The sequence below is a fragment of the Pannonibacter sp. CBAS1226 genome (assembly GCF_055685825.1).
Genome location: NZ_JBVOUO010000011.1, coordinates 1 through 57,671, shown reverse-complemented (window position 1 = coordinate 57,671; position 57,671 = coordinate 1). Strand labels below are relative to the sequence as shown.

Annotated in this window: 43 protein-coding genes and 1 pseudogene (1 of these 44 running past the window's edge); 26 read left to right on the top strand and 18 right to left on the bottom strand. The window is 63.8% G+C overall.

What is annotated here, in order from left to right; all coding sequences use genetic code 11:
* Positions 1 to 460, bottom strand: partial view of a beta strand repeat-containing protein gene (locus tag AC0CMF_RS22275; RefSeq protein ID WP_374630877.1) — the 5' portion only. Its footprint begins 3,896 nt before the window's first position; 460 of the gene's 4,356 nt are visible here — the first part of the coding sequence; it begins with the start codon at positions 458 to 460; its stop codon lies beyond the left edge, outside the window.
* A gap of 92 nt (positions 461 to 552) precedes the next feature.
* Complete coding sequence (locus AC0CMF_RS22270) at positions 553 to 2,334, bottom strand: ShlB/FhaC/HecB family hemolysin secretion/activation protein (RefSeq protein ID WP_472482467.1); 1,782 nt, start codon at positions 2,332 to 2,334, stop codon at positions 553 to 555.
* A gap of 260 nt (positions 2,335 to 2,594) precedes the next feature.
* On the opposite strand from AC0CMF_RS22270, the gene AC0CMF_RS22265 reads away from it, so the two are divergent.
* The 9 genes from AC0CMF_RS22265 (at position 2,595) to AC0CMF_RS22225 (ending at position 12,263) form a co-directional block, all read left to right on the top strand.
* Positions 2,595 to 3,773 carry a glycosyltransferase family 4 protein gene (locus AC0CMF_RS22265; RefSeq protein ID WP_472482466.1) on the top strand — a complete coding sequence of 393 codons (1,179 nt, stop codon included), beginning with the start codon at positions 2,595 to 2,597 and terminating at the stop codon, positions 3,771 to 3,773.
* A gap of 214 nt (positions 3,774 to 3,987) precedes the next feature.
* Positions 3,988 to 5,100 carry a glycosyltransferase family 4 protein gene (locus tag AC0CMF_RS22260; RefSeq protein ID WP_050473689.1) on the top strand — a complete coding sequence of 371 codons (1,113 nt, stop codon included), beginning with the start codon at positions 3,988 to 3,990 and terminating at the stop codon, positions 5,098 to 5,100.
* A 26-nt stretch (positions 5,101 to 5,126) separates the two neighbouring features.
* A complete protein-coding gene (locus AC0CMF_RS22255; RefSeq protein ID WP_050473690.1) occupies positions 5,127 to 6,467 on the top strand; it encodes a glycosyltransferase family protein in 1,341 nt (446 codons plus the stop codon).
* Positions 6,460 to 7,341, top strand: a complete 882-nt coding sequence (locus tag AC0CMF_RS22250; RefSeq protein WP_374630884.1) for an ABC transporter permease — start codon at positions 6,460 to 6,462, stop codon at positions 7,339 to 7,341. The genes AC0CMF_RS22255 and AC0CMF_RS22250 overlap by 8 nt, the downstream gene beginning before the upstream one ends.
* A complete protein-coding gene (locus AC0CMF_RS22245) occupies positions 7,338 to 8,048 on the top strand; it encodes an ABC transporter ATP-binding protein (RefSeq protein ID WP_374630885.1) in 711 nt (236 codons plus the stop codon). Before AC0CMF_RS22250 ends, AC0CMF_RS22245 begins: the two co-directional genes overlap by 4 nt.
* A gap of 55 nt (positions 8,049 to 8,103) precedes the next feature.
* On the top strand, positions 8,104 to 9,018 hold the full coding sequence (locus tag AC0CMF_RS22240; protein ID WP_208982712.1) for an FkbM family methyltransferase: 915 nt from the start codon (positions 8,104 to 8,106) through the stop codon (positions 9,016 to 9,018).
* Between the two features lie 5 nt (positions 9,019 to 9,023).
* A complete protein-coding gene (locus AC0CMF_RS22235; RefSeq protein ID WP_472482465.1) occupies positions 9,024 to 10,304 on the top strand; it encodes a hypothetical protein in 1,281 nt (426 codons plus the stop codon).
* Entirely contained in the window at positions 10,304 to 11,584 is a 1,281-nt protein-coding gene (locus AC0CMF_RS22230) for a sulfotransferase domain-containing protein (RefSeq protein ID WP_472482464.1), read from the top strand. The genes AC0CMF_RS22235 and AC0CMF_RS22230 overlap by 1 nt, the downstream gene beginning before the upstream one ends.
* A gap of 301 nt (positions 11,585 to 11,885) precedes the next feature.
* Positions 11,886 to 12,263 carry a nuclear transport factor 2 family protein gene (locus tag AC0CMF_RS22225; RefSeq protein WP_374631275.1) on the top strand — a complete coding sequence of 126 codons (378 nt, stop codon included), beginning with the start codon at positions 11,886 to 11,888 and terminating at the stop codon, positions 12,261 to 12,263.
* Between the two features lie 112 nt (positions 12,264 to 12,375).
* Here AC0CMF_RS22225 and AC0CMF_RS22220 read toward each other — a convergent pair whose 3' ends face one another.
* Positions 12,376 to 14,112 carry a hypothetical protein gene (locus AC0CMF_RS22220; protein ID WP_374631276.1) on the bottom strand — a complete coding sequence of 579 codons (1,737 nt, stop codon included), beginning with the start codon at positions 14,110 to 14,112 and terminating at the stop codon, positions 12,376 to 12,378.
* Between the two features lie 178 nt (positions 14,113 to 14,290).
* Here AC0CMF_RS22220 and AC0CMF_RS22215 point away from each other — a divergent pair, with 178 nt between their 5' ends.
* Positions 14,291 to 14,413 (top strand): hypothetical protein, encoded by a 123-nt coding sequence (locus AC0CMF_RS22215; protein WP_472482473.1) that lies wholly within the window; start codon positions 14,291 to 14,293, stop codon positions 14,411 to 14,413.
* Between the two features lie 52 nt (positions 14,414 to 14,465).
* On the opposite strand, the gene AC0CMF_RS22210 is transcribed toward AC0CMF_RS22215, so the two are convergent.
* Positions 14,466 to 15,404: a bifunctional helix-turn-helix transcriptional regulator/GNAT family N-acetyltransferase gene (locus tag AC0CMF_RS22210; protein ID WP_374631298.1), complete on the bottom strand. Its 939-nt coding sequence runs from the start codon at positions 15,402 to 15,404 to the stop codon at positions 14,466 to 14,468.
* A 417-nt stretch (positions 15,405 to 15,821) separates the two neighbouring features.
* Between AC0CMF_RS22210 and AC0CMF_RS22205 the strand changes: the two genes are divergently transcribed.
* On the top strand, positions 15,822 to 16,706 hold the full coding sequence (locus AC0CMF_RS22205; RefSeq protein ID WP_374631278.1) for an aminoglycoside phosphotransferase family protein: 885 nt from the start codon (positions 15,822 to 15,824) through the stop codon (positions 16,704 to 16,706).
* Between the two features lie 52 nt (positions 16,707 to 16,758).
* Here AC0CMF_RS22205 and AC0CMF_RS22200 read toward each other — a convergent pair whose 3' ends face one another.
* The gene (locus tag AC0CMF_RS22200) at positions 16,759 to 18,186 is read right to left on the bottom strand and encodes an SLC13 family permease (protein WP_374631280.1); all 1,428 of its coding nucleotides are present in this window, start codon (positions 18,184 to 18,186) and stop codon (positions 16,759 to 16,761) included.
* 71 nt (positions 18,187 to 18,257) lie between these two features.
* Between AC0CMF_RS22200 and AC0CMF_RS22195 the strand changes: the two genes are divergently transcribed.
* Complete coding sequence (locus AC0CMF_RS22195; protein ID WP_374631282.1) at positions 18,258 to 19,133, top strand: AraC family transcriptional regulator; 876 nt, start codon at positions 18,258 to 18,260, stop codon at positions 19,131 to 19,133.
* 653 nt (positions 19,134 to 19,786) lie between these two features.
* On the opposite strand, the gene AC0CMF_RS22190 is transcribed toward AC0CMF_RS22195, so the two are convergent.
* The 3 genes from AC0CMF_RS22190 to AC0CMF_RS22180 all read right to left on the bottom strand — a co-directional run bounded on the left by AC0CMF_RS22190 (position 19,787) and on the right by AC0CMF_RS22180 (position 22,499).
* Complete coding sequence (locus AC0CMF_RS22190; RefSeq protein ID WP_374631284.1) at positions 19,787 to 20,521, bottom strand: metallophosphoesterase family protein; 735 nt, start codon at positions 20,519 to 20,521, stop codon at positions 19,787 to 19,789.
* A gap of 12 nt (positions 20,522 to 20,533) precedes the next feature.
* Entirely contained in the window at positions 20,534 to 20,998 is a 465-nt protein-coding gene (locus AC0CMF_RS22185; RefSeq protein ID WP_374631286.1) for a nucleotidyltransferase domain-containing protein, read from the bottom strand.
* A gap of 667 nt (positions 20,999 to 21,665) precedes the next feature.
* A complete protein-coding gene (locus tag AC0CMF_RS22180) occupies positions 21,666 to 22,499 on the bottom strand; it encodes an ATP-binding cassette domain-containing protein (protein WP_197717721.1) in 834 nt (277 codons plus the stop codon).
* Positions 22,500 to 22,636: 137 nt separating this feature from the next.
* On the opposite strand from AC0CMF_RS22180, the gene AC0CMF_RS22175 reads away from it, so the two are divergent.
* From AC0CMF_RS22175 to AC0CMF_RS22150, 6 genes are all read left to right on the top strand, one after another.
* Positions 22,637 to 23,539, top strand: a complete 903-nt coding sequence (locus AC0CMF_RS22175) for an iron-siderophore ABC transporter substrate-binding protein (RefSeq protein WP_374631288.1) — start codon at positions 22,637 to 22,639, stop codon at positions 23,537 to 23,539.
* Positions 23,536 to 25,572, top strand: coding sequence for a Fe(3+)-hydroxamate ABC transporter permease FhuB (fhuB, locus tag AC0CMF_RS22170; RefSeq protein ID WP_472482463.1), 2,037 nt, complete (start codon positions 23,536 to 23,538; stop codon positions 25,570 to 25,572). Before AC0CMF_RS22175 ends, fhuB begins: the two co-directional genes overlap by 4 nt.
* A gap of 68 nt (positions 25,573 to 25,640) precedes the next feature.
* On the top strand, positions 25,641 to 27,365 hold the full coding sequence (locus AC0CMF_RS22165; protein ID WP_374631292.1) for an ABC transporter ATP-binding protein: 1,725 nt from the start codon (positions 25,641 to 25,643) through the stop codon (positions 27,363 to 27,365).
* A gap of 74 nt (positions 27,366 to 27,439) precedes the next feature.
* Entirely contained in the window at positions 27,440 to 28,324 is an 885-nt protein-coding gene (locus AC0CMF_RS22160; protein WP_374631294.1) for an AraC family transcriptional regulator, read from the top strand.
* 142 nt (positions 28,325 to 28,466) lie between these two features.
* Positions 28,467 to 30,599, top strand: coding sequence for a TonB-dependent siderophore receptor (locus AC0CMF_RS22155; RefSeq protein WP_472482462.1), 2,133 nt, complete (start codon positions 28,467 to 28,469; stop codon positions 30,597 to 30,599).
* 1,035 nt (positions 30,600 to 31,634) lie between these two features.
* Positions 31,635 to 32,255, top strand: coding sequence for a hypothetical protein (locus AC0CMF_RS22150; protein WP_472482461.1), 621 nt, complete (start codon positions 31,635 to 31,637; stop codon positions 32,253 to 32,255).
* Between the two features lie 102 nt (positions 32,256 to 32,357).
* Here AC0CMF_RS22150 and AC0CMF_RS22145 read toward each other — a convergent pair whose 3' ends face one another.
* The 7 genes and pseudogenes from AC0CMF_RS22145 to AC0CMF_RS22115 all read right to left on the bottom strand — a co-directional run bounded on the left by AC0CMF_RS22145 (position 32,358) and on the right by AC0CMF_RS22115 (position 39,683).
* On the bottom strand, positions 32,358 to 33,896 hold the full coding sequence (locus tag AC0CMF_RS22145; protein ID WP_374631136.1) for a multicopper oxidase family protein: 1,539 nt from the start codon (positions 33,894 to 33,896) through the stop codon (positions 32,358 to 32,360).
* 60 nt (positions 33,897 to 33,956) lie between these two features.
* Positions 33,957 to 34,340 (bottom strand): hypothetical protein, encoded by a 384-nt coding sequence (locus tag AC0CMF_RS22140; RefSeq protein ID WP_374631134.1) that lies wholly within the window; start codon positions 34,338 to 34,340, stop codon positions 33,957 to 33,959.
* 340 nt (positions 34,341 to 34,680) lie between these two features.
* Positions 34,681 to 35,697, bottom strand: a complete 1,017-nt coding sequence (locus AC0CMF_RS22135; RefSeq protein ID WP_099052182.1) for a cytochrome-c peroxidase — start codon at positions 35,695 to 35,697, stop codon at positions 34,681 to 34,683.
* A gap of 129 nt (positions 35,698 to 35,826) precedes the next feature.
* Positions 35,827 to 36,180, bottom strand: a pseudogene (locus AC0CMF_RS22130) (DUF5368 domain-containing protein).
* A gap of 13 nt (positions 36,181 to 36,193) precedes the next feature.
* Positions 36,194 to 37,540, bottom strand: coding sequence for an NAD(P)/FAD-dependent oxidoreductase (locus AC0CMF_RS22125; RefSeq protein WP_374631132.1), 1,347 nt, complete (start codon positions 37,538 to 37,540; stop codon positions 36,194 to 36,196).
* A gap of 107 nt (positions 37,541 to 37,647) precedes the next feature.
* Positions 37,648 to 38,625, bottom strand: coding sequence for an SLAC1 anion channel family protein (locus AC0CMF_RS22120; RefSeq protein ID WP_374631130.1), 978 nt, complete (start codon positions 38,623 to 38,625; stop codon positions 37,648 to 37,650).
* A gap of 116 nt (positions 38,626 to 38,741) precedes the next feature.
* Entirely contained in the window at positions 38,742 to 39,683 is a 942-nt protein-coding gene (locus AC0CMF_RS22115; RefSeq protein WP_374631128.1) for an AraC family transcriptional regulator, read from the bottom strand.
* 210 nt (positions 39,684 to 39,893) lie between these two features.
* Between AC0CMF_RS22115 and AC0CMF_RS22110 the strand changes: the two genes are divergently transcribed.
* The 5 genes from AC0CMF_RS22110 (at position 39,894) to AC0CMF_RS22090 (ending at position 50,837) form a co-directional block, all read left to right on the top strand.
* Positions 39,894 to 44,981, top strand: coding sequence for an autotransporter domain-containing protein (locus AC0CMF_RS22110; protein WP_374631127.1), 5,088 nt, complete (start codon positions 39,894 to 39,896; stop codon positions 44,979 to 44,981).
* 259 nt (positions 44,982 to 45,240) lie between these two features.
* On the top strand, positions 45,241 to 47,547 hold the full coding sequence (locus tag AC0CMF_RS22105) for a TonB-dependent hemoglobin/transferrin/lactoferrin family receptor (protein ID WP_374631125.1): 2,307 nt from the start codon (positions 45,241 to 45,243) through the stop codon (positions 47,545 to 47,547).
* A 4-nt stretch (positions 47,548 to 47,551) separates the two neighbouring features.
* Positions 47,552 to 49,300 (top strand): ABC transporter ATP-binding protein/permease, encoded by a 1,749-nt coding sequence (locus tag AC0CMF_RS22100; protein ID WP_374631123.1) that lies wholly within the window; start codon positions 47,552 to 47,554, stop codon positions 49,298 to 49,300.
* Complete coding sequence (locus tag AC0CMF_RS22095) at positions 49,297 to 49,992, top strand: hypothetical protein (RefSeq protein WP_374631121.1); 696 nt, start codon at positions 49,297 to 49,299, stop codon at positions 49,990 to 49,992. The genes AC0CMF_RS22100 and AC0CMF_RS22095 overlap by 4 nt, the downstream gene beginning before the upstream one ends.
* Positions 49,989 to 50,837, top strand: a complete 849-nt coding sequence (locus AC0CMF_RS22090; RefSeq protein WP_374631119.1) for a ChaN family lipoprotein — start codon at positions 49,989 to 49,991, stop codon at positions 50,835 to 50,837. The genes AC0CMF_RS22095 and AC0CMF_RS22090 overlap by 4 nt, the downstream gene beginning before the upstream one ends.
* 4 nt (positions 50,838 to 50,841) lie before the next feature.
* On the opposite strand, the gene AC0CMF_RS22085 is transcribed toward AC0CMF_RS22090, so the two are convergent.
* Positions 50,842 to 51,741, bottom strand: coding sequence for a helix-turn-helix transcriptional regulator (locus AC0CMF_RS22085; protein WP_244274543.1), 900 nt, complete (start codon positions 51,739 to 51,741; stop codon positions 50,842 to 50,844).
* A 238-nt stretch (positions 51,742 to 51,979) separates the two neighbouring features.
* On the opposite strand from AC0CMF_RS22085, the gene AC0CMF_RS22080 reads away from it, so the two are divergent.
* From AC0CMF_RS22080 to AC0CMF_RS22070, 3 genes are read left to right on the top strand one after another with little or no spacing between them, the layout of a single operon-like run.
* Positions 51,980 to 54,022 carry a TonB-dependent receptor gene (locus tag AC0CMF_RS22080; protein WP_374631116.1) on the top strand — a complete coding sequence of 681 codons (2,043 nt, stop codon included), beginning with the start codon at positions 51,980 to 51,982 and terminating at the stop codon, positions 54,020 to 54,022.
* A gap of 4 nt (positions 54,023 to 54,026) precedes the next feature.
* Positions 54,027 to 55,244, top strand: coding sequence for an MFS transporter (locus AC0CMF_RS22075; RefSeq protein WP_374631114.1), 1,218 nt, complete (start codon positions 54,027 to 54,029; stop codon positions 55,242 to 55,244).
* Positions 55,241 to 56,413 (top strand): FAD-dependent monooxygenase, encoded by a 1,173-nt coding sequence (locus AC0CMF_RS22070; RefSeq protein WP_374631112.1) that lies wholly within the window; start codon positions 55,241 to 55,243, stop codon positions 56,411 to 56,413. Before AC0CMF_RS22075 ends, AC0CMF_RS22070 begins: the two co-directional genes overlap by 4 nt.
* 14 nt (positions 56,414 to 56,427) lie before the next feature.
* Here AC0CMF_RS22070 and AC0CMF_RS22065 read toward each other — a convergent pair whose 3' ends face one another.
* Both AC0CMF_RS22065 and AC0CMF_RS22060 read right to left on the bottom strand, forming a co-directional pair.
* Positions 56,428 to 56,694, bottom strand: a complete 267-nt coding sequence (locus AC0CMF_RS22065; protein WP_374631110.1) for a cytochrome C oxidase subunit IV family protein — start codon at positions 56,692 to 56,694, stop codon at positions 56,428 to 56,430.
* A 4-nt stretch (positions 56,695 to 56,698) separates the two neighbouring features.
* Positions 56,699 to 57,274 (bottom strand): cytochrome c oxidase subunit 3, encoded by a 576-nt coding sequence (locus AC0CMF_RS22060; protein ID WP_374631108.1) that lies wholly within the window; start codon positions 57,272 to 57,274, stop codon positions 56,699 to 56,701.
* Positions 57,275 to 57,671: the final 397 nt, after the last annotated feature.

Sequence of the window (57,671 nt, the reverse complement as noted above, 5' to 3'; positions counted from 1 at the left end):
CGAGCGTGGAGGCGACGAAGGCCCCGGTCTGCACCCGCCCGCTGGCGCCGATGGCGATGCCGTTGGGGTTGATCAGGAACACCTGGCCATTGGCATTGAGATTGCCGAGGATCTGCGACGGGTCCTGCCCCATGACGCGATTGAGCGCCATGGACGAGGCGCCCGGCTGCACGAAATTGACCGTCGCGCCGCTGCCGATGGAAAAGCTGTTCCAGTTGGTGATCAGCTGATTGCTGGTCTGCGTCACCGTCATGGTGTTGCCCGAGGTGCCGATGCTGCCCGTGCCCGCCGCGATGGTGCCGCCGGTGGGCAGCTCCTGCGCCTGCAGCAGGGATGGGGGCAGGATCAGCCCGGCGCCAAGCGCGCAGGTGGACAGGAGCAGGGTCAGATGACGCCGGCGCGTAGAACGGGAGCCAGCCGGAGAGACGCTGTTACGGGAAAACTGCCGGGAAAGCTGCATGGCACCAGTCCTCATGCTGGGGCTTCGGGAGGATCATGCCTCCCGCCCAGAAACTTCTTTTGCCGCACTGGCGTGCGAAGGGTTCAACCGCCTCAGAAGCGGATGGCCCCCGTCAGCCAGAACTGATTGTTCAGGGACTTTCCGTCCGTATTGCTGCCGTCCGCCGGGCTGCGGCCGGGGTTGTCGCCGATGGCATGGGCCCAGGTGGCCGAGATGTTCAGGTTCTCGCGCGTCCAGCGGGCGTAAAGCCCTGCGCCGCCAAGGCCATAGCTGTTGCAGGCGCAGGCATTGGCGAGCGGTATGCCCCGCTCGAAGCGGTTCACCACCACCTGTCCGGCATCGGCAAAGGCGGCCAGTTGCACCTGCCCATATCTGGCGTTCACCGGCAGGTCGTAGCGCAGTTCCACACTGCCCAGCACGCCCATGTCGCCGCGCCCTTCACCCACCGGATAGGCGCGCACCGCATAGGGCCCGCCGAGCGAAAATTCCTCGGACGAGTCCAGATTGCCATCGGCCAGCTGGCCATAGCCCCGGGCAAAGAGCGAAAAGGCCCCTTGCAGCTTCTGCACCCGCGCCGCGCTGGCATTGACCTTGTTGAAGGCCCCGGCGGTGCGCAGGCCCGCCCGGTCTGCCGCCTCCGCCGAAGGCTCGCCGGAGAGATCCACCGTGCCGGTGGTCCAGCTCAGGGACAGGGCCGTCAGGCCGCCGCCCAGAAAGGCATCGCGCGCTTCACCCGAGACACCGAAAGTGCCGGAGACGGACTGCTTGTCCGAAAGCCGTCCGGCGCGGCTGTCATCCACCAGCGACTTCCAGTTCACCCCGGCCGAGGTGGAGACGGAAAGCCTGCGGGTGGTCATGAGCGCATAATCCAGTGTGGCCCCGGCAAAATCCGCCTTGCCCTTCAGGCCCAGCAGGCGGCCCGTGTCATCCACGTTGCGATAGGTCAGGTGGCCATAGCTGGCGCTGAGCGTGAAGGGGGACGCCCACAGCGGCACACTGGCCGAGAGTGACCCGAAGCGCTGGCCTTCCGAGCCCGACAGCGTGACGCGGCTGAGGTCGCCGTAACCGGTCGCGTCAGTCAGCAGTGCCGTGCCGGTGCCCTGTATCCGCCCCGTGGACCAGGAGCCGAAATTGTCGGCGGACAGGCTGCCGGAGAGCAGCGGGTCCTGCGTGGTATCGATCACAAGCCGTGTGGTGCCGGGGGCCGCGCCCGGCATCAGCCGCGCCCTTGCGGTGACGCCGGGGTGGGCATTCATCCGCAGCAGGGCGCTTTCCAGCTGCGCCTTCGTCAGATCATCTCCCGCCGTTTCCTGCTCCAGAATGGCCCGCAGGCGCGCTTCGGAAGCCCGCATGCCTTCCGCCCGTTCGAAGCTGGCCTCTTCCAGCCGGCCCTGCCGGATCTCGATGGTGATCACCCCTTCGGTGATGTCCTGCGGCGGCAGGATGGCACGGGCAAGAAGATGGCCTTGCTCCTGCAATGCCGCCGTCGTCTGGCTCGCCAGTGCCTGAATGCCGCCGATGCCAAGCCGCTTGCCCTTGCCGGACGCGATGATGGCCGCCTGCGATGATGCAGGCAGCAGATCTGCCCGGCCGGTAAAGCGCAGGCCGGTGACAAGGATGGTCTGGCCTTCGTCCGAAGCGGTGACCGGCCGCCCTTGCGGGCTCTGCGCTGCCGCGTCCACCTCCATGCCCGGCAGGGTCCGCTGCATGTCCAGCCGCCTCTGCTGCTCGCGCAACAGACTGCCCGCATCCTGCACGGCAGCAGGCATGCCCGCGCCGCCCATCGCAGTCACCAGCGCCGCCGCCGCCGCCAGAGGCCGCGCCACGCCGAGCCGCCCGGCGCGCCGTTCCGTCAGTGTTCCCCAAATCGTCACAAGCAGATGATCCCCGTCCCGGACCGGCCAGCCAGACCATGTCTGACGCCTGTTCACCGAAACTGCCGGAAACAGCCCTGACTTGCATGTCCAAACTTTGCATGTATCGGCAAAACTGCGGTGCCGCCAGCCAGGCGAAGAACACCGGCATGGCGCATGGCTTGGCGGCCTGTGACACCGGCGAGAGGCTGATATGCCTGTTGCCAGCTTCAATCTAAAAGCTATCATCATGTGACTGACCGTGGGGCAGGCTGCCGGTCATGAACATGGCTCCCGGCGCCCGGAGGAGCTTGCGGTCAAAGGTTCAGAGAATGCGGCTTGCAATCGATGCCAGAAACCTGGTGCATTCCCGTTCCGGTATTTCCCGTTCAATTGAATCCGCCGTTTGTGCCTTGTCCGGGAGGGTGGGGGAGATTCACCTCTGCCTGCCGGATGTGCCTCATTCTGATTTCGCACATCTCTCCTCCCTCCCAGATGTCCACAGTCATGTGGTCCACCGGCCCTCGGCCCTTGGCCGGTTGTGGTGGGGAGCGGCGGACTTGCCGGCCATGCTGCGCAGGATCCGGCCAAGCGTTTTCTGGGCGCCCGCGCACAAGCTTTCCAGGGCAGCGGCTGATGTTGCTCCCAGTGTCTTGACCGTTCACGATCTGGTCTGGAAATTTGCACCCGGGACGATGCGCTTTCACCGCAGGACCGGAGATCAACTCCTGACGGCGCGTGCGCTTCGCCATGCAGATCAGATCATCGCCGTGTCAGACCGCACGGCGGCAGATCTGAAGGCCGTGTTTCCCGGCCTGCGCACGAACATTGCCGTCATTCCAAACATTGTCCGTTCCTTGCCTGAACCCGAGGATGTCTCCGTCTTGCGGTCTGCCGGGATCGCCGGTGCCTATTGTCTTTTTGTCGGAACCGTAGAGCCGCGCAAGAACCTTGCGCGAACCATCCGGGCCTATCTTGCCTTGCGTGAGGAGGTCCGGCAGCAGCTGCAGTTTGTCATTGCCGGTGGTCTGGGCTGGAAGAACAGAGAGGTCCAGGAGCTGTTGAGGAGCCGCGAGAGCGGCGTGGTCTTTCTTGGCGGCGTCAGCGAGCAGCGGCTGGCAACGCTCTACACGCACAGCCGTTTTGTTGTCATGCCATCCCTCTATGAGGGATTTGGCTATCCCGCCATCGAGGCGAAGCAGTTTGGCAAACTGCTGCTCACGTCCCGAAACTCTCCAATGTCCGACATCGCCGGACCCGGCACCGTCCTGGCGGACCCGCTGGACGAAGCCTCGATTGCAGCCGGGTTCGAGCAGTGCCTGCGCCTCAGCAGCGAAATCGACCCGCAGCCGCTCAGGACCCATGCCGCGCGATTTCAAGCGGATGTGGCCGTGCCAGCGCTGCTGCAGGCCTTTGAAGCCGCCATTGTGATCAGGCAGCGAGCGCTCTCAATCGGTTGACGGGAGGCGTGGCAATTCTGATCCTTAAGTAATTCTGCCGATGCTTACTTCCGGCAAGAATTCGGCACCTTTACACGTATAGAGCGTACTTTCCGTCTGCGATTCAGATTTGCTGTATAAAGTTTGGTTTGACCCTGCTTCTTGTTGTTATTTACGTATGCCGCAGCGATAAGTGCATGGTGACTTAAGGAAATTTCCGGAATTAGAACTCGGTATGCGGGTACTTCATTTTTTTAAAACAGCCTTTCCGGACACGGTGGGCGGGATAGAGCAGACGATCCATCACCTTGCGGCAGGCACTTCGCGGCATGGCTGGGATGTGGATGTTCTGTCTCTGGCACCGGAAGATGCGCCCGCCAGCGTTGAGCCTTCAGGCTACACCCTGCACAGGGCGGGCAAGAGCCTGGAGGTTGCCTCGACTGGGCTGTCCTGGTCAGCGCTGGCCAAGTTTTCTGCGCTTTCGAGGAAAGCCGATGTTGTTCACTACCACTTCCCGTGGCCCTTCATGGATCTGGCGCATTTTCTGGTGCGCATGCGCAAGCCCTGTGTTGTGACCTATCATTCTGACATCATCCGGCAAACTCTGCTGTTTCCGCTCTATCAACCCTTGCAGACAGCCTTTCTCCGGTCTGTAGACAGAATTGTTGCGACGTCGCCAAATTATCTTCAGACGAGCATTGTCCTGTCCCGTTTTGCAGAGAAATGCGAGCTGGTGCCGATCGGTGTTGACCGCGAACTGTATCCGGAACCCGAAGCAGACAGACTGGCCCACTGGCAGGACCGCTTTGGCCCCCGGTTTTTCCTCTTTGTCGGAGTTCTCAGGTATTACAAGGGTCTGCATATCCTGGTGGAGGCCGCCCGGCATGTGAGCTACCCGATCGTCATTGCCGGTGCCGGGCCGATCGAGGCGGAACTGAAGCAGCAGGTGCAACGGCTTGGGCTGACCAATGTGCATTTTCTCGGGCACATCAGCGAGGCTGACAAGTCGTGTCTTCTGGCGCTTTCTTATGGAGTGGTCTTCCCCTCCCATCTGCGGTCCGAGGCTTTCGGGATTTCGTTGCTGGAGGGGGCAATGTTCGGTAAGCCGATGATCTCCAGCGAGATTGGCACGGGCACAAGCTATGTGAATGCGGCTGATGAAACCGGACTGGTGGTGCCTCCCGGTGATCCGGAGGCATTTGCTGCCGCCATGGCTCGGCTGTGGAACGATCCGTTGCTTGCCCGGCAAATGGGGGAGGCTGCGCAGAAGCGGTATGAAGTGTATTTCAAGTGTGAGCAGATGGTCGGATCCTACCTGAGGATCTACGAAGATATTCTCAATAAATAGACCGGGGCCAGGGTGGAGTGTCCGTTTTGAAGAAGCTTGCAATCGTATCGACCTACGATGATCTGTGCGGGATCGCGGGCTACACGAAGGCGCTCGTCCGGCAGCTGCAGCAGGATTACGAGGTCACGGTCTTCGATCTGGACCAGTACTTGTTGCGCTCCACGATGCGCCCGCTCCGCAAGCTCGGTGACCAGCTGATTGCGGAGATTGTCAGTCAGCTGCCGGATTTTGACGCCGTGAATATTCAGCTGGAGCATGGCACGCTCGGCTCCACGCATGCCGATATCGTCCGCCGTTTCGAGAAACTGGCGCTGCATGACAAGCCGCTGACCGTCAGCTTTCATACGGTGCTGCCGATTGGCGGACGGGGCTGGCGCGATCTTGCAAGGGCGGCGCGGCAGCTTGACCGCCGGGGCTGCTTCGAGATCCTCAACGAGATGCGTGTTGGCCGCGAACTGGGCCATCCGATCCTGAAAAACCTCGCTGCCCGTCAAGCGCGGGCAAGAACGTCTGCGATCTTCCACACACGCCGCGATGCCCGCAGTCACAAGCTGGTCTACAGGCTGCAGCGCGTTCTGGACCATCCGCTGGCGTTTTATGGCGCGGGTGGAGATGCGGCTGCACCGCAGCTTGAAATGCCCTTGCCCGGCGCGATCAGGAAGACGGAGAGCCCTGTGGTTCTGGGCGCCTTTGGCTTTATCAGCCCCTACAAGGGCCTGTTGACCGCCATTCACGCCCTGCGCCGTTTGCCGGAGAACTTCCATCTGATGATCTTCGGGGGCGTGCACCCGAATGATATCCGCAAAGGGGAGGCCATTCAGCCCTACCTCGAGAGGATGCTGGGCCTGATTACCGACGGGGTTGACCCGAAGGCTGCCGGCAGAAAGGCACTGACGCGCGAGGACCGGGTGAACATGCATCTGGATGATCCTGATCTGCTGCGCCAGATCCTGACCGGCATGCAGGACATCTCGCACCGGGTGCATTTCATGGGTACGGTGAAGGATGACGCGTTTGCCTCCGCCATTCAGGCCTGCGATGTCGTGGTTCTGCCCTATGAAGAGGTTGGCCAGAGCTCGTCCGGTCCCTTGGCCATCGCAAATGATGTGGGGGCCCGGATCGTCTGCGCCCGCAACAAGGCGTTCCTCCAGTATGACCGTTACAATCCCGGCCGGCTGAACTTCTTCGACATCGGCAACTATATCGAACTGGCTCAGAGGGTTGTCAGCGTATTGGAAAATCCCCCGCCGATGCTGCCGCAACGCTACACGGTGGAAACCAACCGCGCGGTCTACAAGGCGAGCTTTGAGGCCGCAGATGACGAAATCGAGCCCTTGCAGCGCAAGCTGGCAGGCAAGGATGACTGAGCGCGCTGCCGTGGACCCTGCTGACGGCCTGGAGGGCGGAGCCGTTGCGGCCCGGCTGCCGGAGCGGCGCTCGCTCTGGATCGAGCGCAGCCTGGGAGAGGATATTGGTCTGGCGTTTCGTCAGCGCCGCCTGGCATGGATGCTCTATATGGCTGAAATGGCTGAGTCCCGGCGTTCAACCGGCCTTGGCCTGCCCGGCCCCTTTTTCTCCACCGCCCTGCACATGGCCATCCTCGGCACGGTGATGTCGATCGTCTTTGCAGAGCCGGTGCAGGATTTCATCCCGTATTTCGGCTTGTCTTTTGCCGTCTGGCAGACGCTGTCGGCCGCGATTGCGCGCATGGCCAATGCCAGTGAAAGGGCTGTGCGCTATCTTGCCTTCCCCCGCCTGTCGAGCCTCATCATCTATGTGGTGGATGCGCATGACTATCTGCTTGGACTGGGTGCGCGCGTGCTGTCGTCGGTGCTGATCATTGCCCTGATCAATCCTGCGATCCTCCTCTCGGCCAATGTGCCGGCCCTGCTGGCCGGCGTCATGCTGGCGTCGCTCGCCGTCATCATCTGGTCGCCCATTCTGACGGTGATCTTCAACACCTTCCGCATCCTGCGCGGCTTTCTGGCGCAGATCCTGCTGCTGATCTTTCTGGTCACGCCGGTGTTCTATTCCGTGGACCGGTTTTCCGAACATCGCTGGGTGGCGGATATCAATCCGGTCTTTCATGTGATCGAAGCGATCCGGGCGCCGGTTCTCCATGGAACCTGGCCGCTCATGTCGCTGGCTGTCTGCGGCGGCCTCGCCGTGGCCGGCCTCTTTCTGCTGCGCCTCGTGCACCGGCGTCAGCGCCTTGCCATGGTCTATGGGTGGGTGGCATGAGCCTGGAGCCCGAGAACTCCCGCCCTCTTGTCGCACGTCTTGTGGAGGCGACGGTCGAAATCCCTCTGCGGGGCTTCCGCCACAACGGCGCAGCGGCGTCGGATCCGCGCATCTTCCGCAACAAGGACGGCGGCTGGAAGCTTCGCGCGCTCGACAGGGTTTCGCTGGACATACACCGGGGCGACCGGCTCGGCATATCGGGGGCAAACGGCAGCGGCAAGACGACACTGCTGCGGGTGCTGGGCGGCCTTCTGCCTCTGGCCTCCGGCAGGATCGAACACTACGGCAGCGTGCGTCCGCTGATCAGCATTGGCGCAGGGCTCGTTCCCGCCTTGAGCGGCCGTCAGAACGTCGCCCTGCAATATGATCTGCTTGGCATACGCACGATGCCGCTCCGGGAGTTCACGGAGAATGTGGTGGAGTTCGCCGGGATCGGTGATTTCTTCGGCATGCCGGTTTCGACCTATTCGCCCGGCATGACCACGCGGCTCCAGTTTGCCGTGAATACCGTTGAGCCATCGGATCTGCTTCTGCTGGATGAATGGATCGGCGTTGCGGACGAGGCCTTTTATCAGAAGGCTCAGGACAGGTTGCAGGATTTCATCTCGCGCAATGAGGCTCTTGTCTGCGCCTCTCACAACAAGGTTCTGCTGGACATGCTGGCAAACCGGAGAGTGACAGTGAACGCGGGCATTCTGGAGTTTTGATGTGTTGAAGTTCTTGAAGAATATGATCCGGCCCGCCGTGAATAGAGAGAGGGACATGCACGTGCAGAACGCCACCTATCTGGGCAATGGCCTCATTCTTGCGCGCACCAGATGGGACGGGCATGTGGTTGTGCCGGGATATAACGTGGATGTTGCAATTGGCATTGTCCGCGATGGCATCCACGAGCCCTGGACGACCCGGCTGGTGCAGGAGCTGCTGCGGCCGGGCGAGACCTATGTGAATGTCGGCGCGAATTTCGGCTATTTCACCTGTCTGGGTGCCCGGATCGTGGGCTCGGGCGGCAAGGTGGTGTCGATTGAGGCCAATCCGCATGTCTTCAGCATTCTGATGAAGACCATTCTATGGGCAGGCATCGTCGACCGGGTGACGGCCTACAATCGTGCCGCCTATCTGCATTCCGGTGCCGAGTTCGATTTCACCTTCGACTATCAGTACATCGGCGGGGGCCACATCCGGCATGATGTGGAGGCCTCAGCCGTCCAGACCGGCACGCCCTTCTGGTCTCCCGAAGCGCTGCCGCATCTGCTTGAGGCGGATGGGCGGTGGAATCCCTCGCGCGGGCTGCTCAATTTCTTCAAGGTGCAGTCGCTGGCGCTGGATGACATCACCGCCGGCATGACGGCAGACCTCATCCACTGCGATGTGGAACAGGCCGAGCCCTTTGTGCTCGTGGGGGCCAGGAACCTGATCAGCCGTTCGCCACGATGCAAGATCATCTTCGAATGGTCCGGCTACGCCTATGACCATGGCAACGAGGAGTACCGGACGGCCGTCAGGGACATGTGGGACCTGCTGGTCAAAGAGAATTTCGTGGTGCGTTATCTGAAGCCCATGCTCCATGACAATGGCGCCATCGAGGTGTCTGCGCCGCTGTCCTTTGAGGAACTGCTCACCTCTCCGCACGGTGACTATGTCGCCCTGCGCAAGGGGCAGGACCCCTGGGGATGACACATATGCAGGATAACCATCTCCTCTTTTTTCACATCATGAAGACAGGCGGGACATCTTTCTACCGGTTCCTGGAGAACGCCTATGATGTCAGCGCTCAAATTCCGGCTGACATGGTGGATACCTACAAGGACGTCGAGTACCTCTCAACGTTCTCTCCCCGAAGGGTCCGGCGTCTCGACAGGGAATATTTGAATCTGCTGGTCGAGGTGGGAAGACACCGGCTCATTTCCAAGATTCATACCTCGTTCAATTTCGTCGATGACTTTCTGTATTTTTATCCAGATACGAAGATCATCACAATTCTGCGCGACCCTGTGGAGAGGGCGCTGTCGCATATCGAGAATTTGCGGCGCACACCGGAGGCGACCGTCAAGGGCCTTGATTCCGAGATGCGCGCCCTGATTGAAGAGATCAGAACCGGCCCTTTGGAAAAGGTGCTTGATTTTGGCCCTGACAGTTACTTCAGGAAGCCCCTTTCCAATCATCAGGCCCGGATCCTCGCAGGATATGCCTTTCATGATCTGGAAGACGAAGTCCTGCTCGAGCTGGCATTGAAAAATCTTGAGAAGATCAACTTTGTCGGCCAGACGGACAGGCTGGAGAAGTTTGCCGGGATCGTGTCCTTCAATCTCGGCTTTTACAACAGCTACTCCGAAGAGCGTCTGAATGTGATGCCGGAAGAGGCCAGGATCGATGCGGCGGAGCGTGCACGGATCACGGATATTCTGACTGAAAAGAACAAGGTCGATGCAATCGTCTTCGAGGAGGCGAAGAAACGCTTTGCCCGGCACGTGCAGGACTATCACGATGCGCTGTTCCAGCTGCGCGGCGGCCAGAGGCTGCGGGCGCTAGCGCCGGGGGAAGAAGCCACATTCGGCATGGAGAGCGCGCTGGTGGGCGAGGGCTGGCATGAGCGTGAGGCCGGGCTTGGCGGCGAATGTGCCAGATGGGGCGGACCGGGGCCGTCATCGGTGCTCTATCCCGCCATTGCGCTGCAGGGCGAAACCTCGATTGATTTCAACATCGTGTCGGTGATCAGCGATGAAATCTATGCGTCGATGCAGATCTTCATTAACGGGTCCTATGCACCGCACGAAACCTCGATCCGTGACGGTTTCCTCGTCGCCTCGGTGAAGACGCGCAGCCCGGAAGACAATGCATCCGGCACCCGGATCGAATTCCGCTTCTCCGGCGTGAAATCGGCCTTCGAGGCGCATGGCGCGCCGGACCACCGGCGCAAGACCATTGCTCTGCAAAGCCTTCAGATGCGGCGGATGTCCTGATGCGTGACCATTATCTCTTCTTCCTGCATTTCATGAAGACGGGCGGGACGTCATTCTACCGTTTTCTTGAGAACAATTATGCCGTTGGCGATTATATCGCCGATGACAAGGTTCGCTCCATCGACCTGGCCGAACATGATTTTGCGGACTTCTCTTGTGAAGCCCGGCGCAGGAGTGCTGAGCGGATCCGGATCTGTGCAGAACTTGCGAAGTACAAACTCATAACAAAGCTGCATTTCTCGCATCTGGTGATCGACGATTTCCGCCAGCTCTATCCGGATCTCAAGGTCATTTCAGTGTTCAGAGATCCAGTTGATCGCGTCTTCTCGCAGATCGAGCACTGGCGCCGCATCCCGGATGTTCACATGAAGACTGTGGCCCCGGAAATGGTCAGCGTCATCAATGACGTGAAGCGGGGTGAACTCGACAAGGTGCTTCGCTGTGAACGGGACAGCCATCACGCCAACTATCTGGAAAATCATCAGGCAAAACGGCTGGCAGGTTATGTGGGCAGCGCTCCTGCCGATGACATCCTGCTGGAGACGGCGCTGAAGAATCTGGAAAATATCGATCTCGCCGGCGTGACGGACAGGCTGGACAAATTTGCCGAAATCATTTCCTTCAATCTGGGTTTCTACAACACTTACTCCGATGAAAATTTGAATGTTACCCCGCAGAACGCCAAGCTGGACCCGTTTGAGCGGGAAAGACTGAAGGATCTTCTGAGCGAAAAGAACAGAATCGATGCAATCGTCTTCGAGGAGGCGAAGAAACGCTTTGCCCGGCACGTGCAGGACTATCACGATGCGCTGTTCCAGCTGCGCGGCGGCCAGAGGCTGCGGGCGCTGGCGCCAGGGGAAGAGGCCACATTCGGCATGGAGAGCGCGCTGGTGGGCGAGGGCTGGCATGAGCGTGAGGCCGGGCTTGGCGGCGAATGTGCCAGATGGGGCGGCCCCGGGCCATCCTCGGTGCTCTATCCCGCCGTTGCGCTGCAGGGCGAAACCTCGATCGATTTCAACATCGTGTCGGTGATCAGCGATGAAATCTATGCCTCGATGCAGATCTTCATCAACGGGTCCTATGCACCGCACGAAACCTCGATCCGTGACGGTTTCCTCGTCGCCTCGGTGAAGACGCGCAGCCCGGAAGACAATGCATCCGGCACCCGGATCGAATTCCGCTTTTCCGGCGTGAAATCGGCCTTCGAGGCACATGGCGTGCCGGACCACCGGCGCAAGACCATTGCCCTGCAAAGCCTTCAGATGCGGCGGAATGACTGAGACCAGCACTCAACTGGCTTGACACATCGAGTGCTGGTCAAGCCCGTGCGGCGCATGAGCAATTTCAAGACGTGATGCGTCTGCATCAAAAGCCTTGGCCTAACGCTCATGTGCGGCCCGCGGCGTCTGCATTCCCGATCTTCAATCGAATCATGTTCCATAAGATAGATTACGCGATAAACGCGTATAACAGCGATTGGGCTCTAATGGGTTGCCTTGCCGGGAGCTTTCGGAACGCCGTGAAACCGTCAAGCGGCTGTGGTAGATGGTCGAGGCTATGAATCCTGCCGGAGCGCGATTGATGGGACGTCTGCCTGATCCGATCGAAACCTATATTGATGCCTATAACCGCAAGGACGTCGAGGGCATGCTGATGTGCCTCGCCGAGAACGTGGTCTTTCAGAACATCTCCGGCGGTGAGGTGACGGCGGAGGCGCTGGACAAGCAGAGCTTTGCGCAGATGGCGAGGTTCGGCGCATCCGCATTCGAGACCCGGCACCAGAAGGTTGTGAACGCGATCACCGTGGCGGGCACCACACTGGCCGAGATCGACTATACGGCGGTTGTGGCAACCGACCTGCCGAACGGATGGAAGGCTGGCCAGAAGCTCGCGTTCTCAGGCGCATCTGCCTTCCGTGTCGAAGGCGGAAAGATCATCAGCATCGTCGATGAAAGCTGAGGTCTCTTTGTCCGCAGCCTTCACAAGACTACGGTTACTGGGCATCAGACAGGTGTGGGGAGAGACTGGCGGCGACTTCGCCGCCGCTTAAGCCGGAAATATCTGGCAATCCCTAGATGTCCAACTCCGCCTGCTCGCGCTCGCTCTCGGACAATGGTCTGCGTATGTTGGGGTCGATGAGAGACACTGGGTCCAGTTGCAGTTGCGACAGATTGGTGACGGCTTGAGAGCCGGAGGCGTAAGTGTGGGTGAGGACATTGCTCTCCGGATCGTACGAAATGTGGCTCGGGAAATAGTCGCCAAGCTTTTCGGGTTTCTGCTCCGCAAGTTCCGGTAACCTTTGCAGCTCGATGTAGGAGGCGTCCTTGAGAATGTTGGCCGCTGTCCGGTTCTGCTGCCTTCCGTTTTCTTTGTAGGGGCCCACGGTAGCTAGCACGATACGTGAAATCGCTGGGTACCAGCCATGCATATTTTGATTCAGGCCACCCACAATTTTGATTGCCAGCCGCTGCTGGAATGGCGTCATTCCATCGGGCTGTTCACCGAATTGCGGGAAAGCGTCGGAGATAGTGGACCTTGCTATGATCCAGAACGGGTCTCCAGGTCCGTCGAATTCATTAGAAACTGCGTTTAGGCCGTCGAATACGATCTCAACAAGGACTTCCAACAGGTCGTACCGGCGGTCTTCCGTGAGGTCCTTGAGAAACAGGTGATCGTAGGAGCGGTCGGAGAGCGAGGCCATGAGTTTTACGGCAAGCTTGATAGCGTTCGTGATGCTCTCTTTCGCCACCATCACATTGTGGGAATCATAGGCCGGATTTGTCTTAAACTGGCGAAGCCAGAAGAATGCAGACTCATAGAAGTGCTTGATTCTGTGTGCTGCGTAGGAGTTCTGTATTTTCCGTTCGGCGATCAAGGTTTCGAATGTGCGGAGCGCCGCCGCGTTGAAACGGGCGAGTATGCGTGGCGTAATCTTATTAGAACTAATGTAAAAACTGAGCGGTGCATATCGGTTGACTATGAAGGGGTCACTGAAGAGAGATTCGGATAGCAACGGCGCCGCTCCGAAACCATGGTAGGACATTTCTCGATCCACGATACCATCGTCTGAGAGGATTGCTTGCAGCGAGAGTCCATGAATGAAGCTTTCAGCAGCCTGGGCGTAGACCCCTTCTTCCGATATCCGGCGCAGCATATCAGAGATGATCCATGGAGCCTTGTTCACCAATGTCTTGCAGAAGCTGGGGTCAGCTATGATCAGAAGCAGCGAATGAGCATATGAACCCTGCTCGATCTTTTCACGGTGGATGAAATCGTAGAACGCAGTGGTCTCCCGATCTTCCTCAACGAACGCCGCTAGACGGATGAGGGTCGGTAGACTCCGCTTCAGGTCTTTCAAGAACTCGAGATGGTCGGTCTCGCTGGCTTCCGAAATCAGCTGCGCGGCGGAACGTACGAACTGGGGCACCCGCCCCGGCTTGATCTTGATCGGGCTGGACGCAGCGAGTGCGACGGCACCGTAAGCCAACATGAATAGGATAGTCGCGATGAACTCCCACACGATCGCGTAACCGAGCAGCAAGCCGTGGAAAAGCGGCATGCGTGGCACTAATGCGGCAATCACGCAGCAGAGGGCGCCAGTGAACACCAAGGCATAGAGCCGCCAGATTGTCACGTGGCGGATTGCCAGGCGGAAGATGTAGATTGGCTTCAGGAAATTCTGGACGGTCAGCGTGAAAGCGAGCGCCGTCACTGCGTTACCGAGCGTGAAGTAATTGGGTGACGGAGACGCGGGATCATAGTTGCATAGGCCAAGCCATGCGATACCAGTACAAACGACTTCGACCATGGAATACCCCCTGTGGCATTTGTAACTGGGAGTTGATTTGTTGCCTAGTGGTCAGACGAGTGCTTCGTGGCCCCATAACGGCAGATATGAGCGCCTGCCCTTCCCCCCCTCGTCACGCAGCCGTCACACGGCTACGGTTAGTGGGCATCTGACACTCTTGAGGAGACACCGGCGGGCGATGACCAGCGGAGCGGGACCGGAAAAGGCCGTGAGGCCGGTGGGAACGGCCAAGGAGGTGTTCGGGGTTTTCCTGAAGCTGGGGCTTACGTCCTTCGGCGGGCCGACTGCGTATCTTGGCTAACCTGGCACCGCCGCAGGGCGCGCCGCGAGGGCTTGGTGCCCTTTGCTGACTTTCAAGGGTAATGCCGGACGAACCGCTGCTCCATGACTTCACGGCCCCATTGGGTGCCAAGCCGTTCCTCGACAAGTTTGAAGCCATGACTTTCATAGAGATGCCGCGCCGCATCGAGGCCGCTGAAGGTCCAGAGATGGGCTTCTTCGAAGCGGTTCTCGACAATGAAATCGAGCGCTGCCGACAACAGCCGACGTCCGGTCCCGGTTCCCCTGATAGGATCATCAAGGATGAACCAGCGTAAATGAGCGATATTCTCGCCCAGATCCTCACCGTCGATGGCAATTGATCCGGCGATTTCCTGACCCTGCATGGCTGCCCAGATGGCGTTCCCCGGACGATGCAGCCGGGTGCAGAACTCTGCGAGCCCAGCGGCGACCCCTGTTTCAAACGGCTGCCCAAATCCAGCAAGCCGAGCATAGTAAAGCGCGTGCATCTGGGTGATCCGGGCAATCAATCCGGTCTGATATCCCTTGATCACCTCGACCTTTGGGATCTGCGGGAGTTTCTGTCCGGCCAAGGCGGCTGAGTACAGGGTCAACCCCTCTTTGACTCTGTCCACTTCGCGGGGGGTCAGGCGGGCAATGGCATCAGACACCTGCGCAGCGGCAAAAGCGTGGATCGCTGACACACGCTGCTTTCCAGCCTCGGTCAGCGCCAGAACCTTCAAACGTCCGTCTGCGCCGGGTTGCTCGGCAACCTCGCCGGATTCGATGAGCTTGCGGAGCATCCGGCTGATGCTCGACTTTTCCAGGTGAAGGCGCCTGGTGAGATCGCGTGCCGTAAGTCCACCGGCTTCGATCTCGATCAGTGCATGAACGGCAGAAGGAGAAAGGTCGGTTCCGGCAAACTTTCCTCCCATGAAACCGAACTGTCGAACCAACTCACGCGATGCGGCGCGAATGGCATTGATGGTGTCGGCGGCGGAGGAGAGTGACATGGCCTGCTCGAATATAGTTGCATAATACAACTTATATATCTCCCGAGGTAGCGTCAATTCCTTTTCAGACGCAAATACACGGTCCGCTTTGCTCCACGCCGCCGCTCCCGCCTCCAGTCTCCGTTCGGCTTTACCTGCGGCCGGGTTTTCTCTTGTGTTCCGGCTTATCGAGTGTTGTCGTCACGCAGCCTTCACAAGACCACGGTTAGTGGGCACCTGATACTCTTGAGGAGACACCGGCGGAGAGGGAACACAAGAGGCCGCAAGACCGGCGTGGACGCCCGGAGAGGTGTTCGGGGTTTTCCTGAAGCTGGGGCTCATGTCCTTCGGCGGGCCGAGTGCGCAGCTTGGTTAAGCTGGTACCGCGTGCAGGGCGCGCCGCGAGGGCGGTTCTGGCCTGAGAGAAGGGATAAGCCGATGCATGCAGATGATCTTCCCGTCACGGATGCCCTGATCCATGCGCTGCTGGCCCAACAGGCCCCGCAATGGGTGCATCTGCCGGTCTCCCGGGTGGCCTCCGCGGGCACGGACAATGCGCTGTACCGGATCGGGGAGGATCTGGTGCTGCGCATTCCCCGCCGCCGGTCCGCAGTGGAACTGGTGACGAAGGAGCTTGACTGGCTGCCGCATCTCGCCCCCCTGCCCCTCACCATTCCCCGGCTGCGCACCCGCGGGCATGCCGGGCCTGAGATGGGCTGCGAATTCGGCATATTTGACTGGATGGAAGGCGAGGTTGCCACGCCGCAGAACATTGCCAGCGTGACGGACGCGGCGGTTGCGCTGGCCGGGTTCCTGAAGGCGCTGCACCGCAAGCCCGTGGAGGGCGCGCCGCTGGCCGGGCCGGTGAACAAGCTGCGGGGCATCCCGCTTGCGGATATGTCCGCGCAGACCTTTCCGGCAATCGAGATGGTGCGGGACGAGGTGGATGTCACGGCGGCCGTGGCGCTGTGGGACAGTGCGCTGGCGGTGCCATTCGAGGGACCGGCTGTGTGGCTGCATGGGGACCTGAAGGCGGACAACCTGCTGACCCTCAACGGACAGCTTTCCGGCGTGATCGACTGGGGCCTTTCGGCCGTGGGCGACCCGGCAGCCGATTATGCCACCGCCTGGTCCTGGGTGGATCCTGCCGCGCACGATGCCTTCCGCCAGACGCTGGAGCTGGACGAGGGCGCCTGGCTGCGCGGCAAGGCCTGGGCGCTTTATGGCGCCGTCATTGCCCTCAGCTATTACCGGGGCGGCCGGAATGAGCCGCTGTGCCGCCAATGCCGCCTCACCCTGTCCCGCCTCGGGCTGCTGCTCTGATCCAGCGTTGCGCATCACGCCTTGAAGAGGCTCCGGCGCCGCGGGCTTGGGCCTACACCCAGCCCAGCAGCCGCCACCACAGATAGTCGAGCGGCAGAAGCAGCAGCAGGGTGATGGCGGTCAGCGGCAGCAGCAGCCGGGTGAGGTGGGTCAGCCGCTCGCCCGACATCTGCATGGCGATGATCAGCGGCGCCACCTGATAGGGCAGCAGCACGGTGGAGAAGCCGGGCACCTGCGTCATCAGCACCGCATCGAGGCTGAAGCCGCTGGCCGTTGCAAGGTCCTGCGCCATGGGCGTCAGCACCGCCGGCGCGCTGGGGACCGTGGCGACGAGACTGGTGCTGAAGCTCATCAGCGTCAGCGACAGGAAGTTGACGAGGCCCTGTGCGCCCGTCTGTGCCCCTGTTTCCGCCGGTGCCAGAGGCAGCACCGCCTGCAGCCCCTGCCCGATCAGCGTGCCGAGGCCCGACTGATTGACCAGCGTGCCCACGGCCAGTGCGCCCGCCACAAACAGCAGCGTGCCGAAATCGGCGGAGGTCTTGAAGGACTGCGGCGGCACGATGCCGATGCCCGGCAGCATCAGAATGATGGCTGCCGCCAGACCGATCCAGGCCGGATTGATGCCATGCAGGCTGTCCGTCGCCCAGAAGCCAAGCGTCATCATCAGAATGATCGAGGTTTTCAGCCGCGCGGTGGCGGCATTTTCGGCCTCAGGCTTCTGCGGGGCGGCATCGGGCATCTGGCCGCGGGCGCGGCTGATCCTTGCGGGGAAGAACCGCAGCACCAGAAACACGATCAGCGCAGATTTGACAATGCCCAGCACCGGATAATGCAGCAGCAGATAATCGACATAGCTGAAATGCGTGCCGTAGATGGTTTCGGCGGCGCCGGACAGCACCATGTTGGGAATGTTGGACGGCAGGATGGCAAAGCTCGGCATGTTGCAGCCGATGGCCAGCACCACGGCAATGCCGATGCGGCCATTGGAGCCCGGTTCAAAGCCGCAGCGGGCGGCCAGCGCCATGCCCGCCGGAATGAGCGCCACGGCGCGGCCGACGGAGGACGGCATCAGGAAACCGAGGAACATGGCGATCAGCATCAACCCGCCGATGAGGCGCAGATAGCTGCCGGTCAGCATCGGCGCGAGGGCGGCGGCCAGCTTGTCGCCCAGCCCCGACAGGCTGATGGCACTGCCGATGACGAAGCCGGAAACGATCAGCCAGATGGCCGCCGAGGAAAAGCCGGAGAACACCAGCGGCGCAGGGGCGAGTTTCAGGATCAGCGCCGCAGCGAAAAAGATCAGCGCCGCCAGATAGTTGGGCACAAGGCTCGTCGCCCAGAGCCCGAGCGTGAGGAGAATGATGGCCAGCGTTTGCCCCTGAACCGGGCTCAAGGGCGCGGGTGGGAACAGGGCAATCAGCAGGGAAACGGCGACAAGGCCAAAGGCGAGCGCCTTGCGCAGGGGAATGGGGCTGGTCACGGCGGAACATCCTGGTCTGGTGCGGGGAGGCCAAACTAGCTTCTGCGGCCGCAATGCGTTAGACCATCATCATGCCAATTGATGTCGCTGACACGCCAAATGCCGCCCCCTCCCCCACGGCCTTCGTGATCGACCCGGAGCGGCCGGTGCTGGCCCGCAGCGAAAGGCTGGCGCCCGGCTGGGCCGTTGCCCCGCACAGCCACCCCCGCAGCCAGCTTTTGTGGGCGGTGCGCGGCGTGCTGCGCGTGTTCAGCGCGGACGGGGTGTGGATCGTGCCGCCGTCGCACACGGTCTGGATCCCCGGCGGCGTGCCGCATCACACCGTCTCGGAAACGGAAGTGGAGATCCGCAATCTCTACGTGGACCCCAGCGCGCTTGAGGGCCGCCCTGCCCTCTCGGGCAGCGCCTGCAGCGTGCGGCTGATGACGGGGCTGATGCGCGAGATCATCCTGCGGCTGTGCAGCAGCGCCGGCAACGAGATGGGCAACGAGGCGGCAGGAAACGAGGCGGGTGGCCGCTCCAGTCATCACCGGTATCTTTGCGCCCTTGCGCTGGATGAGATCACGGTGCTGGCCGAAGCCCCCTTGCATCTGCCCGGCGGCCACGATCCGCGCCTGCTGCGGGTGACGCGGCATCTGGTGGCCAATCCGGGGGATGGCCGGTCCCTTGCGGAACTCGGCACCATGGCGGGGGCCAGCATCCGCACGCTGGAGCGCCTGTTCCATGGGGAAACCGGGCTCACCTTCCGGCAATGGCGCAGCCGCTTGCGGCTGCTTTCGGCGCTGGAGCTGCTCAATCATGGCCACAGCAGCACGGAAATCGCCCACCGTCTGGGCTATGGCAGCGCCAGCGCCTTCTCCGCCGCCTTCCGCAGCTACTTCGGCACCCCGCCCCAGAGCTTTCTGGCAAGGGGCGGGTTGCTGGTGGATGGGGTGGACGGGGAGTAAGGGGCCGCCGCCAGACCGCAGTGATGCATTTGCCCTGTGGCAGGGCCTCTCCGCTCCCCTCCCCCTCGTGGGGAGGGGTAAGGGGTGGGGGGCTCTGAGCCTGCAACTATATGAAAAATATCTATTTTCCTGAAGGAGCCTCAAGAGAAGCGATCGTCCGGAAGCAATGGATTCTCTGCCAGCCGGAAAGGTCATTCCCCCCACCCCTCACCCCTCCCCACGAGGGGGAGGGGGGCTGAAAGGCCGTGCCGGAGTGACCAGACTTCAGGCTTTTCCCAAGCCGTCTCCGGTCTCAGACACGATGTGCGCATGCCCAGGCCGGATGGACGGGGAGTAAGGGGCCGCCGCCAGACCGCAGTGATGCATTTGCCCTGTGGCAGGGCCTCTCCGCTCCCCTCCCCCTCGTGGGGAGGGGTAAGGGGTGGGGGGCTCTGAGCCTGCAACTATATGAAAAATATCTATTTTCCTGAAGGGGCCTCAAGAGAAGCGATCGTCCGGAAGCAATGGATTCTCTGCCAGCCGGAAAGGTCATTCCCCCCACCCCTCACCCCTCCCCACGAGGGTGAGGGGGCTGAAAGGCTGTGCCGGAGTGACCAGACTTCAGGCGTTTCCCAAGCCGGACGGGGTCAAAGGAGCGGCCTTGAGCCGGTGTCCTACCTCATGCGCCCGGTCAGGGTGGCTGTTGCGGTTGCCTCGCGGCCTGCCTGCCGGGCCTGGTCTGCGGCGGCGGCAAAGTCGTAGGGGATGGCGTGGAAGGTGGCTGCCCAGCCGTCTGCCGTGCGCTCCACCATGGCGTAGCGGGCATGCGGGGTGCCGGCTTCCATCACATGCGGCACGGGGGCGTCATCTTCATAGGCGGGCATGCCCACACTGCCGGGATTGACGATCAGCACTCCGTTCACCCAGGCAAGGCGCGGAATATGGGTGTGGCCGCAGAGCACGACACGGGCGCTGCCGATGCCGGCAATGCGGCTGGCGATGGCTGCTTGCGTGTCCAGCACCGGAAAGCCGCGGCTGACATCTTCCAGCAGATATTCGAGGTCGCCGCCCGCCGGGCTGCCATGGCAGGCGAAGACCTCGCCTTCCGCCAGTGTCAGCGTCTGCGGCAGGCTGGCGATCCAGTCCATATGCGCCTGCGTGATGCGGGCTCTGGCGAAACTGTCAGAGGCCCCGGTTCCGCCTTCCAGCAGCTGGCGCTCGTGGTTGCCCGCAAGGGTCATGGCCGCAAGGCGCATCTGGCGCTCGGCGCTGCCGTGGGGATCATAAGGGCCGGAGACAAGATCGCCGAGATTGACGATCGCGTCCGGCTGCTGCCGGGCGATGTGGCCCAGAACCGCATCGAGGGCAATCAGATTGCCATGAACATCGGAAATGACGGCAATGCGCATGCGGGCCTCCCCTCAAAACACGCGGATCTCGTCGTCCGCGCTGCTGGCATAGGTGGCAGAGGAGGCGGCTTTCTTGCGGGGGACGAGGGTGACCCTCAGATCATCCGGCAGGGAGGCGGTGATGATGTCGCCGATGCGGCCGATGCTGAGCAGGGACAAGCCCGCCTGCGGGTCCAGCTCATAGGAGAGGTTCACCTCCTGCCCGGTGGAGGGCTCGCCCCGGGCGAGCGGGCCGGTAAGATAAAGATGCAGGAGGCCGAGGCGCATCAGCCGCTCCTTCTGGGCGCGCAGGATGTGGATGACCTCCGTCGCCGAAGGCTCGCGCCGGTTCAGCCCGTCCATGTAGCTGGTGAGCAGCTCGTTGAGAAGGTCCTGCACCTTCAACCCCCGCTGCGCCGCGACGGCCTTGAACCTGTTCCTCAGGCTCACCGGCACGCGGGCGGAGAGAAAGGCGGTCTTTTCAGGTCCGTCGGTCATGCGGGGCAACCCATGAGCTCAGGATGCCGGCACATCCCGTCTTGAGAAAGCTTAGGCACTGAAGAAACTGGAGAAAACCAGCCTGTGCACAAACGCACAGTAGGCCCCTCCCCTGCCCGCTGTCCAGAGGAGAGACGGTGTGTGGTGGTGGATTTCGCTGGTCTGGCCTGTTCCAAGGCTGAGTGGGGGCAGGAGCGCTTGATCTTGTGCTGCAGCGCCCCTTCCCCCTTGAGCTGCCGGACTCACACATCAGGTCTGGAAACTGCCCGCAATGAGGCGTTTGCTTTTCGGGAGGACGCCTGCCGCCCCCCTCCCCCTGGTGGGGAGGGGTAAGGGGTGGGGGGCTCTGAGCCGAAAACTATATGAAAGACAGATAGATACCTGAAGAGGCATCAAGAGGAGCGGCTGTTCGGAACCGATGAGTACTCTGCCAGACTGAAAGGCTTTCCCCCCACCCCTAACCCCTCCCCACGAGGGGGAGGGGGGCTGAAACGCTGTGCCGGAGTGATCAGACCGCGGGCTTTTCTCAAGCCGTCACAGGCTTCAAGTGCGATGTGTGCACGCAGCAGCTCAAGGGGAAAGCCGAGGCCTTAGCCAGAGACGCAAGGCCCTGAAACGGCTTGCTTTTTCCGGCATCAAAGCAACATCCGCGTGCCCGCCTTGATGCTCAGCGGACCAGTGCCACCGGGTGGCCGGAGGTGGAGGCGGGCAGGACGTCCATGTCGACGTTGTAGATGCGCCGCAGCGCCTCACTGGTCATGATGTCTGCCGGGCTGCCCTCAAGGATCTTCTGGCCCGAATGCAGCGCCACGATGTGATCGCAGAAACGGGCGGCCATGTTGATGTCATGCAGCACGGTGATGGCCGTCAGCCCCTTGTCGCGCACCAGATCGCGGATCAGGCCCAGCACTTCCAGCTGGTGGCCGATGTCGAGGGCGGAAATCGGCTCGTCCAGCAGCAGGCAGTCCGCATCCTGCGCCACCATCATGGCGAGCCACGCGCGCTGGCGCTCGCCGCCGGACAGCGTGTCCACCAGCCGGCCGGCGAAAGGCTCCATGCCGGTGCGGGCCAGCGCCTCCTCCACCTTGGCCTTGTCGGCGGCGCCAAAGCGGCCCAGGGCGCCATGCCAGGGATAGCGGCCAAGGGCCACCAGCTCGCGCACCAGCATGCCGGGGGCCACGGGCGTGTGCTGCGGCAGATAGGCGAGCTTGCGGGCAAAGGCGCGGGCGTTCCAGCGGCTCAAGGCCTCGCCCTGAAAGCGGATGGTGCCGCCGGCGGCCTCCTGCTGGCGGCCGAGCAACTTCAGCAGCGTGGATTTGCCCGAGCCATTGTGGCCGATGAGCGCGATGGATTTGCCCGCCGGCAGGTCCAGATCCAGCGGCTGCAGCAGCACCTTGTCCCCAAGGCGGAAGCTGACATTTTCCAGAGAAAAGGCGAGGGCCAGCGAAAGATCGAGGGACGGCGCGGCGTCAGCCCGGAGGGCGCTGGCGGACATGGACATGAAACCCGGATTCCGTTACTGGTCAAACTGGAGTTATGTTTTCATGTTTCGCGGATCGGGGCGGAAAGGTCAAGCGGCGGCGCCTGCTGCTGCGCTCCACCCGCCTGCCATCGCGCTGTCTGATACTGGTTTGTCCCATGAAAAGAACGGCTACGAGGCTTTGCAGCCGGCGCAGCGTCCTGGCGGGCGCTGCGTGGCTTCTGGCTGCCCGTCCGCTCCATGCCCTTGCGGCGGCGGCAGTGCCGCGCGTGGCTTGCGTGGACTGGGCCATGCTGGAAACCGCCATGGCACTGGGGGTGACGCCTGTGGCGGCAACGGAACTGCTGCAGTTCCGCAGATCCGCCGTGGAGCCGGTGATCCCGGAAAAAGTGGCGGACCTTGGCCTGCGCGGCGCGCCCAATCTCGAGCTGCTGTATCTGCAAAGGCCGCAGCTGATCCTCTCCTCCCCCTTTTATGCCAGCCAGCAGGCGGCGCTGGAGGCCATTGCGCCGGTGCTGTCGCTGCCGTTCTATCTGCCGGGCGAGCCGCCTTTCGCAAAGGCGCTGGCGGCGGTGGAGCAAGTGGCCGCCCGGCTGGGCGTGCCGGACCAGGGGCGTGCGGTGCTGGCGGAGGCTGACGCCCGGCTTGAGGGGTACCGTCAGCGCCTCGCCCGTTTTGCAGACCGCCCGTTCCATCTCATCAACATCGGCGATGCCCGCCATTTCCGGGCCTTCGGGGCGGACAGCATGTTCGGCGATGTGCTGCAGCGCCTCGGCCTTGAGAACGCCTGGACGGATCAGTCCCGCTTCAGCTTTGCCGCGCCCGTGCCGCTGGAAATGCTGGCAGAGCGCCCGCAGGCGCGGATTGTCATCGTCTCGGAGGTGCCCGTGGAGGCGCGCGGCGGCTTTGAGGGCAGCATGATCTGGCAGATGCTGGAACCGGTGCGCGAGGGCCGGGTGATCCGGCTGGCGAACATCAACCCTTATGGCGGCATCACCGCAGGCCTGCGCTTTGCCCGGCTGCTGACGCAGGCTCTTGAAGCGGAGGGAAAGCCAGCATGAGCGCGCTGCACGCCCCTTCCCCTTCTCCGGCCCCCTCTCCCTCCCCTGCCCTGCCCGGCCTGCTGCTGTGGCTGGGGCTCGCGGCTGCGGCCTTGCTGTTCTTCGCCACGGGCACGCTCTCGCGCCTGCCGCAGGCCGGGTGGCCCGATCCTTTCAGCGCCCCGCAATCCATGAGCATGGATCAGCTGATCTTCGTTTATGCGCTTCTGCCGCGTGCGGCTGTGGCCCTGCTGGCCGGGGCGGCGCTGGGGCTGGCGGGGGCCTTATTGCAAGCGGTGCTGCGCAACCCCATCGCCGATGCCTCCACCCTCGGCATTGCTGCCGGGGCACAGCTGGCCATTGTCGCGGCAACGCTGCTGTTTCCCGCCTTTCTCGATGGCAACCGCCAGCTGACGGCCTTTCTCGGGGCGGGTCTTGCCGCTGCAATGGTCTTCGGGCTTGGCGCCCGCCAGCGGTTCGAGCCGGTGACCATGGTGGTGGCAGGCATGCTGATTGCCATCCTATGCAGCGGGCTTGCGGCGGCGCTCACCCTGTCGCGCGGCGAATATCTGATGTCGCTGGCCATCTGGAACGGCGGCTCGCTCAGTCAGCAGGACTGGGGCCCTGCCCTCTGGCTGGCAGGGCAGCTTGCCCTTTATGGCGTGCTGGCGGCGCTGACGATACGTCCGCTGGTGATGCTGGATCTGGGGGATACGTCTGCCCGCTCGCTCGGCGTCAATCTGGGCCTTGTCCGCCTGCTGGTGGCGCTGATCGCGGTTGGCCTGTCGGCCATGGTGGCGGCAGCGGTGGGGCTCGTCGGCTTTGTCGGGCTTGCGGCCCCTGCCCTCGTCCGCGCTGCCGGCGTCCGCCGCCGTGCTGCCGTGCTGGCGGCCTCGCCGCTGATGGGCGCGCTGCTGCTGTGGCTGTGCGACGGCATGGTGCAGACGCTGGCGGTGACGGGCGGTGACACGTTCCCCACGGGCTCGGTTGTGGCCCTGCTGGGCGGGCCGCTGATCCTGTTTCTGCTGGTCCGCATGCGCCACACCAGCCTTGCCAGCGGCATGACGGCCGGTCACGCACCTGCGGCCAGCACCCTTCGCTCTCCTTTGGCCTTCCTGCTGGTCTGCGGCGGGCTGATCGCCTTTGCGGCCTTGTCCCTGTTCCTTGCCAGAACGGGGCCAAACTGGACCGGACAAGCCTGGATCTGGCTTGATCCCGCCAGTTTTGCCGAACTTCTCCCCTTCCGCCTGCCGCGCATGGCGGCGGCTGCGGCGGGCGGGCTGCTGGCGCTGAGCGGGGCGATCCTGCAACGGATGACGGGCAATCCCATGGCAAGTCCGGAGGTGCTGGGCGTCAGCGGCGGCGCGGGCACCGGCTATGCGCTGTCGCTCCTGCTGCTGCCTGCGGCGGGGCCCTTTCAGCTTCTGGGCGGGTCTCTGGCCGGGGCAATGGCAGCCTTGCTGATGGTGCTGGCCTTTGCCCTGCGGCGCAATCTGGCGCCGGAGCGCCTGCTGCTGGCCGGAATTGCCGTCAGCGCCTTCTGTTCGGCGCTGCTGGCCGCCCTTGTTGCCACGGGAAACCCCAAGGCTTGGCAGATCCTCGCCTGGCTCGGCGGCACGGCGGCTTCCGCAACGCCGGAAACGGCGGCGGCGCTGTTCGTGTGCCTCGGGCTTGCCCTCGGAGCCAGCCTGCTGGCCTCGCGCTGGCTCACCATCCTGCCGCTCGGGCAGGCGGTGCCCCTGTCGCTGGGCCTGCCGCTGCGCGCCAGCCGGGGCGTGCTGATCCTTGTGGCGGCGCTGGCAACGGCGGCGGCCTCGCTGCTGGTGGGGCCTCTGAGCTTTGCCGGGCTCATCGCCCCGCATATCGTCAGCCGGGCGGGCATCCGCCGCACGCCCGGCTTTCTCGCCGGATCGGCTCTGCTGGGCGCTGCGCTCATGGCCATGGCCGATTTTGGCGCCCGCACCGCTGCCTTTCCCTATGAACTGCCGTTAGGGCTGTTTGCATCCATGGCCGGAACCCCGTATCTGATCTGGCTGATGGCCCGAAAGACATGAGACGCCCGATGGCCCTGCCCTTCCCCCACCTTCCCTTCCATTGCGCCTTCCTTTCCTGAAGAGCTTCCATGACCAAGACCGAGCTGATCCGGCGCTTTGCCGCCTATTACAAGCCGCACCGGGGCCTTTTCGCGCTGGATTTCGGCAGCGCCGTTGCTTCCGGAATGCTGGAGCTGGCCTTCCCGCTGGCCGTGACGCTGTTCATCGATCAGCTGCTGCCGACAGGCCAGCTCGGCCTCATCGCGCTGGCGGTTCTGGGGCTGATGGCGATCTATTTCTTCAACGCGGGGCTTCAGGTCATCGTCACCTACTGGGGCCACATGCTGGGCATCGCCATCGAGACGGAGATGCGGCGCAAGGCCTTTGATCACTTGCAGAAACTCTCCTTCGGCTATTTCGACAATCAGAAAACCGGCCATCTCGTCGCCCGGCTGACCAAGGATCTGGAGGAAATCGGTGAGGTGGCTCACCATGGCCCGGAAGATCTGTTCATCGCCCTGATGACGCTGATCGGCGCCTTCTTCCTGATGCTGCATGTGCACACCGAACTGGCGCTGATCACCGGCGTTGTCGTGCCGGTCACCGCCTGGGTGACCACCCACTACGGCAGCCGCATGACCTCCACCTGGCACGCGCTCTATGGCCGGGTGGCGGATTTCAACGCCCGTATCGAGGAAAATGTCGGCGGCATCCGCGTGGTGCAGGCCTTTGCCAACGAGGACCACGAGCGCGCCCTCTTTGCCGACAGCAACATCCGCTACCGCGACACGAAGCTGGCCGCCTACAAGGTGATGGCCGCCTCCATGTCGCTGTCCTACCTGTCCATGCGCTTCGTGCAGGTGGTGGTGATGCTGGCGGGCTCCTGGTACGTGGTGCGCGGGGACCTGAGCGCGGGCGGCTTCGTCGGCTTCCTGCTGCTGGTCAACGTGTTCTTCCGCCCGGTGGACAAGATCAACTCCGTCATTGAGACCTATCCGAAGGGCATCGCCGGCTTTCAGCGCTATCTCTCCTTCCTCGCCGTCAAGCCGGACATTGCCGACCGGCCCGGCGCCCGCGCCGTGGGGCGGCTGGACGGGGACATCAGCTACAAGGATGTGCGTTTTGGTTACAAGGCGGATGCGCCGTTGCTCAACGGGGTGTCCTTCGCCATCAGGGCCGGTGAAACGGTGGCCTTTGTCGGCTCTTCGGGCGCCGGCAAGACGACCATCTGCTCCCTGCTGCCGCGCTTCTATGACGTGACCGGCGGTGCCATTTCCATCGACGGCACCGATATCCGCGATCTGACGCTGAAGTCGCTGCGCTCCAACATCGGCATCGTGCAGCAGGACGTGTTCCTCTTTGCCGGAACCATCCGCGAGAACATCGCCTATGGCCGCCTTGGCGCCAGCGAAGCGGATATCCGCGAGGCGGTGCGCCGGGCAAGGCTGGACGAGCTGGTGGAAAGCCTGCCCGATGGCCTTGATACGGTGATCGGCGAGCGCGGGGTGAAACTCTCCGGCGGGCAGAAGCAGCGGCTCGCCATCGCGCGGATCTTCCTCAAGAACCCGCCCATCCTCATCCTTGACGAGGCGACCTCCGCCCTCGACACGGAGACGGAAAAGGCGATCCAGCAGTCGCTGGCCGAGCTGTCCACCGGCCGCACCACGCTGATCATCGCCCACCGGCTGGCCACCATCGCAGGCGCAGACCGGGTGTTCGTGGTGGAACAGGGCCGCATTGTCGAGGAAGGCAGCGAAGCCGAGCTGCTGGCCCGCGAAGGCAGCCGCTACGCCCAGCTGCGTCTGGCGCAGTGAAATCCACAAAATCTTGACTTTTATATTCAGCTTTTATAAGGAGAAGGCTGTATTTTCATCGCAAGGCTGCGGACATGACCTTTCATCCGAACATGGAAAGCCATGTGGAGGGCGTTTCGCCCGTGGATGGCCTGCGCTGGCGGGCCTGGTCCGGCATGCTGGCCGATGTGTGGGATGTGGAGTGCCGGGCCGGGGCGCATGGGCAGTATGTCTCCCCTGCCCCGCGCCTGTTCGTCATGCTGGAGACGGAGAGTGATGCGGCCATCGACCTGATGGTGCATCCGCAGGCGCCGCAGCGCATGACCTTCGACCGGCGCAATCCCATGTGTTTCATCCCCGCCGGACTGCCGGTCTGGTCCTCCATGGGCACGCTCGGGCACCTGCGCCATCTCGACATTCACCTCGATGTGCCGGCCCTTGCCAGCCGTTTCGGTAGCCGGTTTGACCTTGCTGCCCTCAACGCCGCCAGCTTTTCCTTCCGTGACGAGCGCGTGCTGGCGCTGGCCCGCCTCATCGCGCTGGAATGCTGCGAGCCGGGGGATCTGGACGCGCTTTATGCGGACAGTCTGGCGGCGGCGCTTCTGACCGCCCTTGGCAAGGTCAGCCGTGAGCCGGAAAATCCCGCCTCCGGCCTTGCCCCCCGCCGCCTCAACCGGGTGCTGGACCATATGTCCCGCAATTGCAGCCGCAATCTTCCCCTTGCCGAACTGGCCGCCGTGGCGGGGCTTTCCACCTCGCATTTCGCGCAGGCCTTCAAGGTGTCCATGGGCATGCCGCCGCACCGCTGGCAGATGGCGCAGCGGATCGAACGGGTGAAGGCGCTGCTGGAAGAGGGGCATGTCAGCGTGACGGATGCGGCACTGGCGGCCGGTTTCGCCGACCAGTCGCATCTGACCCGCGCCTTCCGCCGCTTTGAAGGCACAACGCCGGGCGCCTGGCTGCGCCAGCGGCTGGGATAATCCATCTTTGCCGGAATTTCGTTCAAGCGATCACAAGATCGGACAATCGTGGCCCGGAAACATGGTCTAGAAACTCATGTTTAGTGGGCTGCGGGGGCGGATGTCCTGCGCGGCGGTGTGTTTGCCGTTAGGAAAAGATAATATGATGCGGGGCGTTTTCCGGGCCAGTCTGCTTGCTGGCGTTGCTGTGACTGCACTTTCCCCTTCCCAGCTTGCTGCCCAGGAGGCGGACGCCAGGGCGACGCAGCTGGCGCCGGTGGTGATCGAAGGCGAAGCGGGCACGGATCAGGACACCAAAGACTACGTTGCCCGCTCGGTTTCCGCCGGCACCAAGACGGATACGCCGCTGACCGAAGTGCCCCAGTCCGTCTCGGTGGTGGGCCGGGAGGAGATCGAGGTGCGCGGCGCACAGAAGACGGATGAGGCCCTGCGCTACACGGCCGGTGTTTTCGCCCAGCCCTATGGCGCGGACAGCGACACGGACTGGATCTTCATCCGCGGTTTCGATGCGACCCAGACCGGCGCTTATCTCGACGGCATGCCGCTGTTCTTCGAAGGCTACGGCTCCACCCTGGTGGACCCTTACACGCTGGAGCGGATCGAGGTGCTGAAGGGCGCAGCCTCGGTGCTCTATGGCGGCTCCAACCCCGGCGGCCTCGTCAATTACGTGTCGAAACTGCCCACGGGCGAGCGCATCCGCCGGGCCGAGGCGGGCTACAGCAGCTCAGGCAAGGGCTCGGGCTATTCGGCCTTTGATATCGGCGATGCCTTTAACGACCGGTTCGACTACCGCCTCGTGGCCCGGTTTGAAGGCGGCAAGGACTCAGACAAGTTCGATCCGGATTTCAAGGGCGTGATCTCGCCGAGCCTGCGCATCAACATGACCGATGCAACGCGCCTGACGATCCTGGCCAATTACACCGCCGTTGACGAGCGCCACATCCCCGGCACCTGGCTGCCCTATGAGGGCACCGTCACCGAAGCTTCCTTTGGCCGGATCAGCCGGGACTTCAACGCCAGTGAACCGGACTACGACTACTACACCCGCACGCAGGGCTATGTGGGCTATGAGCTGGAGCATGATTTCGGTTCCGGCTGGAGCTTCAGCCAGAAGGCCCGCTACACCCATGTGAATGTGGGCGAGCAGCAGGTGCTGGGCTACGGCTACTACGCCGCGCCCGGTGTTCTGGGCCGCGGGGCTTTCAAGCAGAACACCAGCATGGATCAGTTCGTCGCCGACACCAGCGTGAAGGGTGAATTCGGCACCGGCCCGCTGGCGCACAAGGTTCTGCTTGGCACCGATTACCGCATCTACACCAGCCGCTCCGCTGTCGCCTTCGGATCGGCCGGCTCCATCAGCGTGCTCAATCCGGTCTATGGCCTCGCCGCCCCCAGCGCCACGCTGCCGGCGGAAAGCACGCTGGAGCAGCAGCAGGCCGGTTTCTACCTGCAGGACCAGATCCGCTTCGGCGGCGGCTGGATCGTCACGCTGAATGGCCGCTATGACAAGCTGTGGACGGACAACAAGGGCACGCAGAGCCGGGACGGCGCGGCATCGGGCCGGGCGGGCATTGCCTATGAAACCGGCTTCGGCCTGACGCCCTATGTCAGCGTTGCCACCTTCTTCAATCCGCAGCTCGGCACCACCTTCGGCGGTGAGGCCTTCAAGCCCGAAACCGGCACGCAGTATGAGGCGGGTCTCAAATATCAGCCGGGCTTCATGAATGTGCTCTTCACCGCCTCCATCTTCGATCTGACGCGCCAGAACGTGCAGACCGCCGACCCGGTGAACGCCTGGCAATATGTCCAGACCGGTGAAGTGCGCTCGCGCGGCATCGAGCTGGAAGCCAAGGGCGAGATCGCCCGCAACCTCAGGGCCACCCTCGCCTTCACGGCCTATGATCTGGAGATCACGAAGGACAACACCGCCGCCAATGTGGGCAAGGTGCCGCTGGCCGCGCCCGAGGTGCAGGGCTCGCTCTGGCTCGACTACGGCTTTGACGAACGCTTCTTCAACGGCGCGCTGGATGGCCTGTCCATTGGCGGCGGCCTGCGCTATGTGGGCGAGACCTTCGCCGACAATGCCAACCTCTACAAGGTTCCTGCCGTCACCCTCGCGGATGCCCGGATCGGCTACAAGCGCGACAACTGGGGGCTGGATCTCAACGCCACCAACATCTTCGACAAGCGCTACGTGTCCGCCTGCAACACCGCCGCCTATTGCTACTACGGCGAGGGCCGCACCCTGAAACTGCGGCTGCACACCACCTGGTAAGGGCGGCAAAAATACACGGAACAGCGGGGCGGCATCGAAAGGTGCCGCCTTTTTTATTGAATGATAGCAATATGATATGGTGAAAACTCTGGTTTTCCGGCCTGGCCGCTGCCCGGACTTTCGCAATTGCGAAGTCTCTGTTGCACGGCTTTCAATGCGGGCGCATCAGGCTTTGGAATTGGGCGGTGTTTACGGCGGACTGCCAGTGAGGCTCCAGTTCCTCTCCCTCTTTGAGAGCTAGCGGCTACACATCATCCTGGAAGCCGGTGCCTGCGTTCGGGTTATCCGGCACGGCCTTTCAACCCCCCTCCCCCTGGTGGCTACCGGATTCACACATCAGGTCCGGACATCGCCCGCAGTGAGGCGTTTGCTTTTCGGGAGGACGCCTGCCGCCCCCCTCCCCCTGGTGGGGAGGGGTGAGGGGTGGGGGGGGAAAGGCCTTTCCATCTGGCAGAGTATCCATTGATTACAGACAGCTGCTCCTCGTGATGCCTCTTCAGGTATCTATCTGTCTTTCATATAGTTTCCGGCTCAGAGCCCCCCCACCCCTTACCCCTCCCCACGAGGGGGAGGGGGGCGGAGAGGTCCTGCCACAAATCAGATGCACCACTGTGGGCGGTGTTCGCACCTGATATGTGAATCTGGTAGCTCAAGGGGGGGAGAGGGGCGCTGCGGCAAAACGAAGGCCCGATCTTTCTCCGTGCGTCCGTTGCAAACACTGCCCGCCTCGTGGGGAGGGCGGAGGCGTTCTGCCGGAAAGCAAATGCATCACCGCAGTCCGTTTCAAACATTGTTCACGCGATCCATCACAGATTGTTTCTGGCGCGATCTGCACCCTTCGCAAGCCTCGCGCAGGGTTGCCGGAGCATTCAGCGGCAGATCTCTTAGATATGCCCAAATGCGAGGCCCTCAATGTTATTCCGCTTCTTCCCGCTTGCCGCCGCCCTGCTCGTTGCAGGCTGCATCTCCGCCCCGAACCCGGATGCGCCGGCCGACATCAGCGCAAAGCTTGCGGAGATAAAGGACAACCGCGGCATGATCATCGCCAGTCTGCCGTCCCCCGGTGGGAACTTGTACGTCAGGCGGATGGAGGAGGGTGAACTCGTGTCTACGAAAATACATGGAGGGGGCAATAGCGCGGGGTATGACTTTGATCCCGTTTATGTCCTCGATTCCGGCAGGTACGGCATTGTTGGGTATGGATATCCGGGCGGCACTTCCTATCATTTTCACTCGGGTTTCTTCACCCGTGATCTGGACAAGCTGAAGCAAACGCTTAATGCGTCGCGATTTACTGTAGAGGCTGGCGAAATCAAGCATATCGGCTTCATCGAAGTGGTCGAGGTCCCGGCGGCCTACAACTGGTTCAAAGGCGGCAGCCGCTACCGCATGGCCATCCGTGATCTGACGGAGGAGGAAAAGGCCAGAGTGCGCAGGCGCTATCCCACGATCAGCGACCGGATCAAGTTCGAGAAGGCCAAGGATTCCGTTCTGAGCGAGATTGTCTGCAAGCTGAAACCGGCAGATGACAAGGCGCGGGCAGATGCGGCGGCAAAGACGGGGAACGCCCGCAGCAAGCCGGGGGATTTGAAGCCTCTGCCGCCGCGTGACGCGAAGGCTGAGGCTCTCATCGCCCAGATGTGCAGCTCCCGCTAGTCTTTGACGGTCTCAGGCGCGGAGATCTGCCGCCGCCTGAGTGCAGCTTCGCAATTGCGAAGTTGTGGGGGAGAGGATGCCCCTCCCCCTGCCCTTGCCGCTTCAGGCGCGAACCTGAAACTCCGTCATCATGCCGGTCACCAGATGCGGCATGTGGTGGCAGTGGAGCATCCAGCTGGCCGCCTCGCCTGCATCCAGCGCCACCGTCACCATCGCCATGGGCGGCACATAGACCGTGTCGCGCAGCGCGCCCGCAAGGGGTTGGCCGTTGATGGCCACCACCTGGAACACGTGCCCGTGCAGATGCATCGGGTGGCCCATCATCGACATGTTGTGGAAGGTGATTTCCACCCTTTCCCCGCTGAGGGCCTCCAGCGGCTGATGCTGGCCCCAGACCGCGCCGTTGATGGTCCAGACATAGGGCTGCATGGTGCCGCCCAGCATCACCATCATCTGCCGGTCCGCCGGGCGCTGCGGCAAGGGGCTGGCGGCGCGCAGGCGGCTCTCCTGCGAAAGGTCCGTGTCGAAGGCGGGTGCCGGTGCCTCCGTCATATCCGGCAGCTTGCTGATGCGGGCGCCTGCCGTGGCAAGGATCAGCCCCGTCTGTTCGCGCGCGCCCTCCCGCCGGGCCAGAATGGGCCAGCTGCCTGTGGCTGCGGGCAGATCCAGCTCGATGTCGAGGCGCTGGCCCATGGCAAGGCCGAAGCGGCTGCCCGCGAGCGGCGCCACCGGATCGCCGTCCACGGCGGTGAGCCGCCCGGCCAGCGCGCCGGTTTCGATCCAGAACACGGTGGCGGCAGCGGCGTTGATGATGCGCAGGCGTATCCGCCCGCCCTTCTCCATCTGCACCACCTGCGGGTCGTCCAGCGTGCGGTCATTGGCGAGATAGGCGTCCCAGTCATGGTCGTTGAGGTCCATGCCCGCCATCTGCGCGCCGGACATGTCCATTCCGCCCTGCCCGTTTGCGGCGTTGTGTCCGGCGTGGGCGCCGTGCGCTCCGTGGCCCGCCGGGGCCGCGCCATGGCTGCCGTGCCCGTGCCCATGCGCATCACCATGCCCGCTGCCATGTCCCGCGCCATGTCCCCCGCCGATGGCGGCCATCACGTCTTCCGGGCTCTGGAAGGAAAAGTCATGCAGCAGCATCACCACGTCCTGCCGGTCCTCCTGCATCTCAGCCGCGCTGCGCACGATCAGCGGGGCGGCCAGAAGCTGCATCTCCTGAAAGGGGATGTGGCTGTGCATCCAGAAGGTGCCCGTGCGCGGGGCAAAGTCATAGGCGCGGCTCTCGCCCGGTTGCAGCGCGGGCAGCGGCATGTCCGGCACGCCGTCCTGCTCGTTGGGCGGGATCTGGCCGTGCCAGTGGATCAGGGTTGGCTCGTCCAGCCCGTTGGTCAGGTTCACCTGAAACCGCTGGCCGGCGTCCAGCGTCAGGCCGGGGCCGGACGGCCCCTCCAGCCCGAGCACCGTGGCGGCACGGCCCTTCACCTCCAGCGTGCGTTTGACCGCGCGCAAGGGCAGGGGACTTCCGGTGGCTTTCGTGGCAGCGGTTTGTGTTGCCGCGAGGATGGGGCTGGCAGGCAGCATTGCATAGGCCGCAAGGGCGGCGCCGCCCTGCAGCAGGGCGCGTCTTGTCGTGATCATGAGTATCTCTCCACGGGATGAGGCATCCCTTATGTTGAATGGCCGGCAGTTCCGGCCGGTTCAGGCGGAAAGAGCGCGGGGCGGCTGTAGTGGCGGCGCGGCGCCGGTGGGGGAGGGGAGACGCACGGAGGTGCCCTCATGCGTTTGCACGGGCACAGAGGGCAGGGCGGCAGGCTGGGCCGGAAGGGCGAAGGAGGCGAGCAGAAGACAGGCGCTGGCGCAGGCGGCAAGGCTGGCCGGGTCATCAACGGCGGCTTCCGCTGCGCCGTGATACGGGCCCGCGTGCCCTGCCTGCGCATGGTCCATTGCGGCCATGGCCATCCGGTGATGCTGGCCCATCTGGTGGCCCGTGTTCAGGCCTGCATTCTGGCCATCCTGCGCCATGCCATGGGCCAGCGCCACCAGCGGCGAAAGCACCAGTGCGGCAGCAAGAAGCAGGTTCATCACCAAGCGTAGCATGACAGCACGATAGGGCAGGGGTGGGGGTAAAGTCCAGCACTCGGGCCTTCACGATGCCGTGGACCGTGCCGTGCCATCCGGAGCCCTGCAGGGAAAAAACTCAAGGCGTCCGGCGGGCCGGACGCCTCAGACTGCTGACAAACCTTCGGCCTCTCCATCGTCATCCTCGGTCTTGTGCCGAGGATCTATACAAATCAAAGGCTTGTAGATGGCCGGGACTCGGCCGGCCATGACGAAAGAGGAGAACTCTTGCTTTGTCATCGCCTCGAGGCGCCCGGCGGGCCGGGCGCCTTCTGGCGCAAGAGGATGGTTAATCAACCGTTAATCAGCGGATCTCGGTCACCGGCCGCGGCGTTGCTGCCGTTTCTGCCGGAAGGATCGGGACCGTTATCACGGGCTGCTTGCCGGTCAGGCTGTCGAGGAAGGCGACGAGCTGCGCCGTTTCTTCCGGCTTCAGCGCTTCGCCGAGCTGGCTTTCGGCCATGATCTCGACCGCCACCGACAGATCCCAGACCTTGCCCGAATGGAAGTAGGGCGCGGTCAGGGCAATGTTGCGCAGCGGCGAGGCGCGGAAGACATATTCATCGCCCACCGTCTCGGTCACGGCAAAGCGGCCCTTGTCGCCGGGGGGCAGGATTTCCGAACCCGGCTTCTCGATCAGGCCGAAGGGATAGTAGCCGTGTCCGCCCACATTGACGCCCGAATGGCAGGCCGAGCAGCCCTTGTCGATGAAGAGCTCCAGCCCGGCCCTGGCTTCCTGCGTCAGGGCGTTGTCATCGCCGTTCAGCCAGGCATCAAAGGGGGCAGGGGTGATCAGCGTCGCTTCAAAGGCCTCGATGGCCTTGGCCATATTGTCGAAGCTGACAGCATCCGCATCGCCGGGGAAGGCAGCCTTGAACTGGCTGACATAGGCGGGCATGGAGTTCAGCGTCGCCACCACCTGATCGGGGGTGTTGGCCATTTCGACACCGGCCTGGATCGGCCCCTTGGCCTGTGCGGCCAGGTCTTCCGCGCGGCCATCCCAGAACTGGGCCTCGTTGAGCACCGCATTCAGCACGGTGGGGGAGTTGCGCGGGCCCTTCTGCCAGCCGTGGCCGACCGAGGTCTCCATGTTGTCATCGCCGCCCGTTGCCAGATTGTGGCAGGAGTAGCAGGAGAAGACCCCCGAAGCCGACAGGCGCGGATCAAAGAACAGCGCCTTGCCGAGTTCGATCTTCTCCGGCGTGACGATATTGTCTTTCAGCGCCGGAATGGTGGAGGGCAGGGGCTTGAAGATTTCCAGTGCCGTCTGCCGCAAGTCATCGGCATAAGCAGCGCCGGACAGCAGCACCATGGCGAGCATGGCGGCGGGTAAACTACGCGTCATCGTTATTCTCCGCAGTTTGGAACCCCTCCAGAAACAGGCTACGTTGACGCCACGCAGACCTGTTTGACCTCGGTCAATTCTGGAGCGATTCCAAACCGCTTTTCCTCACCGCGCGCCTTCGCCCCGGATCAGCGACTGGGCGGTGTAGACGAGAATGGCCGCGCCGACGGCGCCGAGCACGGCAACGCCGAGCAGGACGATGATATCCACCGGGCCGCCCATGTCACGCATGTGCGAGCTGGTGACGCCCAGCACGAACCAGACCGCAGCCACCGCGCCGAAGGGCATGGAAACCTGTGCCTAGAGGAACTTGCGCATGGAGAGCGCCCGGTCCCGGATCAGCACATAGAGATAGGCGGCGGTGATGAGGCCGGCCACGATGACCATCACCCAGAACAGGCCGCGGCCGAAGATTTCCTCGAAAACGGCGAGGAGAGTCCCAAACGTCAGTTCCTTCATGATGTCTCCTCCCTCAGGCCTTGCCGCGCAGCATGGCGTTATAGGTTGCCTTCAGCGCCACTTCCTTCATCAGCCAGCTGATCCACAGTTCCTCCAGCGGCGCGATCAGGCCGGGGAAGGAGGGAACCAGATTGTCGCGGTAGTCGAATTCCACCAGCATGGCCCGGCCAACACGGGTGATCAGCGGGCAGGAAGTGTAGCCGTCATAGGTGGCGGTGCCTTCCTTGCCGGAAATGGCGGCGACGAGATGGTCCTCCACCACGGGCGTCTGCCATTTCACGGAAGCCGCCGTCTTGCCTTTCGGCACGCCCGCCACGTCTCCAAGGGCGAAGATTTCCGGAAAACGCAGGTGGCGCAGGGTCTTCTGGTCGCATTCCACCCAGCCCTGATCTGTCCACTTGTCCGCCCAGGACAGGCCGGAGGAGCGGATGAACTGCGGCGCCCGCTGCGGCGGGATCACATGCAGGTAGTCATAGGGCATCTCATGCTGCGAGGTGACATTTTCCCCCGTTGCCGGGTCCTTCGCGGTGACGGCAAAGGTGGCCAGCTTGCGGCCCGGGTCCACCTTCTTCAGCACATGGCTGTGATGGGTCTTGATGCCCCGCTCGCCAAAGAGCATGCGCACCTTTTCCGAGACGATGGGCACGGAGAAAAGCGCGTTGTTCTGGGCCGCATAGTGGATTTCATACTTGCCGCGGCCTGCGCCCCGGCTGGCGATGTCGTCGATCAGGAACGTGTGCTTCAGCGGTGCGCCTGCGCATTTCATCTCCGTCGCCGGGCGGGTGAAGAGGCCGATACCGCCCTTTTCAGTAAAGGTGGAGGCGGCTGCCCAGGTGCGCGCCGCATAGTCCGGCCCGGCATAAAGGGCGCCGATGCCGTCCTTGCCGACCAGATCCAGCGAAAAGCCCTCGATGGCGTCGTGATCCAGCATCAGGCCGGGGGCGAGCACGAGGAAGTCATAGGCAACCGTCTGCCCGCCGGTGGTGGAGACCACCTTCGACAGCGGATCAACGGCAGCGGCCGTGTCCGTGATCAGGGTGATGCCCTTCGGCAGCCAGTCGCTGGTGCGCGACAGGGTGTAGGAGGCGGGTTTCAGCCCGGCGGCGACGAGCGACAGGCCCGGCTGGTAGATGTGCTCGGCGCGGGCGTCGATGATGGTGATGCTGGCGCCGTTCAGCCGCTCTACCAGCCGGTTGGCGAGGGCCGTGCCCGCAGCCCCCGCACCGATGATGACGATGCGGGCCTTGGTGCTGACCGGCTGTGCCTTGCCGGGCGCGGCCAGAACGGCCGTGGCCCCGGCGGCACCCGCCAGCCCCATGAAGCTGCGGCGGCTCAGTGTGAAATGCTTGTTTTTGCTCATGTTCCCCCCTTTTTACCAAGGCGTCTGAGATGCAGGCGCATCACGCCTTGAAACTGCTCATACGCCGCACGGGCTTGTTCAGTCCGGACTTCCGCCCGGTATGAACCTCACTCAGGCACGCAGATGGTGCCGCTTCTGATTGCCCCTGCCGTCCTCCAGACAAGGCCAATGACCACCATGGTGAGCAGGGCCAGAAGCCCGGCACCGATGATTTTGTGAGCCAGCGAAGCAACTGCGCCCGCATAGCCGAAGCTGGCAATCGCAAGGGCGGCCAGCGGAAAGGAAAGCGCCCACCAGGACAGGGCAAAGGGCATGTTGCGCAGCCTGCCGGCCTGCGTGGCGACCACCAGCGCAAAGACATAGGCGGAGCTCAGCAGGAAGTGGCCGAAATGGCCCGGCTCACCCGTCAGCCGCAGCCAGGCGGTGAAGGCAACGGCGGGCGGCGCGACGAGGATCATCAGCGTCGGCACCATCTTGCCGGGCAGGGGATCGTGGAACATCAGCCGGTTCATCACCAGCGTCAGCAGCACGATCCAGAAGATCAGCCCGCCGGAAAAGAACAGCCAGGACAGTTCCATGTAGCCAAGCCGCGCGCCAGCCAGCGGCACCACCACATTGCCCACTGCCGGAATGAACCAGGCGGGCGTCAGGGTCTGGTGCTGGAAGGGGCGGTGGCCGATCCAGGCGGAGACGACCGACAGCGCCAGCACGCCCTGCAGGGCCGTGGCGGGCAGCCAGATGGCCGTGGCGATGAGGGGGGCCGGCTCGGCAAGGGCAGCGGCGAGCAGCAGCAGCGAGATGGGAATGGCCGGAAAGAAGGCGATGCGCACCGGGTGGCGCCATTCGGCGGCCACATCGGCGCTATGACGCAGCAGCTTTGCCCCATAGAACAGGCTGACAACCGCAAGCCCGGCAATGGACAGCGCCAGCAGCGCCCCGGAAACCTGATGCGGCCAGCCAAAGGCGGCCTCTGCCGCGCGCCAGGCCAGCGTCAGGCCCATCATGCCCATGCCCGTGGCGAAAAAGGTGATGGGAAAATGCTCCAGCCGTGAATGCTTCACGCTGGCAACGGCAGTCTCGTCCATATCCGGCCCCTCTGTGCACAGGGCAGCCACGTGGAGGCGTCCCGATGCGAGGGGTAATAGTTTCGAATCTCCGAAACTAATTCAAGTCAGGTAAACTGCGAAGGTTTGCCGCAGGGCTAGAATTCAAGGGGCAGGACGATATCGAGATCCTGACTGCCGCCGGCGGGATCCCACGGGGCCGTGCGGTAGAACTCGTAGCCGCCGTTGCTGTCGGGTGCGAAGGCTTCGCCGGTCTGGTTGATCCAGTCGATGCTGATCCAGGCATAGGTGGCCAGAACGAGGTCATAGCTCCCGGTATGGCGGATGTTGACGTAGCGCCCTTCCGGAAAGACATGCGGGTAAAGGCCGGTGCCGGACCAGTCCTGCCCCGTGTCGATCACTGCGCAGTCATGCCGGTAAAGGCCGGGGGGCGTGATCATGGGGGAGTCGAAAAAGATGCTGACGGGCTGCAAATCCTCGCGGAACAGCCCCTTGTCCTGCAGATAGGCCTTGAACTGCTGCCAATGCTCCTGAAACTGCGGCATGGGGCCATGAAACCGCATGGCCAGCAGCCTGACCGGCTGGCGCCGCTGGGTCACCACAGGCACGGCAGGCGGAGCAGCAATGCCCGAGGCCGCCGGCAGCAGTTTCTGTGCCTTCTGGCGGAACTCCGAAGGCACGGAACCGAACTGGGTGAAAAAGCCGCGCACAAAGGCTTCATGGCTGGAGTAGCCCGCATCAAAGGCAATGCGGGTGATGGGAAGCTGGCTCATCTGCAGGTTCATCGCAGCCCGGTCCAGCCGGATACGGCGCATATAGGCCGAAGGGCTCTCCCCCATCACATCCTGAAAGACGCGCTGAAAATGGAAGGGGCTGAGGCCCGCGTCGGCGGCCACATCCTCCAGCACGATCCGCCCGGCAGGCGTGCGCTCGAGAAAGCGGACGGCACGGGCAATGCGCGGGTCCTCCAGCATCACAGGGGGGAATACGGTGCGCTTCTGCCCCTTCTCTGTCGGCCAGCCGGCCGTGAGGAGCTGCTCGTCGCGGATTGCCTCTTCCAGTGTTTTCAATAGGTTCACTTTCGCCTCAAGCCTTTGGTGCCGCTCTGCCCAACACCGGAAGGGATACAGCAATTGCTGAAAATGGATGGCAGGAATGATCTTCCGATCACAGTGCAGTCATGGCTGTTCCCAGGCTTGTGCCGCTGCGTTGATACCGCAAGAAATATCAAGCACTGTCCACGTCGGTGATGCTACCTGAACGGGCAACGTATCCGGATCAGGTGGACCATGCAGCATCGATTTTTTCTCCTGCGCTCGAAGCAGGCATGGTCTGCAGCCTCGCTGACGCTGGTATTGGGCGTGTTTCCGGCCCAGGCGCAGAACCTTTCCGGGACCGGCACAGCCGATGTTTCCGCCGGACAGACGTGGGTCAGCAATGCTGACAATAGCAGCACCGTCTGGAGCGGCACCCTTCAGGGGGACGGAAATTTTGAAAAGGCCGGCACCGGCACGCTGACTTTCTCCGGCACGAACACCTACACCGGCACTACGACGGTCAGCGGCGGAACGCTGGTAATCTCTAATGGCCTTGCCATTTATGACCATGGCCAAGTGATCGTAAGTGGCGGGGCGACGCTTCAGGTCGACACTGGCGAGAATGTAGGATCGCTTTCGGGAAGCGGCAGCGTCGTTCTCAATGGTGCTCTGGCCACTAACAATAACGATTCCACATCGTTCTCCGGCAACCTGTCCGGACCTTCAACACTGATCAAGCGCGGTACTGGTACACTTACATTATCCGGAACCAACACCAATGGCGGCGGCATCTCGGTCGACGCCGGCCATGTTATCCTCTCAGGCGGCAATGCAGTGGCCGACATTGCGGAACTGGCGCTGAACGGCGGCACGGCCGAATTGCAGAGCAGTGAAACGGTTGGCTCCCTGTCGGGGTCGAGCAACCTCAATCTCAATGCCAACACCCTGACGGCCGGCGGCACCGGCGTTTCGGCCTATTCCGGCGTCATTTCGGGCAGCGGCGCGCTGGTCAAGAGCGGCACAGGCACGCTGACGCTGTCCGGCAGCAACACCTACGGCGGCACGACGACAGTCTCCGGCGGCACCCTTTCCGTTGCATCGGACGGCAACCTTGGGGCCGGGGCGCTGGTTCTGAACGGCGGCACGCTGGCCGTCACCGGCGCCACGACGATCGACAATGCCGTCACCCTCGGGGCCAGTTCCGGCACCGTTGATGCCGTCAGCAATGCGGTGACGTTCAGCGGCACCATCAGCGGCGGCGGCTCCCTCATCAAGACCGGCGCCGGGACGCTGACCCTGTCCGGCACCAGCAGCTACACCGGCACGACGACCATTGCTGCGGGCACGCTTCTCGTTGCGGCAAGCAGTGCGCTGGCCAATGAGTCCAGCTATGAGGTTGCGTCCGGTGCAACGTTGCAGACGGCCAATGGCGTCACCAATCAGATCCGTGGCCTCTCCGGTGCTGGTGATGTTGTGCTGGGCAATGGCACTCTGACGGTTTCCGTCGCGGATGCCGTCACCAACACCTTCTCGGGCACCATCTCGGGCACCGGAACTTTTGCAAAGGGTGGTCTTGGCATCCTCGTTCTGACCGGGGCCAGCAACGCGGTAGATGCTGATCTGAGGATATCAGGCGGCATCCTGGAGTTTGACGGCGGCGCCTTCTCCGCAGGCGGTGACTTCATCATGAACGCCGGACAATTCCACATCAAAAATGGCGGCAGCCTGACCTCACAGATGTTCGTTGTTGAAGGCGTCATGGAAGTCTCCGGCGGTTCGACCGTCACCGCCAATGACTACACGCAGATTGGCGTGACCGGAAATTCGACCCTGACGATTGCCGGCGGGCAGATGGAGAGCAAGGGCCAGGCCCAGATTCTCGGGCTGTCCGGCAGCTCTGTCACCGTGTCCGGCGGCACGGGCAGCTGGACCATTGCCGACAAGCTGACCATCGGCATCGGGCAGGGCGGCACGAACAACCTGACCGTTGTGGATGGCGGCACGGTGGCGGTCACCAACGGCATTTCCGTGGACGAGTACAGCGCCATCCGGCTTGGCACCGGCGGGCAGGCCGGCACGCTGACGGCAGCATCCATCGACAGCGCAGGATCCATTGCGGCAAACTTCACCGGCAGCCTCAGCCTCGACATGCCCATCAGCGGTACCGGCACTCTGGCCAAGAGCGGGTCCGGGACGCTGACCTTGTCCGGCGCGAACACCTACACCGGTGCGACGGCCGTCTCCGGCGGCACGCTTCAGGTTGAAGGCTCGCTCGGCAACACGGCTGTGAGCATCGCATCCGGCGCCACGCTTGGCGGCAGCGGCAGCATTGGCGGCACGGTGACGGTGCTCGATGGCGGCAATCTCAACCCGGGCAGCAGCCCCGGCACGCTGACGGTTGGCAGCCTTGTGCTGAATGACTCCAGCCTGCTCAATTTCGAGCTGGACACGCCGGGTGTCGCGGGAAGCGGCGTCAACGATCTGGTGTCCGTCACCAATGGCCTGACGCTCGACGGCATTCTCAACATCATCACGGGCAGCAACTTCGGCACGGGCTCCTACCGGCTGTTCGACTACGGCACGCTGACGGCGGACAACGGGCTTGTGTTCGGTGATGTGCCTGCGGGCTACGAACTCACCTTCTCTCTGGCCACGCCGGGAGAGGTGAACCTCGTCGCCGATTACACCGGCCTGCAGTTCTGGAACGGCGGGCAGACTACGGCGAACAACGCCGTCAACGGCGGCTCCGGCACATGGGACAGCAGCACGGCGAACTGGACCAGCAACGCGGGCAATGTCGCCACGAGCTGGGCCGGCCTGACGGCGGTCTTTGCGGGAAGTTCCGGCGGCACGGTCACCGTGTCGGGCACCCAGACCGTGGCAGGCCTGCAATTCGCCACCGATGGCTACACGCTGTCAGGCACGGGCCAGCTTGAGGCAGGCTCCGGCGGCCTGGAGCTGCGCATCGACACTGGCCTGACGGCCACCATCGCAACCGGCATCAGCGGCTCCGGCGCCGTCAGCAAGACGGGTGCGGGCACCATCGTCCTGTCCGGCACCAACAGCTACACCGGCGGCACGTTGCTGAATGCGGGCACGCTGTCGGTCTCTGGCGATCAGAACCTCGGCGGCACGAACGGCAGCCTCACCTTCAACGGCGGCACACTGGCCTCGACGGCCAACATGTCTTCCAGCCGCTCTATGGTCTTCAACAGTGCCGGCCGGTTTGATGTGGCAACCGGAACAGAGCTGCAGTTGACCGGTACGCTCACCGGTTCCGGCGGACTTCTGAAGTCGGGCAGCGGCGCGCTTTATCTGACCGGCACCAGCAGCTATTCCGGCGGCACCACCATTTCCGCCGGCACGCTGCAGGTGGGCGACGGCCACACCTCCGGCTCGCTCGGGGCAGGGGATGTGGTCAACAACGGAACGCTGGTGTTCAACCGGTCTGACGATGTGACCTTCGCCGGTGACATCAGCGGTACGGGCACGCTGGAACAGGCGGGCAGCGGCACGCTGGTGATCACCGGCCGGGTGGATCTCTCGGGCGCAACCCTCATTTCGTCCGGCACGCTGCAGATCGGCGATGGCGGCACCAGCGGTGAAGTCACCGGCGCCATCGTCAACAACGGCCAGCTGATCTTCAACCGGTCCGATAGCTACACGGTGGCGGGCACGATCAGCGGTTCGGGCAGCATCGATTTCACGGGCGGCGGCCAGGCGCAGTTCGAGGGCAGTTTCGCAGGCTCCACGTCCGTCATCGACGCGCAGCTGGTGCTGGACGGTACAGGTCTGACGGGCACACAGGTGTCCGTGGGCGGCGGCGCCGGGCAGACCGGCATTCTCGGGGGCAATGGCACCATCGCCAGCCTGACCGTCCTGTCCGGGGGCATTGTTGCACCGGGCAATTCCATCGGCACCATCAACGTGGCCGGGCCCGTGTCCTTCGCGGCAGGCTCCGTCTATGAGGTGGAGGTGAATGCCAATGGCACGTCCGACCGTGTAATCGCCACGGGCACGGTGACCATCGACAGCGGCGCATCCGTGCGCGTGCTGGCCGAAAGCGGCAGCTATTCCGCCTCCACCACCTACACCATCCTGAGTGGTTCCAGCGTGTCGGGCAGCTTCGATCCGCTGGTCAGCACCAACTTCGCCTTCCTTGACGCCGCGCTCAGCTATTCGGCGACGGATGTGCTGCTGACGCTGACCCGCAACGACATCAGCTTTGCCGAACTGGGCCTCACGCCCAACGAGATCGCTGCGGCCTCGGGGCTTGAGAGCCTGTCCAATGCGTCTGAGCTGAAAGATGCAGTGACTGGCCTGTCGGCAGACGGCGCCCGCACTGCCTTCAATCAGGTCTCGGGCGAAGCGCATGCTTCCGCCGCCGGGCAGATGCTGGAAGACAGCGCCATCCTGCGCGGCACGGCCCTCAAGCGCCTGACGCAGGAAGCGTTCGACCGGCGGTTCGAGGGCGGCGACCTTGCCTTCGAAGGCACGCGCGTCTGGGGTGAGGCGCTTGGCAGCTTCGGCCGGGCACGGGCGGCGGACACGGCCTTCGGCTTCAGCCGCAACATGGGCGGGCTGGTTGCGGGCATCGAGGCGCGGCCAACGGACAACGCGATGGCCGGCATCATGGCCGGTTACACGGGCAGTTATCTGGACAGCAAACCGCTCGGCTCCACCGCAACCGTGACGGCCTATCATGCGGGCCTCTACGGCAGCTATGACTTTGCCGCCACGGACTGGGGCGCGGTGTCGCTGCGCGGCGGTGCAAGCTACAGCTGGCAGGACTTCTCGACCCGGCGCAACGTCAGCTTCGCCAGCATCTCGCAGCGGCTGAAGGCTGACTATGGCACCGGGCAGGTGCAGGGCTTCGGCGAGCTGGCCTATGGCCACATGTTCAGCGGCGTGATGCAGGGCGCCTTCGTGGAAGGCTTCACCGGTCTGGCGCTGGTGCATCAGGACGGGGCCAAGTTCACGGAAACCGGCGGCAGTGCGGCGCTGACCGTGCGCGGCAAGGCGATGGACACCGCCTTCTCCACCGTGGGTGTGCGCGGTGCGCTGCAGACCGGGGTTCAGGGCATTCCCGTCCGGCTCACGGGTGAACTCGCCTGGCGCCATGCCTTCGGCGATGTTGCGGCAACCCAGACCATGGTTCTGGCCGGTGGCAACCCCTTCGCCATCCGTGGCCGGGCGCTGGACCGCGATGCGCTGCTGATCGGCACCGGTGTTTCGATGACAATGACGGAAAAACTGGACCTCACGCTCGCCTATCAGGGCGAGCTGGCGGCCAAAGCCACCGACCACAGCGTCAAGGGCAGCTTCCGCCTGAGGTTCTGAGCCTGCGTAAGCCCGATATCCAGAACCGCCCGGATGCCAGCCATCCGGGCGGTTTTTCTTTGCGCTGGTGGAAAGCCCGGTCCGGCGGGTGTCATCGTCGCGCCATATTTAATACTTGACTCTTAATATCAGGTTTTATATTTCCCGGTTTGTATGAACGGCCGTCATCCTTGCCGTTCTCCCAGCCAGCCCAAAGCAAGCAGTCACACTGTAGACCGGCTCCATCCGCACAGCGGGGAGCTGCCGGGGAGCTATTTTCATGTCGAGATACGAAGGGCGCAAAGCCCTCTGGCTGGCGGGCTGCGCCGGCCTCGCCCTCCTGTGCGCGCAGCAAGACCAGGCCCTTGCGCAAACTGCCGCCCAAACCGCCACCCAGCCGGACGCTGCGGCGGCCGAAGCGCAGGCCAAGGCCGACGCGCAGGGGCTGATCACCCAGCTCAGCCGCGTCACCCTGTTCGCAGACCGGCAGGAAACGGCGGTTCTGGATGTTCCGGCGCATGTCTCCGTCGTCACCGGCGCGGATATCGAGCGGCTGGGCATTTCCGACATGCAGCAGCTGACGCGCTATCTGCCCGGCGTCACCGTGGCCCGGCAGACCAGCGCCACCGATCCGTTCAACACCTTCAGCGGCTTCATCGTGCGCGGCGTCGGCGGCAACCGGGTGCAGATGCTGGTGGATGGCTCGCGCGTCGCCGAGCGCATCACCGATGGCACCCGCGACTATCTGGACCTCAACTTCGTCCGTCAGGTCGAGGTGGTGCGCGGCCCGGCCTCGGTGCTGTGGGGGGCGGATGCCCTTGGCGGCATCGTCGCGGTGGAAACGCTCGATCCGGAAGACGTGCTCAAGGGCCGCAGCATGGGCGGGCAGGGCCGGGTGGCCTATGACAGCCTCAACGGCTCGGGCACGGTATCAGGCGTGTTTGCGCAGCGCTGGTCGGACACATTTGCCGTTCTGGCGGCGGTGTCCCGCCAGTCGGGGCATGAGGCACGGCTCTCCAACGCCCGCGCCGATGGCGGCATCTATGGCTGCCCGCGCAATCTGGCCGCCGGACAGTTGCCCTGCAACAAGCTCGACAGGATGGGCACGGACAGTTACCGCGGCCTGCTGAAGTTCGTCTGGACGCCCACCACCGAACACCGGCTGGAGCTCTCCGCCGACATGATGCGCCGGGATACGGATGTGGACTACACCCGCACCCTCGGCCGCCAGACCAATGGCAATACGGTCACCTCCTACGACCGCAAGCTGGAGCTGACGCGCCACCGCTTCGGCGCCGAGCATCAGTGGACGCCGGAAAACGGCCTGCTGGATTCGCTGAAGACTTCCTTCGCCTTTGCCCCGCACAAATATGACCGCAGTGGCCTTCAGCGCGGCACAACGGCCGCCCTGCAGGCCTACCGGACCGAGGACCTGCTTGGCTATTCGGAAGATTTCTACGAACTCGACGTTCAGGCCACCAAGAGCTTTGCCACCGGCGCTCTGTCGCATGAACTGACCTTCGGCTTCGACGGGGATTATTCCACGCAGGACTATGTCCGCCGCGACCGCACCACCAACCTCGTCACCGGCGCGGTGACCGAGGCGCGGGCAGGGGGCTTCAACTTCGCCAATGCGCAGACCCGCCGGGCGGATGTGTATGCGCAGGACAAGATCGGCCTGTTTGACGGCAAGCTGGAGCTGACGCCGGGCCTGCGCTTTGCCACCTACCGCATCGAGCCCAAGCCCGATGCCGACTACAAGCTGGTGGCCGGCTCCCCACCGTTCGTGCGGCAGGACAACGAGCTGCTGAAAAGCCTCGGCGCGCTCTACCGGGTGGACCAGACCTGGTCCGTCTGGGGCAAGTATGGCGAGGGCTTCAAGATGCCGACCGCCCAGCAGCTCTACACTTCCGTTCCCGGCAGCTTCTTCGATCTTGTCCCGGCAATGGACCTGAAGCCCGAATATGTGCGCTCGCTGGAAGCTGGCGCAAGGGCAGAGATCGACAACGGCTATGTCGCCGTCACCGCGTTCCATGCCCGCTACACGGACTTCATCCAGAACTTCTACAACCCGCCAGGCACCAGCATCTACACCTACCGCAATCTCTCCAAGGTGCAGGTCTGGGGCATCGAGGTGGAGGGCGCCTACAGCCTGACGCGGGATCTGACGGCCACCGCCAGCCTGTCCTGGCAGAAGGGCATCCAGAATGTCTCGGCGGATGCAGACACCACGCCGCACACGCTGCCGCCGCTGACGGCGGTGCTGGGTCTCAGTTACGCGATCCCGGATTACAACCTGACGTTTGATGCGGTGACGACCCTGGCAAGCCCCGTTTACAAGGTGGGCGAAGTCAACGGCTTCAAGCCGGGCGGCTATGCCCTGCTGGATCTCTTTGCCAGCTGGAAGGTCAGCGAGATGGCGTCCTTCGATGTGGGGGTGAAGAACGTCTTCGACACCCGTTATTTCGAGGCCTCCGCCGCGGGCATGACCCTGCGCCCCTCCACGTCCGTTGCCAGCCAGAACCCGCTGGAACTGCAGACTGGCGCCGGGCGGACCTTCTCCGCCGCCTTCAACGTGAAGTTCTGAGCCCATGCGCACAGTTCTCGCCCGTATCTTCCGCCTGACGCGGCTTGCCGCGTCGGGCCCCGGCGCGCCCGTGGCGCTTGTTCTTTATGCTGTTGTTCTCAGCCTGCAATTTGCCGCCGTCTGGGTGTCGGTGCAGCTCATCAACTGGAACAAGGCCTTCTTTGATGCGCTGGAAAAGCGGGATGCGGCGGAGGCGCTGCTTCAGGTCGGTCATTTTGCCCTGCTGATTTCCGCCTCCGCCGCCTGCTTCCTCGCTGGCGACTGGCTGCGCAAGCGGCTGCAGATGCGCCTGCGCGAGCGGCTGACCGCCTGCGTGCTGGAGGCCTGGCTCGCCAACAAGGCCTACTGGCATCTGCGCCCCGGCTTTTCGGCGCAGCCGGTGGACAATCCGGACCAGCGCATTGCCGAAGATTGCCGCAAGTTCATCGAGCGGCTGCTCATCGAAACGCTGGACGTGATCTCCAATGTGGTGGCGCTCGTCTCCTATGTGGCGGTGCTCTGGTCGCTCTCGGCTGTTCCGCTCAGCTTCACCCTGTTCGGTGTTGATGTGGAGATCGCGCGCTACATGGTCTGGGCCGCCTTCCTCTATGTGGCGGTGTCGAGCCTGATGACCCACCTGCTGGGCCGTCCGGTGAAGGGGCTCCTGTTCCAGCAGGAGCGGCGCGAGGCGGATTTCCGCCATGCGCTGGTGCAGCTGCGCGAAGGCACCGATGAAATCGCCCAATCCTCCGGCGAAGAAGCCGAACGCCGCCGCCTTGAGCGCAGGTTCGGTGAAATCCGCCGCAACTGGCACCGGCTTATCCGCGCCGAAGTCATCCTCGGCCTGTTCGTCCGTCCCTATATGCAGACGATCCTGCGCATTCCCACCTTTCTGGCCCTGCCCGTCTATTTCGCCGGGAACCTGACCCTCGGCGGGCTGATGCAGCTGGCGCAGGCCTTCTCGACCACCGCAACGACCCTCAGCTGGTTCATCTTCTCCTACCGGGATCTGTCGGAATTCGCCGCCGTGTCGGAGCGTCTGGATGGCCTGCTGGCGCTGGCGCGCCATCCGCAGACGCCTGAGGGCGTGCCGCAGGCGGTCACACGCGGGCCTGCCCCCGGCGGCGGCCTGGCGCTGCGCGGTGTGGCGCTCTCCACCCCGCAGGGCATGCGGCTGGCGCCGGTTCCCGATGTGGCGCTGCGCCCCGGCCAGTGCCTCTGGGTGGCCGGGCCATCGGGGGTGGGCAAGAGCACGCTGCTGGCGGCGCTTTCCGGCCTCTGGCCCTTTGGCGAGGGCCGCATTTCCATGCCCGAGGGGCCGCGCCTTGTGCTGCCGCAGGCCCCGCGGGTCTTCCCCGAGGGCCTTGCCCACGCCGCCACCTATCCGCTGGAGCCGGAGGAGGTGGGGCGCGAGGTCATCGAGGCGGCACTGAGGGCGGCCGGCCTCGGCCACAAGCTCGCCGCGCTGGATCTGCCGGGGGCGGAGGGCTTTGCGGGCCTGTCCATGGGCGAGCGCCAGCGCCTTGCCCTGGCGCGGGTCTTCATCCACCGGCCTGCCGTGCTCATTCTGGACGAGGCGACCAGCGCGCTTGATGCCCGCAGCGAGGTGGATCTGCTGGCCCGGCTGCGGGCGGCGCTGCCCGGTGCCACGATCATCTGCGCCGCCCACCGTCCGCCCGAAGCGCTGGGGGACTACGTGACCCTGCATCTGACCGCCCCGGACGCTGATACCCGCCCGGAGCCTGAATTATCCGCCACAGGAGCCCTTGCATGAGTGAAGAGATCAAACGCCACCGCCTTGACGCGGCGCCCGCCGCCGTTCTGGCGCTGCTGCCGGAGATGGACCGGCTGATGGTGATCGTGCGGTCTGGCGGCAGCCTGCACGAGCGGATCGGGCCGGTGGAGCGGGTGGTGCGCGAAAGGGATCTGCTGCGCATCGAAGGCGTCTGCCATGACAGCGAGATCCGCCTTCCCCTGATCAAGGCGGTGGATTTCGACACGTCTTCCGTGATGAAGGACAAGGTCTATCCGCGTCTTGATTTTCTGGGCTCTGGCGGAGAGGTGCTGTTCTCGGTGACCGGCATGGAGGGCGAAGCGCCCTTTGCCGCCGCCCTTGCCGCTTTCCTGCGCCTGCCGTCCCTGCGCCCGGAACATCCCGGCACACCGGCGGGGCCGGAAGCGGCAGAAGAGGGCGATGCAGGCGGGGCCTTTCTGGAGGGCCTGACGGGCAGGGGTGAGGCGGCGATCCGCTTCGAGACCGCTGCCATCACCCAGCAATGGACCGGCCCGGTGGAGACCATCCGTCCGATGAGCGGCTATTTCAACATCATCACCAGCCACTTCCACCTGCATCTGCAGGCCGGCAGCGTCAGCGGCTGGAGAGTGGCGGACGGCTGGCAGCATGCGCTTGGCGCGGGCGGCGAAGCAGGCGCCCTTGCCATCCGTCACCCGGCGGCCGCCGCATGAGCGGGCACTCCTCTCCCGTCCGTCCCGGCATCTGGCTGGCGCCAGCGGATGGGCCAGAAGGCGGGCCTGAAGGTGCGGTGCACGTCAGCCATCAGGAGGTGCTGCGCCGTGCGGCTTCCGCGCCCGCCGTCCTTTTGGGCGAGCAGCATGACAAGGCCGCCCAGCACCGCTGGCAATTGTATGTGGCCGCCGGGCTTCTGGCGCTGCGGCCCGGCATCGTCATGGGCTTCGAGATGTTTCCCGCAAGGCTCGATCCGGTTCTGGCCCGCTGGGTGGCCGGGGAGCTGAGCGAGGCCGAGTTTCTGGAACAGGCGGAATGGGGCACGGTCTGGGGCTTTCCGGCAGAGCTGTACCTGCCGCTGTTCCGCTTCTGCCGCCAGTTTGCCATCCCCATGCACGGGCTCAACTGCCGCCGCGCGCTGGTCAGCGAGGTGGGCAAGGAGGGCTGGGAGGCCATCGCGGAAGAGAACCGTGACGGGCTGACCCCCGCCGTGCCCGCCACCCCGGCCTACCGGCAATATCTGTTCCAGATCACCGGCGGCGGCGCGCCCAACCGCAAGGCGGCGGGCCCCGATGATCCGGCCTTTGACCGTTTCGTCCGCGCCCAGCAGGTGTGGGACAGATCCTTCGCCTGCCGCATCGCCGCCCTGCGGGCCCGGCCGGAACCGCCGCTGGTGATCGGCATCATCGGGCGCGGACATCTGGAATTCGGCCACGGCACCCCCGCCCAGCTGGCGGACCTTGGCATCACCGGCACGCAAGTCCTGCTGCCCCATCTTGATGCAGCCCCGCCCGCTGCGGGCATCGCCCATGCGCTCTTCTGCCTTGATCCGGAGGAGGTGTGAGGGTTCACCGCCCCGTATAGCGGCTGGGCAGGACGCCCTTTTCCTCCCGGAACACCTTGCTGAAATGGCTGAGGTTTTCAAAGCCAGTGGCAAAGGCGGCATCGGTGACGCTCGCGCCCGAGGCGAGCAGCCCGGCGGCTGCGTCCAGCCGGGTGCGGCGCAGGAAGGCGTGAACGGACGTGCCGATGGCGATGCGGAAGCCTTCCTTCAGCCGCCGCTCGTTCAGCCCTGCTTCGCGCGCCAGCCGGGGAATGGTCCAGTCCTCGCTGTACTGGGTTTCGATGAGTGAGACGGCCTTGTCCAGCCGCCGTTTCTCGTCATCACTCAAGGGCTTCAGGGGGCGTTCCCCGGCCTGCTGGCGGGTCAGCGCGTCGAGGCCGATGCTCAGCGCCTCGATGGCCTTGCTGTAGAGATGCACCTGCCGGAGCTGTCCTTCCGGATAGCGGCAGCTGATCAGGGCGCTGGCGGCGGCCTGAAGCTCCGGCGGGGCCCTGAAGCCGATCAGGAACACGTCTTCATCCGGCAGGCTGTGATCGGTGATGACCGCGCCGCCAAGCCGGGCGAGCGAGAGGCCGCCCAGCTTTTCCAGCAAGGGTTTTTCCACGCGGATGTCGGCGATCTGCAGCCGCCGTCCGCCCAGCACATGGTTCTCGCCGCGCGTGACCCGGTCGCAGGCAAAGAAGACGGCCGTCCCCGGCGCGATGGCAAGCGGCCTTGCCCCGTCCACGGACAGGGTGCCTGCGCCATCCAGAAACACCGAGAGGGAAAAAGTGGCAGGCCCCTCAGGGTGAAACACGAGATCCCGCGGCGGCACCACGTCGATCATGTAGACCGTCACGTCATCGCCGGCCTGTTCCACCCGCGTGGCTTCCCGCCAGCCGAGAAGGTCAATCTCGGCGTCCACAGTCTTTCTCCAGTTCCCCGCTGATGGGGCGGGGGAGATGCCGTCCTGTCGCGTCATGCCCGTGAATTCATGAGTGTCGTGCCGTCCATCCTGTGTGGGAGGGCTGTGGAAGTCCCGATTCCGTCAAAGCCTGTCCTGAAAACGTTAGCCCGGCGCCTTAAAAGTGGAATAGATAGCTCATGTTTTAGTTGGACGGGTCGAGGGGATCAAGATGCCGCGTTGCCAAAAATTGGCTCTCATGGGAACTGTGTGCCTGCAGGCACTGGCGCTTTCGCTGGATGGAAGCCTGGCACAGGAGGCTGCAACAGCCACTGAGCTGGCCACTGAGCTGGAACGGATCACCATTACCGCATCAAAACGCGAGCAGGAACTCGGCAAGGCCGACATGTCCGTCACGGCGGTGAGCGGTGAAGAGCTTGCGGCGCAAGGCATTGCCACGGTTGAAGACCTGCAAAAGGTGTTCCCGGGCGTTTCCACCGGCATGCGCGGCAACCGGGTTTATTCCAACGTCACCGTGCGCGGCATGTCCTCACCGGATTACTTCAATCCAACGGTTCAGGTCTATATCGACGGCGTGCCGCAGCTGCCGTCGGTCTTCGCCCAGCCTTTGGGGGAGGTGGAGCGGGTGGAGCTTCTGCGCGGCCCGCAGGGCACGCTCTACGGCGCCAATGCCTATGGCGGCGTCATCAACATCATCACCCGCAGGCCGGACAAGAACCGCTACTACATTCAGGGCAACATTTCCCCCAACGAGCCCGGCACGGAAGCCGGCGGCACGATTGCGGTGATCCCCGGTTCCCTGTTCCTGGATTTCGCTGCGAATTACAGCTATTTCGCCGGGGACATCGATAACGCCACCAGCGGCAAGGACAATGTGAACATTGCCGGTGAAGGCGGTGGCCGCGCCACCTTGCGCTATGCGCCCGAAGGCGGTGATTTCGACGGGCTGATCTCCTTCGCGCAGCAGAAGCTGCGCTCCCACGAGGAACTGTATGTCTTCCCCGGCAGCGTCAATTCCCGCACCTATGAAAGCGCGCTCTATGGATCGGTGCCGCTGCTGACACGGGATGTCACCACCCTGTCGGCGCAGGGTAACTACCATCTGGGTGACGTCACCCTCAGCAGCGTTTCCAGCTATCAGAAGAGCGACGTCACCCGGGATTTCGGCGCAGGCCCCGGCACGCGCTACTCCTGGCCGCAGGAAGAGGAGATGTTCTCGCAGGAACTCCGGCTGGCTTACGAAGGCGAGCGGTTCAGCGGCGTTGGCGGGCTCTGGTACAGCCACAATGATTTCATGGGCTGGAAGGATGCGATTTCACCCTGGTACGGCGATTCCACCAACAACGTGGTCAGTGACAGCTTTGCCGCCTTCGGGGAACTGACCTGGCATGCCACCAGCCGCCTTGACATCACCGGCGGCCTGCGCGCCACCCATGACCGCTCCGAAATCGATGCCTTCCGCGCCGACAGCTACAGCACCGGCATGGGCTTTGATTTCAACCGCAAGGCCAGTTTCTCCAGCGTGCAGCCGAAACTGGCGCTCGGCTATCAGTTTACGCCGGATCTGCGCGGCTTTGCCGTGGTCTCGCGCGGTTACAAGCCGGGCGGCTTCAACCACAGCATTTCCTCTACCATCGATGCGGCACCCTACAATCCGGAATCGGCGTGGAACTTCGAGGCCGGTGTCCGCTCCGATCTGCTGGATGGCCGGGCCAGCCTGGCGGCGTCCGTCTACCATATCCGCTCGTCCGACAAGCAGATCTATGTCGGTCAGATCGGACAGCAGTTCATCCGCAATGTGGGCGAGGCGGAAAGCACCGGCATTGAACTGGAAGGCACATGGCGCGCCACAAACCGCCTGACGCTGACCGGCAACGCGGCTTTCGGGAAGTCCAAGTTCACAGACTTCACCGACCCCTACACCGGCACATCCTATGACGGCAACCGCATTCCCTATGCGCCCGATTTCACGGGTCATCTCAACGTGGCCTTCCTGCTGAGCGACAGCATTTTCGGTGGTGCGCTGACGGCAAACGGGGCCGTGCACGGCTTCTCGCAGAGCTATTTCGACGAGGCCAATGTTGCAGGGCAGGGGGCTTTTGCCACCTTTGATGCCAGCCTTTCCCTTGCCCGTGAGGACGGGTTCAGCGGCAGGCTCTATGTGCAGAACATTGCGGACACGAGCTTCAGAACCTCCGGCTACATCGGCTCCGGCGGCACCGAACTGGCGACGCTCGGCAAGGGCAGAACCTTCGGCCTGACCTTCCGCAAGGAATTCTGATCCCATGCAGGCCGCATCTACTCTCTCCCTGCCGCGCGTGCTTGTCGCGGCAGGGGGGCTTTATACCGCCCAGAGCACTATCGGCGGCCTCACCTTTCTTGGCCTTCCGGCAGCCCTCAGGGCCTCGGGCATGGCGATGGAGCATATCGGCCTTCTGTCGCTGATCATGCTCATCTGGGCCTTCAAGTTTCTCTGGGCCGTGCCGGTGGAGCGCTGGCGCATCCGTGCCGATGGGGGGCGCCGGACGGGCTTCACCGTGCTGGCCGGTCAACTGGTTGCGGCAGCGGCGGTGGCCGGGCTTGGCCTGCTCGCTGGCTATGGCTTGCCGGTGATGCTGGTGCTGCTGGCCGTCATGGCCTTTGCCTCTGCCACCATCGACACCGCCTGCGACGGCTTTCTCATCGAACGGGTACCCGAAGGCCGCAGGGGGCTGGGCAACATGGTGCAGGTGGGTGGCGGCTATCTCGGCATGGTGCTGGGCGGCAGCCTCTTCGTCTGGATCTATGCCGGGTCCGGCTGGACGGTTGCGGCGGGCGTGATGGCGGCTCTGGTGCTGCTTCTGTCCGCACCGCTGGCGCTGCTGCGCGAACCGCCGATTGCGGCAAGCAGGCGGGAGCGCGGCGGCCTGCTGGCTGCCCTGCGGCGGCGGGACATGCAGGCCGGCCTTGCGATGATCGTGGCTTTCGAGGCAGGCGGCCGCTTCGTGCAGGTGCTGGCCGGGCCTTATCTGGTGGATGCGGGACTGCCGCTTGAGCTGGTTGGCACCCTGACCGGCGCCGGCAGTGTCGCCGCCGGGCTTGCCGGCACCACGGGCGGCGGGCTTGCGGTGCAGAAGCTTGGCGCGCCCCGTGCGATGCAGCTTGTGGCGCTGGGGCAGATCCTTGTCATCGGGCAGCTGGCCTTCGCTGCGGCCATGAGCCCGGTCAGCCTCACGCTGCTCTCCGCTCTTTTCGTCCTGCAAATGGCGGTGATGGCGGCAGGCTTTGTGGTCAGCTACTCGCGCCTGATGGCGCTTGCCTCACCGGATCAGCCGGGGGCGGATTTCTCACTCGTCCAGTCGGCCAGTGCGCTCACCGGTGCCGTAGCCGGTTTTTCCGGCGGCATGCTTGCCGGGCAATTCGGCTTTCCGGTGGTTTTCGCCCTGGCTGCGGCCCTGGCGCTGCCGGTTCCTTTCATTCTCGCCCGTCTTGAAGGGGCAATCAGCGGAAAGTCCTCCTCATGACCAGACCCCTGGCGATCATTTCCGGGGCCGGTGTGGCCGGTCTGGCGGCGGCTTGGTGGCTGGACCGGGCAGGCTGGCGCACGCTGATCATCGAGCGGGCGGAGCACCTGCGCGGCAATGGCTATATGCTCGGCCTGTCCGGGCTGGGCTATGAAACCGCCTGCCGGATGGGCATTCATGACAGGCTGGCGGCAGAAGCCTACGAGATCAACGAGAATGTCTATCTCGACAGCCGTGGCCGGGAGATCCTGCGCCTGCGCTACCGGGATTTCATCAAGAACCTGCCTTATCTGGCAGTGCGCCGCACCACCCTCGTCAAGGCGCTTCAGGATGTGCTGCCGGCCAGTGCCACCTTGCGCTTCTCGCGGCAGATTGCGGGCTTCGTGGATCACGGGGCCCCGGTCACGGTGACGCTGGACAACGGCGAGGAGCTGACCTGCGATCTGTTGATCGGAGCCGATGGCGCGCGCTCTGCCCTGCGGCGTCAGCTTTTCGGGGCCGATGGCGCATGTTTGCAGCCGCTCGGCTATTATTTTGCCGTCTATGACCTTGAGGCGCCGAAGGAGTTCGACACCGATTTCGTCTCCTATGCCGAGCCGGGCCATCTGGCGGAATATTATTCCCTCAACGATGGGCGCCTTGCGGCCATGCATGTCTGGCGCGATGCGGCACCGGGGCTGGAGCGGCAGGCGGACAAGGCGGCCCTGCTTGCCACGGTCTGCGCGCAAAGCCATCCGAAGGTCCGTCATCTGACGGATCAGCTGCGCCTCTCCGGCGCGCGCCCGGTCATCGACAGCCTGACCATGATCGACCTGCCGCGCTGGTCCAGCGGGCGCGTGATGCTGCTGGGCGATGCAGCCCATTGCCTCACGCTTGTCTCGGGGCAGGGTGCGGGCATGGCGCTGGCCTCGGCGGAGATGCTGGCGGAGGCGCTGACGGGACCGGCTTCGGTGGAGGAGGCGCTGGCCCGCCACGAAGCCCGCCTGCGGCCCGTCATCACCCGCCTGCAGGCCCGCAGCCGCAAGATGGCGGCGGTCTTCATTCCGCAGAGCCGCTTCGCCTTCCACCTGCGCAACATCGTCATGCGCAACATGCCCAGATCCTGGCTCGGGCATTATTTCACCCGCTCGCTGCGCAGCGAGATCGAGCTGGCAAGGGGGAACGGCTGAGGCCCCGGCAGCCCTCACAGCCCGCGACTGGCCAGAAGATGCAGGGCGAGGAGGAGGCAGAGGAGAAGGGCGAAGCCGCCGCCGAGCCCCACCTGCCAGCCGCGCCCGGCGTGGCGCAGTTCGGCGAAGACCAGCAGCACGGTCATGACCTTGACGAAGGTGAGCGCGAAGAGCAGCGGCGCGAGGCTGGCGGGCAGGGCGCCGGCTGGGAGGGCGATGATGGGGAGTGACAGGGCGGTCAGCACCAGAAGGGCTGCCGCGCTGATGTGCAGGGCTCTCATCGCATCACCTCAGGATATAGACCGTGGGAAAGATCAGCAGCCACACGATGTCGGTGAAATGCCAGTAGCGGATAAAATCCGGCAGGTTCTGCGCCTGTGACCGGGCAAAGGACACCAGCAGCAGCACCAGCCCGAGGATGACATGCAGGGCGTGGAAGCCGGTCAGCAGGTAATAGATCTGCGCGAAACTCTCCTCATAACTGAAGGCCTCAAGGCTCTGCGCATATTCGCCCGCCTTGAACACCAGAAACAGGCTGCCGAACCCTGTTGCCCCGGCGAGAAAGGGCCGGATGCTGCGGCCAAGGCGCTGGCGCTCCACCGCAATGGCCGCCAGCCAGCCGCTGAGGATGAGCGCAAAGGTCTCCATCAGCGCCGCAGTGCCGGAAAGCTGCGCCTGCCCGGCGAGAAAGGCCTCCCGGTTCAGCAGCTTTGCCACGCCAAAGCCGCCCAGCAGCAGGGCAAACACCGCAACATCACCGAGGATGAAGATCCACATCAGCACATTGCCGGGCAGGCCTTCGAGATCTTCCTGCTCCGGTGGGGCTGTTGCTGACGGGTGGGGCATCGGATGGGCTTTCATGTTCGCGCTCACGGCGGTAGTTGGTGTTGACCCGGCACGGCCTATCTGTCCCCCTCCCCTCAAGGGGGAGGGGAAATGAGGGGCCTCAGCCAGAGAAGCAAACTCCTGAAACTGCTTACCTTTTCCAGCATCAAAGCACGGCGTTTCAGCTCCTCTCCCCCTTGAGGGGCAGTGTTTACAATGGACGCACGGAGGAGGAATGCACAGGCATGATGGCAGGGCCCCTCCGCTCCCCTCCCCCTGGTGGGGAGGGGTGAGGGGTGGGGGGCTCTGAGCCTGCAAGGGTTTGAGAAGGCGAACTTTTCCTGAAGAAGCTGGAGAGGAGAAACGGGCTGTAATCAATGGATACTCTGCCAGCCGGAAAGGCCTTCCCCCCACCCCTAACCCCTCCCCACGA

Excerpts from the sequence above, each read along its gene's own strand:
- AC0CMF_RS22265 (WP_472482466.1), top strand. The coding sequence starts at position 2,595 with ATGAACATGGCTCCCGGCGCCCGGAGGAGCTTGCGGTCAAAGGTTCAG.
- AC0CMF_RS22260 (WP_050473689.1), top strand. The coding sequence starts at position 3,988 with ATGCGGGTACTTCATTTTTTTAAAACAGCCTTTCCGGACACGGTGGGC.
- AC0CMF_RS22250 (WP_374630884.1), top strand. The coding sequence starts at position 6,460 with ATGACTGAGCGCGCTGCCGTGGACCCTGCTGACGGCCTGGAGGGCGGA.
- AC0CMF_RS22245 (WP_374630885.1), top strand. The coding sequence starts at position 7,338 with ATGAGCCTGGAGCCCGAGAACTCCCGCCCTCTTGTCGCACGTCTTGTG.
- AC0CMF_RS22240 (WP_208982712.1), top strand. The coding sequence starts at position 8,104 with ATGCACGTGCAGAACGCCACCTATCTGGGCAATGGCCTCATTCTTGCG.
- AC0CMF_RS22235 (WP_472482465.1), top strand. The coding sequence starts at position 9,024 with ATGCAGGATAACCATCTCCTCTTTTTTCACATCATGAAGACAGGCGGG.
- AC0CMF_RS22230 (WP_472482464.1), top strand. The coding sequence starts at position 10,304 with ATGCGTGACCATTATCTCTTCTTCCTGCATTTCATGAAGACGGGCGGG.
- AC0CMF_RS22225 (WP_374631275.1), top strand. The coding sequence starts at position 11,886 with ATGGGACGTCTGCCTGATCCGATCGAAACCTATATTGATGCCTATAAC.
- AC0CMF_RS22220 (WP_374631276.1), bottom strand. The coding sequence starts at position 14,112 with ATGGTCGAAGTCGTTTGTACTGGTATCGCATGGCTTGGCCTATGCAAC.
- AC0CMF_RS22215 (WP_472482473.1), top strand. The coding sequence starts at position 14,291 with ATGACCAGCGGAGCGGGACCGGAAAAGGCCGTGAGGCCGGTGGGAACG.
- AC0CMF_RS22210 (WP_374631298.1), bottom strand. The coding sequence starts at position 15,404 with ATGTCACTCTCCTCCGCCGCCGACACCATCAATGCCATTCGCGCCGCA.
- AC0CMF_RS22205 (WP_374631278.1), top strand. The coding sequence starts at position 15,822 with ATGCATGCAGATGATCTTCCCGTCACGGATGCCCTGATCCATGCGCTG.
- AC0CMF_RS22195 (WP_374631282.1), top strand. The coding sequence starts at position 18,258 with ATGCCAATTGATGTCGCTGACACGCCAAATGCCGCCCCCTCCCCCACG.
- AC0CMF_RS22190 (WP_374631284.1), bottom strand. The coding sequence starts at position 20,521 with ATGCGCATTGCCGTCATTTCCGATGTTCATGGCAATCTGATTGCCCTC.
- AC0CMF_RS22185 (WP_374631286.1), bottom strand. The coding sequence starts at position 20,998 with ATGACCGACGGACCTGAAAAGACCGCCTTTCTCTCCGCCCGCGTGCCG.
- AC0CMF_RS22180 (WP_197717721.1), bottom strand. The coding sequence starts at position 22,499 with ATGTCCATGTCCGCCAGCGCCCTCCGGGCTGACGCCGCGCCGTCCCTC.
- AC0CMF_RS22175 (WP_374631288.1), top strand. The coding sequence starts at position 22,637 with ATGAAAAGAACGGCTACGAGGCTTTGCAGCCGGCGCAGCGTCCTGGCG.
- fhuB (WP_472482463.1), top strand. The coding sequence starts at position 23,536 with ATGAGCGCGCTGCACGCCCCTTCCCCTTCTCCGGCCCCCTCTCCCTCC.
- AC0CMF_RS22165 (WP_374631292.1), top strand. The coding sequence starts at position 25,641 with ATGACCAAGACCGAGCTGATCCGGCGCTTTGCCGCCTATTACAAGCCG.
- AC0CMF_RS22160 (WP_374631294.1), top strand. The coding sequence starts at position 27,440 with ATGACCTTTCATCCGAACATGGAAAGCCATGTGGAGGGCGTTTCGCCC.
- AC0CMF_RS22155 (WP_472482462.1), top strand. The coding sequence starts at position 28,467 with ATGATGCGGGGCGTTTTCCGGGCCAGTCTGCTTGCTGGCGTTGCTGTG.
- AC0CMF_RS22150 (WP_472482461.1), top strand. The coding sequence starts at position 31,635 with ATGATCATCGCCAGTCTGCCGTCCCCCGGTGGGAACTTGTACGTCAGG.
- AC0CMF_RS22145 (WP_374631136.1), bottom strand. The coding sequence starts at position 33,896 with ATGATCACGACAAGACGCGCCCTGCTGCAGGGCGGCGCCGCCCTTGCG.
- AC0CMF_RS22140 (WP_374631134.1), bottom strand. The coding sequence starts at position 34,340 with ATGAACCTGCTTCTTGCTGCCGCACTGGTGCTTTCGCCGCTGGTGGCG.
- AC0CMF_RS22135 (WP_099052182.1), bottom strand. The coding sequence starts at position 35,697 with ATGCTCGCCATGGTGCTGCTGTCCGGCGCTGCTTATGCCGATGACTTG.
- AC0CMF_RS22125 (WP_374631132.1), bottom strand. The coding sequence starts at position 37,540 with ATGAGCAAAAACAAGCATTTCACACTGAGCCGCCGCAGCTTCATGGGG.
- AC0CMF_RS22120 (WP_374631130.1), bottom strand. The coding sequence starts at position 38,625 with ATGGACGAGACTGCCGTTGCCAGCGTGAAGCATTCACGGCTGGAGCAT.
- AC0CMF_RS22110 (WP_374631127.1), top strand. The coding sequence starts at position 39,894 with ATGCAGCATCGATTTTTTCTCCTGCGCTCGAAGCAGGCATGGTCTGCA.
- AC0CMF_RS22105 (WP_374631125.1), top strand. The coding sequence starts at position 45,241 with ATGTCGAGATACGAAGGGCGCAAAGCCCTCTGGCTGGCGGGCTGCGCC.
- AC0CMF_RS22100 (WP_374631123.1), top strand. The coding sequence starts at position 47,552 with ATGCGCACAGTTCTCGCCCGTATCTTCCGCCTGACGCGGCTTGCCGCG.
- AC0CMF_RS22095 (WP_374631121.1), top strand. The coding sequence starts at position 49,297 with ATGAGTGAAGAGATCAAACGCCACCGCCTTGACGCGGCGCCCGCCGCC.
- AC0CMF_RS22090 (WP_374631119.1), top strand. The coding sequence starts at position 49,989 with ATGAGCGGGCACTCCTCTCCCGTCCGTCCCGGCATCTGGCTGGCGCCA.
- AC0CMF_RS22080 (WP_374631116.1), top strand. The coding sequence starts at position 51,980 with ATGGGAACTGTGTGCCTGCAGGCACTGGCGCTTTCGCTGGATGGAAGC.
- AC0CMF_RS22075 (WP_374631114.1), top strand. The coding sequence starts at position 54,027 with ATGCAGGCCGCATCTACTCTCTCCCTGCCGCGCGTGCTTGTCGCGGCA.
- AC0CMF_RS22070 (WP_374631112.1), top strand. The coding sequence starts at position 55,241 with ATGACCAGACCCCTGGCGATCATTTCCGGGGCCGGTGTGGCCGGTCTG.
- AC0CMF_RS22065 (WP_374631110.1), bottom strand. The coding sequence starts at position 56,694 with ATGAGAGCCCTGCACATCAGCGCGGCAGCCCTTCTGGTGCTGACCGCC.
- AC0CMF_RS22060 (WP_374631108.1), bottom strand. The coding sequence starts at position 57,274 with ATGAAAGCCCATCCGATGCCCCACCCGTCAGCAACAGCCCCACCGGAG.